Source organism: Tabrizicola caldifontis (assembly GCF_004762095.1).
Classification (GTDB): domain Bacteria; phylum Pseudomonadota; class Alphaproteobacteria; order Rhodobacterales; family Rhodobacteraceae; genus Tabrizicola; species Tabrizicola caldifontis.
Genome location: NZ_SIJH01000007.1, coordinates 1 through 54,780 on the forward strand (window position 1 = coordinate 1; position 54,780 = coordinate 54,780).

The 54,780-nt window shown below is 65.8% G+C and carries 59 protein-coding genes, 2 tRNA genes and 1 pseudogene (1 of these 62 only partly in view); 29 read left to right on the forward strand and 33 right to left on the reverse strand.

From position 1 onward, the window contains the following. Nucleotides 1–119: 119 nt before the first annotated feature. The 5 genes from EYB42_RS06990 to EYB42_RS07010 form a co-directional block, all read right to left on the reverse strand. Entirely contained in the window at nt 120–665 is a 546-nt protein-coding gene (locus EYB42_RS06990) for a DUF6538 domain-containing protein (protein ID WP_135449159.1), read from the reverse strand. Between the two features lie 86 nt (nt 666–751). After that, a tRNA-Gly gene (locus EYB42_RS06995) sits at nt 752–825 on the reverse strand. 185 nt (nt 826–1,010) lie between these two features. Further along, entirely contained in the window at nt 1,011–1,970 is a 960-nt protein-coding gene (locus tag EYB42_RS07000) for an alpha/beta fold hydrolase (protein WP_135449160.1), read from the reverse strand. A 3-nt stretch (nt 1,971–1,973) separates the two neighbouring features. Beyond that, on the reverse strand, nt 1,974–3,065 hold the full coding sequence (locus tag EYB42_RS07005) for an Acg family FMN-binding oxidoreductase (RefSeq protein ID WP_135449161.1): 1,092 nt from the start codon (nt 3,063–3,065) through the stop codon (nt 1,974–1,976). Nucleotides 3,066–3,217: 152 nt separating this feature from the next. Continuing rightward, complete coding sequence (locus EYB42_RS07010) at nt 3,218–3,874, reverse strand: SOS response-associated peptidase (protein WP_135449162.1); 657 nt, start codon at nt 3,872–3,874, stop codon at nt 3,218–3,220. Nucleotides 3,875–4,352: 478 nt separating this feature from the next. Here EYB42_RS07010 and EYB42_RS07015 point away from each other — a divergent pair, with 478 nt between their 5' ends. Continuing rightward, the gene (locus EYB42_RS07015; protein WP_135449163.1) at nt 4,353–4,691 is read left to right on the forward strand and encodes a DUF952 domain-containing protein; all 339 of its coding nucleotides are present in this window, start codon (nt 4,353–4,355) and stop codon (nt 4,689–4,691) included. Further along, nucleotides 4,688–5,749, forward strand: coding sequence for a quinone-dependent dihydroorotate dehydrogenase (locus EYB42_RS07020; protein ID WP_135449164.1), 1,062 nt, complete (start codon nt 4,688–4,690; stop codon nt 5,747–5,749). Before EYB42_RS07015 ends, EYB42_RS07020 begins: the two co-directional genes overlap by 4 nt. A gap of 25 nt (nt 5,750–5,774) precedes the next feature. On the opposite strand, the gene EYB42_RS07025 is transcribed toward EYB42_RS07020, so the two are convergent. Further along, a complete protein-coding gene (locus EYB42_RS07025; RefSeq protein WP_135449165.1) occupies nt 5,775–7,730 on the reverse strand; it encodes a methylmalonyl-CoA mutase family protein in 1,956 nt (651 codons plus the stop codon). Between the two features lie 188 nt (nt 7,731–7,918). On the opposite strand from EYB42_RS07025, the gene EYB42_RS07030 reads away from it, so the two are divergent. The 10 genes from EYB42_RS07030 (at nt 7,919) to EYB42_RS07070 (ending at nt 16,895) form a co-directional block, all read left to right on the forward strand. Then, on the forward strand, nt 7,919–9,253 hold the full coding sequence (locus tag EYB42_RS07030) for a 1-acyl-sn-glycerol-3-phosphate acyltransferase (protein WP_135449166.1): 1,335 nt from the start codon (nt 7,919–7,921) through the stop codon (nt 9,251–9,253). Nucleotides 9,254–9,382: 129 nt separating this feature from the next. Then, nucleotides 9,383–10,675 (forward strand): crotonyl-CoA carboxylase/reductase, encoded by a 1,293-nt coding sequence (gene ccrA / locus EYB42_RS07035; RefSeq protein WP_135449167.1) that lies wholly within the window; start codon nt 9,383–9,385, stop codon nt 10,673–10,675. Between the two features lie 141 nt (nt 10,676–10,816). Beyond that, a complete protein-coding gene (locus tag EYB42_RS17315) occupies nt 10,817–10,993 on the forward strand; it encodes a hypothetical protein (protein WP_167850951.1) in 177 nt (58 codons plus the stop codon). A gap of 47 nt (nt 10,994–11,040) precedes the next feature. After that, nucleotides 11,041–12,603 carry an ATP-dependent DNA helicase gene (locus EYB42_RS07040; RefSeq protein ID WP_135449168.1) on the forward strand — a complete coding sequence of 521 codons (1,563 nt, stop codon included), beginning with the start codon at nt 11,041–11,043 and terminating at the stop codon, nt 12,601–12,603. A 21-nt stretch (nt 12,604–12,624) separates the two neighbouring features. Continuing rightward, on the forward strand, nt 12,625–12,861 hold the full coding sequence (locus tag EYB42_RS07045) for an Lrp/AsnC ligand binding domain-containing protein (RefSeq protein ID WP_135449169.1): 237 nt from the start codon (nt 12,625–12,627) through the stop codon (nt 12,859–12,861). A gap of 26 nt (nt 12,862–12,887) precedes the next feature. Then, nucleotides 12,888–13,292: a hypothetical protein gene (locus EYB42_RS07050; RefSeq protein ID WP_135449170.1), complete on the forward strand. Its 405-nt coding sequence runs from the start codon at nt 12,888–12,890 to the stop codon at nt 13,290–13,292. 82 nt (nt 13,293–13,374) lie between these two features. Beyond that, a complete protein-coding gene (locus EYB42_RS07055; RefSeq protein WP_135449171.1) occupies nt 13,375–13,734 on the forward strand; it encodes a DUF6455 family protein in 360 nt (119 codons plus the stop codon). A gap of 160 nt (nt 13,735–13,894) precedes the next feature. Then, nucleotides 13,895–14,599, forward strand: coding sequence for a purine-nucleoside phosphorylase (deoD, locus tag EYB42_RS07060; RefSeq protein ID WP_135449410.1), 705 nt, complete (start codon nt 13,895–13,897; stop codon nt 14,597–14,599). Further along, the gene (locus EYB42_RS07065) at nt 14,596–15,915 is read left to right on the forward strand and encodes a serine hydroxymethyltransferase (protein WP_135449172.1); all 1,320 of its coding nucleotides are present in this window, start codon (nt 14,596–14,598) and stop codon (nt 15,913–15,915) included. Before deoD ends, EYB42_RS07065 begins: the two co-directional genes overlap by 4 nt. Beyond that, nucleotides 15,912–16,895, forward strand: a complete 984-nt coding sequence (locus EYB42_RS07070) for an aldo/keto reductase (protein WP_135449173.1) — start codon at nt 15,912–15,914, stop codon at nt 16,893–16,895. The genes EYB42_RS07065 and EYB42_RS07070 overlap by 4 nt, the downstream gene beginning before the upstream one ends. Nucleotides 16,896–16,919: 24 nt before the next feature. Here EYB42_RS07070 and EYB42_RS07075 read toward each other — a convergent pair whose 3' ends face one another. The 16 genes from EYB42_RS07075 to EYB42_RS07150 form a co-directional block, all read right to left on the reverse strand. Next, nucleotides 16,920–17,795: an urea carboxylase-associated family protein gene (locus EYB42_RS07075; protein ID WP_135449174.1), complete on the reverse strand. Its 876-nt coding sequence runs from the start codon at nt 17,793–17,795 to the stop codon at nt 16,920–16,922. A gap of 111 nt (nt 17,796–17,906) precedes the next feature. Next, nucleotides 17,907–18,101, reverse strand: a complete 195-nt coding sequence (locus tag EYB42_RS07080; protein WP_135449175.1) for a hypothetical protein — start codon at nt 18,099–18,101, stop codon at nt 17,907–17,909. Between the two features lie 7 nt (nt 18,102–18,108). After that, nucleotides 18,109–18,885 carry a succinate dehydrogenase iron-sulfur subunit gene (locus EYB42_RS07085; RefSeq protein ID WP_135449176.1) on the reverse strand — a complete coding sequence of 259 codons (777 nt, stop codon included), beginning with the start codon at nt 18,883–18,885 and terminating at the stop codon, nt 18,109–18,111. A gap of 11 nt (nt 18,886–18,896) precedes the next feature. Continuing rightward, nucleotides 18,897–20,048: a glycosyltransferase 61 family protein gene (locus tag EYB42_RS07090; RefSeq protein ID WP_135449177.1), complete on the reverse strand. Its 1,152-nt coding sequence runs from the start codon at nt 20,046–20,048 to the stop codon at nt 18,897–18,899. Nucleotides 20,049–20,050: 2 nt separating this feature from the next. After that, nucleotides 20,051–20,344 carry a hypothetical protein gene (locus EYB42_RS07095; RefSeq protein ID WP_135449178.1) on the reverse strand — a complete coding sequence of 98 codons (294 nt, stop codon included), beginning with the start codon at nt 20,342–20,344 and terminating at the stop codon, nt 20,051–20,053. Nucleotides 20,345–20,348: 4 nt separating this feature from the next. Then, nucleotides 20,349–20,666, reverse strand: a complete 318-nt coding sequence (locus tag EYB42_RS07100; RefSeq protein ID WP_135449179.1) for a hypothetical protein — start codon at nt 20,664–20,666, stop codon at nt 20,349–20,351. Continuing rightward, nucleotides 20,666–21,025: a hypothetical protein gene (locus EYB42_RS07105; RefSeq protein ID WP_135449180.1), complete on the reverse strand. Its 360-nt coding sequence runs from the start codon at nt 21,023–21,025 to the stop codon at nt 20,666–20,668. The genes EYB42_RS07100 and EYB42_RS07105 overlap by 1 nt, the downstream gene beginning before the upstream one ends. Then, the gene (gene sdhA, locus EYB42_RS07110) at nt 21,025–22,827 is read right to left on the reverse strand and encodes a succinate dehydrogenase flavoprotein subunit (RefSeq protein ID WP_135449181.1); all 1,803 of its coding nucleotides are present in this window, start codon (nt 22,825–22,827) and stop codon (nt 21,025–21,027) included. The genes EYB42_RS07105 and sdhA overlap by 1 nt, the downstream gene beginning before the upstream one ends. Nucleotides 22,828–22,837: 10 nt before the next feature. Continuing rightward, on the reverse strand, nt 22,838–23,209 hold the full coding sequence (gene sdhD / locus EYB42_RS07115; protein ID WP_135449182.1) for a succinate dehydrogenase, hydrophobic membrane anchor protein: 372 nt from the start codon (nt 23,207–23,209) through the stop codon (nt 22,838–22,840). Nucleotides 23,210–23,217: 8 nt separating this feature from the next. Next, the gene (gene sdhC, locus EYB42_RS07120; RefSeq protein WP_135449183.1) at nt 23,218–23,604 is read right to left on the reverse strand and encodes a succinate dehydrogenase, cytochrome b556 subunit; all 387 of its coding nucleotides are present in this window, start codon (nt 23,602–23,604) and stop codon (nt 23,218–23,220) included. A 204-nt stretch (nt 23,605–23,808) separates the two neighbouring features. Continuing rightward, complete coding sequence (locus tag EYB42_RS07125) at nt 23,809–24,444, reverse strand: TorF family putative porin (protein WP_135449184.1); 636 nt, start codon at nt 24,442–24,444, stop codon at nt 23,809–23,811. Between the two features lie 105 nt (nt 24,445–24,549). After that, nucleotides 24,550–25,572 (reverse strand): MaoC family dehydratase, encoded by a 1,023-nt coding sequence (locus EYB42_RS07130; RefSeq protein WP_135449185.1) that lies wholly within the window; start codon nt 25,570–25,572, stop codon nt 24,550–24,552. Further along, nucleotides 25,569–25,772: a DUF1737 domain-containing protein gene (locus EYB42_RS07135; RefSeq protein WP_135449186.1), complete on the reverse strand. Its 204-nt coding sequence runs from the start codon at nt 25,770–25,772 to the stop codon at nt 25,569–25,571. The genes EYB42_RS07130 and EYB42_RS07135 overlap by 4 nt, the downstream gene beginning before the upstream one ends. Before the next feature lie 95 nt (nt 25,773–25,867). Then, on the reverse strand, nt 25,868–26,413 hold the full coding sequence (locus tag EYB42_RS07140; RefSeq protein ID WP_135449187.1) for an NnrU family protein: 546 nt from the start codon (nt 26,411–26,413) through the stop codon (nt 25,868–25,870). Nucleotides 26,414–26,449: 36 nt separating this feature from the next. After that, a complete protein-coding gene (locus EYB42_RS07145; RefSeq protein ID WP_135449188.1) occupies nt 26,450–27,292 on the reverse strand; it encodes an HpcH/HpaI aldolase/citrate lyase family protein in 843 nt (280 codons plus the stop codon). Nucleotides 27,293–27,627: 335 nt separating this feature from the next. Beyond that, on the reverse strand, nt 27,628–28,377 hold the full coding sequence (locus tag EYB42_RS07150) for a sulfite exporter TauE/SafE family protein (protein WP_135449189.1): 750 nt from the start codon (nt 28,375–28,377) through the stop codon (nt 27,628–27,630). Nucleotides 28,378–28,533: 156 nt separating this feature from the next. On the opposite strand from EYB42_RS07150, the gene mdh reads away from it, so the two are divergent. The 12 genes and pseudogenes from mdh (at nt 28,534) to lpdA (ending at nt 41,864) form a co-directional block, all read left to right on the forward strand. Then, on the forward strand, nt 28,534–29,496 hold the full coding sequence (gene mdh / locus EYB42_RS07155) for a malate dehydrogenase (protein ID WP_135449190.1): 963 nt from the start codon (nt 28,534–28,536) through the stop codon (nt 29,494–29,496). 453 nt (nt 29,497–29,949) lie between these two features. Next, complete coding sequence (locus tag EYB42_RS17320; protein WP_167850952.1) at nt 29,950–30,120, forward strand: hypothetical protein; 171 nt, start codon at nt 29,950–29,952, stop codon at nt 30,118–30,120. A gap of 107 nt (nt 30,121–30,227) precedes the next feature. Then, the gene (locus tag EYB42_RS07160) at nt 30,228–30,782 is read left to right on the forward strand and encodes a class I SAM-dependent methyltransferase (protein WP_240784018.1); all 555 of its coding nucleotides are present in this window, start codon (nt 30,228–30,230) and stop codon (nt 30,780–30,782) included. Nucleotides 30,783–31,073: 291 nt separating this feature from the next. Beyond that, nucleotides 31,074–32,255 carry a hypothetical protein gene (locus tag EYB42_RS07165; protein ID WP_135449192.1) on the forward strand — a complete coding sequence of 394 codons (1,182 nt, stop codon included), beginning with the start codon at nt 31,074–31,076 and terminating at the stop codon, nt 32,253–32,255. 259 nt (nt 32,256–32,514) lie between these two features. Continuing rightward, on the forward strand, nt 32,515–33,708 hold the full coding sequence (gene sucC / locus EYB42_RS07170; RefSeq protein ID WP_135449193.1) for an ADP-forming succinate--CoA ligase subunit beta: 1,194 nt from the start codon (nt 32,515–32,517) through the stop codon (nt 33,706–33,708). Between the two features lie 5 nt (nt 33,709–33,713). Continuing rightward, a complete protein-coding gene (gene sucD / locus EYB42_RS07175; RefSeq protein WP_135449194.1) occupies nt 33,714–34,598 on the forward strand; it encodes a succinate--CoA ligase subunit alpha in 885 nt (294 codons plus the stop codon). A 69-nt stretch (nt 34,599–34,667) separates the two neighbouring features. After that, entirely contained in the window at nt 34,668–37,637 is a 2,970-nt protein-coding gene (locus EYB42_RS07180; RefSeq protein ID WP_135449195.1) for a 2-oxoglutarate dehydrogenase E1 component, read from the forward strand. A 13-nt stretch (nt 37,638–37,650) separates the two neighbouring features. Further along, a pseudogene (gene odhB / locus EYB42_RS07185) lies at nt 37,651–38,883 on the forward strand (2-oxoglutarate dehydrogenase complex dihydrolipoyllysine-residue succinyltransferase); the annotation flags it as partial. Nucleotides 38,884–39,154: 271 nt separating this feature from the next. After that, complete coding sequence (locus EYB42_RS07190; protein WP_167850953.1) at nt 39,155–39,772, forward strand: hypothetical protein; 618 nt, start codon at nt 39,155–39,157, stop codon at nt 39,770–39,772. Next, on the forward strand, nt 39,769–39,999 hold the full coding sequence (locus tag EYB42_RS07195; RefSeq protein ID WP_135449197.1) for a hypothetical protein: 231 nt from the start codon (nt 39,769–39,771) through the stop codon (nt 39,997–39,999). The genes EYB42_RS07190 and EYB42_RS07195 overlap by 4 nt, the downstream gene beginning before the upstream one ends. Continuing rightward, nucleotides 39,996–40,391: an MAPEG family protein gene (locus tag EYB42_RS07200; RefSeq protein ID WP_135449198.1), complete on the forward strand. Its 396-nt coding sequence runs from the start codon at nt 39,996–39,998 to the stop codon at nt 40,389–40,391. The genes EYB42_RS07195 and EYB42_RS07200 overlap by 4 nt, the downstream gene beginning before the upstream one ends. A gap of 84 nt (nt 40,392–40,475) precedes the next feature. Beyond that, nucleotides 40,476–41,864 carry a dihydrolipoyl dehydrogenase gene (gene lpdA, locus EYB42_RS07205; protein WP_135449199.1) on the forward strand — a complete coding sequence of 463 codons (1,389 nt, stop codon included), beginning with the start codon at nt 40,476–40,478 and terminating at the stop codon, nt 41,862–41,864. 9 nt (nt 41,865–41,873) lie between these two features. Here lpdA and EYB42_RS07210 read toward each other — a convergent pair whose 3' ends face one another. From EYB42_RS07210 to EYB42_RS07225, 4 genes are all read right to left on the reverse strand, one after another. Then, nucleotides 41,874–42,617 carry a class I SAM-dependent methyltransferase gene (locus EYB42_RS07210; RefSeq protein ID WP_135449200.1) on the reverse strand — a complete coding sequence of 248 codons (744 nt, stop codon included), beginning with the start codon at nt 42,615–42,617 and terminating at the stop codon, nt 41,874–41,876. 129 nt (nt 42,618–42,746) lie between these two features. Further along, nucleotides 42,747–43,658, reverse strand: coding sequence for a pirin family protein (locus EYB42_RS07215; protein WP_135449201.1), 912 nt, complete (start codon nt 43,656–43,658; stop codon nt 42,747–42,749). A 146-nt stretch (nt 43,659–43,804) separates the two neighbouring features. Further along, on the reverse strand, nt 43,805–44,449 hold the full coding sequence (locus EYB42_RS07220) for a GntR family transcriptional regulator (protein ID WP_135449202.1): 645 nt from the start codon (nt 44,447–44,449) through the stop codon (nt 43,805–43,807). A gap of 32 nt (nt 44,450–44,481) precedes the next feature. After that, entirely contained in the window at nt 44,482–45,174 is a 693-nt protein-coding gene (locus EYB42_RS07225; protein ID WP_135449203.1) for a M48 family metallopeptidase, read from the reverse strand. A 122-nt stretch (nt 45,175–45,296) separates the two neighbouring features. Between EYB42_RS07225 and EYB42_RS07230 the strand changes: the two genes are divergently transcribed. From EYB42_RS07230 to EYB42_RS07245, 4 genes are all read left to right on the forward strand, one after another. Next, nucleotides 45,297–45,632: a TIGR02300 family protein gene (locus EYB42_RS07230; protein ID WP_135449204.1), complete on the forward strand. Its 336-nt coding sequence runs from the start codon at nt 45,297–45,299 to the stop codon at nt 45,630–45,632. A 106-nt stretch (nt 45,633–45,738) separates the two neighbouring features. After that, a tRNA-Ala gene (locus tag EYB42_RS07235) sits at nt 45,739–45,814 on the forward strand. A 261-nt stretch (nt 45,815–46,075) separates the two neighbouring features. Next, nucleotides 46,076–47,413 carry a DEAD/DEAH box helicase gene (locus EYB42_RS07240; RefSeq protein ID WP_135449205.1) on the forward strand — a complete coding sequence of 446 codons (1,338 nt, stop codon included), beginning with the start codon at nt 46,076–46,078 and terminating at the stop codon, nt 47,411–47,413. Between the two features lie 265 nt (nt 47,414–47,678). Further along, nucleotides 47,679–48,257 carry a thymidine kinase gene (locus EYB42_RS07245; RefSeq protein ID WP_135449206.1) on the forward strand — a complete coding sequence of 193 codons (579 nt, stop codon included), beginning with the start codon at nt 47,679–47,681 and terminating at the stop codon, nt 48,255–48,257. Here EYB42_RS07245 and EYB42_RS07250 read toward each other — a convergent pair. Beyond that, on the reverse strand, nt 48,230–49,165 hold the full coding sequence (locus EYB42_RS07250; RefSeq protein WP_135449207.1) for a DMT family transporter: 936 nt from the start codon (nt 49,163–49,165) through the stop codon (nt 48,230–48,232). The genes EYB42_RS07245 and EYB42_RS07250 overlap by 28 nt on opposite strands. Nucleotides 49,166–49,346: 181 nt before the next feature. Here EYB42_RS07250 and EYB42_RS07255 point away from each other — a divergent pair, with 181 nt between their 5' ends. Continuing rightward, entirely contained in the window at nt 49,347–50,369 is a 1,023-nt protein-coding gene (locus EYB42_RS07255; RefSeq protein WP_135449208.1) for a hypothetical protein, read from the forward strand. Here EYB42_RS07255 and EYB42_RS17325 read toward each other — a convergent pair whose 3' ends face one another. The 6 genes from EYB42_RS17325 to EYB42_RS07280 all read right to left on the reverse strand — a co-directional run. Beyond that, nucleotides 50,370–50,534, reverse strand: a complete 165-nt coding sequence (locus tag EYB42_RS17325) for a hypothetical protein (RefSeq protein ID WP_167850954.1) — start codon at nt 50,532–50,534, stop codon at nt 50,370–50,372. 71 nt (nt 50,535–50,605) lie between these two features. After that, nucleotides 50,606–50,917 carry a hypothetical protein gene (locus EYB42_RS07260; RefSeq protein ID WP_135449209.1) on the reverse strand — a complete coding sequence of 104 codons (312 nt, stop codon included), beginning with the start codon at nt 50,915–50,917 and terminating at the stop codon, nt 50,606–50,608. A 1-nt stretch (nt 50,918) separates the two neighbouring features. Beyond that, nucleotides 50,919–51,551 (reverse strand): uracil phosphoribosyltransferase, encoded by a 633-nt coding sequence (gene upp / locus EYB42_RS07265; protein WP_135449210.1) that lies wholly within the window; start codon nt 51,549–51,551, stop codon nt 50,919–50,921. Next, nucleotides 51,552–52,529, reverse strand: coding sequence for an adenosine deaminase (locus EYB42_RS07270; protein WP_240784020.1), 978 nt, complete (start codon nt 52,527–52,529; stop codon nt 51,552–51,554). It abuts the gene before it with no gap. Between the two features lie 72 nt (nt 52,530–52,601). Further along, nucleotides 52,602–53,798, reverse strand: a complete 1,197-nt coding sequence (locus tag EYB42_RS07275) for a phosphopentomutase (RefSeq protein ID WP_135449212.1) — start codon at nt 53,796–53,798, stop codon at nt 52,602–52,604. Continuing rightward, nucleotides 53,798–54,780, reverse strand: partial view of a thymidine phosphorylase gene (locus EYB42_RS07280; RefSeq protein ID WP_135449213.1) — the 3' portion only. 328 nt of this gene lie beyond the right edge of the window; 983 of the gene's 1,311 nt are visible here — the last part of the coding sequence; its start codon lies off the right edge, out of view; its stop codon occupies nt 53,798–53,800. The genes EYB42_RS07275 and EYB42_RS07280 overlap by 1 nt, the downstream gene beginning before the upstream one ends.

The following is a 54,780-nucleotide window of genomic DNA, read 5'->3' on the forward strand; positions in this document are numbered from 1 at the left end:
TCAAAAGTCCCATGTGGATCACTCCGTTGCCCCCGCCGCTCACCGCTCTGGGGGAAGGTTCACATGGCTCAATTCTCAGTGGAAATTATACGCCTACCCGGCTCAGTTCTGGGTGGAAATCAACACCGGCTGGCCAGCCCCACCACCCGGCTATCCGTCTCTGGGTCATCGGCCCTCAGGTGCTCCTTCACATACAGCTTGCGGGCATCCCCGAGGGTAGGCTCTGGGGGCGAGTAGCGGTCAGGACCAAGGCGCATGAGGTTGATGGTGTAGCGGTCCACTGAGGGGACCCCTAGAGGCCCATCTTCATCTTGGTGGTATTGGTCGGACAGATGCTCCGCTGCCGTCTCCAAATCTTCCTCAGAGGCCCCAGCGGCCACCAGATCAGCCCGCCTCCTCAGCGCCTCCGCATAGGCTTCTCGACCGGAGAGAACGACACCACCGGGGACCGCCGCACGACCCTTTCCCCGCTTGGCCTCGGCAATCTCCCGCTCCACCTCGGCGTGATACCGGGGGTAGGCCGCTAAGGCTTCCCTTTCCGACTCGCCCAGCTTCCGCTTGAACTCCCGCTTGGTGATGACCTCGGAAATATCCTTGGGGACCCTTCGGCGATACTGCCAACTACCCGATTTGGTGCGTTCAACGTGCTTCAAGACCAGTCCCATGTGTGCCCCTTGTGTGCCTGAGTATGCACCGGAAGGAACGCAAGTATCAGAAGTTATTGAGAAATATGACCGCACATAGTGTGTGCTGGAGCGGGCGGCGGGAATCGAACCCGCGTCTCTAGCTTGGAAGGCTAGGGTCTTACCATTACACAACGCCCGCGCTGCACCCGCTAGGTATGCGGACTGATCTGCTTAGTCAAGGCGGCACACCTACTGACCGTACAAGTGCATGCGTTCAAGACACGCGCCCAGCCTGCGAAACAGGCAACCTGCGGCGATCCAGGCAAACCGGCACCCCGGGGGAAACACGGACCGGATGCGGCACAGCGATGCCGTGGCCTTCGGCTACGGACCCTGGACACGGAGGAAGCGTGCAATCCGGTCAGCAACGGCATCGTCACGGCCCAGCCAGATGTGTCCCCCGGTTGGAAAGACCTCCAGCTCGGAATGCGGAATGCGTTCCGCCAGAAGGCGCGCGGTGGCGGCAGTTCCGAACCGGTCATCCTCGCAGGACAGGATCAGAGTCGGTGCGACAATAGCCTCGTGCTCGGCAGTCGTCGGGGCACCGGCCCAGAAGGCATCGTTCTTCAATCCGGCAACCTTGCGGCTTACAGGAAAGATCTGGTCGAGGATCGCCTGCGCCCGCTGCCGCTCTGCGTCAGACACCTGATCCAGCAGCGCCGGGTCGGTGGCCAGCAGGGTGGCCATCATCTGCCCCGGCGCCAGCCGCGAAACCGCCCAGAAGCGGAAGTCCGACCCCAGAACAAGATCCACTGCCACCTGTTGCAGCGCGCTGAACTCCACGGGATCGCGGTTGGTCAAGTTCGCCGCCGGCACCAACAGCCCCAGATGCGAGCAGCGCTGGGGGTGACGCAGGGCGAATTCCGCCGCCGTCAAAGCCCCGGCCGACCCACCCAGGATCGGAAGGCGGTCGATGCCCAGATGGTCAAGCAGCCCGGCCAGCACATCTGCCTGGCTGGCGGGCGAGGCGTCCTCGGGAAAGGCACTTCCCAGATAGCCGAAGCGTGACGGCGCGACGATGCGAAAGCCGCGGCGCCGCAGGCCTGCCGCGAACAGAAGCCCCTGATCGAAGCCGCCACCGGTACCGTGAATCATCAGAACCGGCTGGCCATCGCCTGCCACTGCGAACTCCAGCGGCCCTGCCGGGCTGTCGATCACCTGCCCCTGCGCAAAGAGCCGGTTTCCTGCCTGTGCCCTGGCCTCGCGGAAGGCCCCTGCCGCAAACGCCACGCCTGCCAGCGCCCCGCCGGCCAACCCCAGAAGCACTGTGCGTCGGACCGCCATCCCCTAGGCCAGCACCGCGCTGACCGGGCGGCGCAGCGACATCGGCAGCGCAGGCGCGCGGCCGAACCGGACCACCAGATCGGGCCGGACCTCCGGATTGCCCAGCCAGCGCGCGAACTCTGCCCGGACCTGGGACACCTCCACCGGCTGGTTGACGTGCGCCGTGCGGATGCCCAAGGCGGTCGCTTCCAGGGCAAAGCGCTGAAAGCTGCGCCCGACCCTGATCCAGTGCTGCGGGTCGGCCGCTGCGCCGATGAAGACCGCCACCCCGGCCGAGGACCGGATCTGCGCCCGATACTTGTCGTTTTCGCTGTCCTTCCTGAAGACAAGGGGAAACATGCGCCTGCCGATCCACTCTGGCATGACCGGGTTGCCGGAACAGGCGGCGAAAAGCCCGTCGCCGGTCTCGACCGCACGCGCAGAGCTGAATCGGATCCAGTCCGCCAGTTCCTGCACGAAGGCCGGGTCATCCATCTGCGCGCTGTTGCCGGCAACCACGAAATCCAGAATCGCGTCGCGGTCGGCAGCATCGGTGAAGATCAGAACCGTCACGCCCTCTTCCCGCGCCGCCGCTTCAAGACGTGCAAGATCCGCGGCCGAGACCGGCTGCCCGTCATAGATCGATCGCGTGGACTGGCGCAGCGGGATCGCCTGGAAAAGATCCTGCCGCCCCGGCTGCGCCGATGACAGCGCAATGTCGATCTTCGGATCGGCCCCGGGTCCGATGACAACTTCACCGTGCCGGCCCAGTGCCGCCGCCGCGATGACCAGATTTTCAGTCGCACAGCCCAGACTTGCGAACAGGTGGTGGTCGTCCGGATCCACCACCGCCGTCCGCCGCGACGGATCGGGCAGGATGCTGACGTTCTGGCCGTCAAGCCGGAACCGCCACGGCTGCGTGTTGTGACCATTGGCAGCCAGCGTGGCCATGCGGACCAGTTCTTGCACCGTCGCATCGCCGGCCGGAAGCCGCCGCTGCTGCTCGACCGTAGCCTGATAATCGCCCATGCGCGGCCAAAGACTGTAGCCGGCAGCGCCCGCTGCGGCGAGGACAAGTCCACTTCCCACCACGGTTCTGCGCGACAGCATGGTCATCACCTTGTCCTTCCGCTTGTCAGGCGGAAAGTCTCGGCCGCGTCACGGCCGAACGCCATGACATGGGTCAAGCGACCCGAAATCGCGCAAGTCGCCGGGACCTATCCCGTTCCGCCAGCATCGCCGGGGCAGACGACAGGCTCCCGCCTGCCTCAGGCCGCGATCGGCTCGATCAGGCCGGGACCCGAGGCCCGGTTCGAGTTTACCGCCGTCCCCACCCGGTAGGGGCGGGTCAACACCCCTTGGGCCGAGGCGCGCATCAGCACCGCCGCCCCGTGGCCGGCCTCGCCAAGCCAGAGGGGCCAGTCTTCCCGTTCCAGCACCACGGGCTCGCGGTGGTGGATTTCGGCCATCCCAGGACCGGCCTCGGTCGAGATGATGGCAACCGTATCCATGTCCCCCCAACGCTGCCAGACCCCGGCCAGCGCCATCGGCAGGCCATCTGCGCGGGTGAAATACCAGGGCAGCCGCACGCCGCCCTCGCCCTCGCTCCATTCGTAGAAGCCGCTCGCGGGCACGATGCAACGCCTCTTGCGGATCGCCTCGCGGAAGGCCGGCTTCGTCGCCACCGTATCCGACCTTGCGTTGATGATCAGCGGCCCGTCGTTCGGCGCCTTGTACCACTTGGGTATGAACCCCCAGCGCATCGCCCGAAGCCGCCTTCTGCCGCCTTCGGAGGTGACCACCGCCACCGCATTCGTCGGGCAGACGTTGTAGTTCGGCACAGGCGGCAGGTCATTGCCGGGCACGGCATCGAACAGCGCGGCCAGCGCCTCGGTGGGATGGGTGATGGTGAACCGGCCACACATGTGCCCGAGGCTAGCGCGGTCCGGGCCATCGCGAAACCCCTGCCACGGGAAGGCGCTTCCCTGCCCGCGGTTTTGGGAAAGGCGGGATTGCCAGGCGTTCGAATTCCGCCAGCTGCGCATGCAGGCAAAGGAAAGGCACGGGCCACCTTCGCCAGGAGCCCGGCCGTCACGTCTGCCATGTCCGGCCCGAAATCATGGGGATTGGCCGCGCCGATGAAGCTGCGGCGGTCGCGATGGCAGTGAAGGGCTCGATCCAGGCATGGTGAACGCGGATGCGGATGGCATGCAGTGTGCAACTGGCCCATGCCAGACGGACAGAAAGGCGCCAATGGCCCGAAACGAAAAAGCCTGTGGATCGTTGTTCGCCGTTCCTGTCGGCCGGATCATCGGAAGACGGTTGATACTGGTCGCTTTGCCCAACACGGCGCCATCTGCCCGGTGGGTTGACCCAATGGCCGCGACGGGGCAAAAGCGGCGCATGCTGATCCTGAAGATCTTCCGCCGCCCAGAATGGGACGCCTTCCGCGCCGCAGGCGAGACACGGGGGGCGCCGGTGGATCTGGCCGACGGCTACATCCATTTCTCAACCCCCTCACAGGTGGCCGAGACAGCGGCGAAATGGTTTGCGACCGAAAGCGATCTGGTGCTGGTGGCCTTTGACGCCGACCGCCTGGGTCCGGCCCTGAAATGGGAACCCTCGCGCGGTGGGCAGCTGTTCCCCCACCTCTACCGGCCGCTGCGGATCGAAGAGGTCGTCTGGGACAAGTCCCTTCCGCTTGGCGCGACAGGCCACATCTTCCCCGAGGGCCTGCTGTGAGCCTTCTGGAACGCGCGGGCCTTGCGCTGCTGCATCGGCTGGACCCCGAACGCGCCCACGCCCTGTCACTGGTGGCGCTGAAAGCCGGCCTTGTGCCGCTTCCCGGCCCGGTGACCACACCCCGGCTGGCCACGATGCTGGCCGGGCTGGAGCTTCCGAACCCCGTGGGGCTTGCCGCGGGTTATGACAAGAATGCCACCGCCATCCGCCCGCTTTCGCGTGCGGGGTTCGGCTTCATCGAGGTCGGCGCCGCCACCCCGCTGCCCCAGCCGGGCAACCCCAGGCCTCGCCTGTTCCGGCTGACCGAGGACCGGGCCGCGATCAACCGCTTCGGCTTCAACAACGATGGTGCCAAGGCGATCGCCCGGCGTCTTGCCGCGCGTGTGCGGACGCAGGTGCCGGTGGGGCTGAACCTCGGTGCGAACAAGACCAGCGACAACCGCGCCGCAGACTTCGCACGCGTGCTGGCCACGTGCGGCCCGCATGTCGATTTTGCAACCGTCAACGTCAGCTCTCCAAACACCGAGAAACTGCGCGACCTGCAAGGTTCCGCTGCCTTGGCGGCCCTCCTCGCGGGCGTAATGGAAGCCCGCGCCGACCTGCCCCGGCCTGTTCCGGTTTTCCTGAAGATCGCCCCCGACCTGACCCAGGACGAACTGGCCCAGCTTGCCGAGGTCGCCCTTGGCTCTGGCATTTCGGGCATCATCGCCACCAATACCACGCTGTCGCGCGAAGGTTTGAAATCTGCAAGCCGGGACCAGCAGGGAGGCCTGTCCGGGGCGCCGTTGTTCGAAAGGTCCACCAGGATTCTGGCGCAACTGTCCCGGCTGACCGAGGGGCGGTTGCCGCTGATCGGGGTCGGGGGAATTGCTTCGGCCCAGGACGCCTATGCCAAGATCCGCGCGGGCGCTTCCGCCGTGCAGCTTTATACGGCCATGGTTTACCAGGGCCTGTCGCTGGTGCCGCGCATCGTGCGCGGCCTCGACGCGCTGCTGGCCCGCGACGGCTTTGCCAGCGTTGCCGATGCGGTTGGCACCGGGCGCGACGAATGGATATAGTCCGGCGCCCCTTCGGCGGCAAAGGCTATTCGGCAGCGACAGCGGCGGGATCGGCAAGCGCCACAAGATCCAGCATGATCCGGTTCAGCTGGAAATCCTTGGGGGTATAGACCCGGGCAACACCCATGGCCTGCAATGCACGGGCGTCTTCGTCGGGGATGATGCCTCCGACCACAAGCGGTGTCCGCGACAAGCCAGCCTGGCGCAGCAGGTCCAGTGTCTCGCGGATCAGCGGCAGATGGCTGCCCGACAGGATCGACAGACCGATGACATCCGGCCGCTTGTCGGTGGCAGCGGCGACGATTTCGGCGGGTGTCAGACGGATGCCGTCGTAGGTGATCTCGAAACCGCAGTCGCGGGCGCGGGCGGCGATCTGCTCGGCGCCGTTGGAATGGCCATCCAAACCGGGCTTGCCCAGCAGCAACCGCAGCGGGCGCCCCAGTTTCGCTGAAACAGCGGCGACGGCCTCGCGCACCGGCTCCAGCCCCTCGGTGCGGTTCGAGGGGTGGGATGAGACGCCGGTGGGCGCCCGGTATTCACCGAAAAGCGCCCGCATCGCCCCGCCCCATTCACCTGTGGTCACACCCGCCTTCGCGCAGGCGATCGAAGCTGGCATGATGTTGTCGCCCGATTGCGCCGCCTGCCGCAGCGCGGCAAGGGCTTCGGCGACCTTGGCCGGGTCTCGGCTGGCACGCCATTCGGCCAGCCGGGCGCACTGGTCGGCTTCGGCCTGCGGGTCGGCCTGCATGATCGCGCCTTCCCCCGTGGCCAGTGGCGAAGGTTCGGTGGTGGTGAACCGGTTCACACCGACGACGGTCGTCTCGCCGGACTCGATCTTCGCCAGACGCTCGGCATTGGCCTCGACCAGGCGGGATTTCATGTAGCCAATGGCCGCGACCGCCCCGCCCATGGCGTCGATGTGAGCGAGTTCTTCCAGCGCGCCGGCCTTGAGTTCGTTGACCTTGCGCTCGATGGCAGGGTTGCCGTCGAAGAGGTCATCGAATTCCAGAAGATCAGTCTCGTAGGCCAGGATCTGCTGCATCCGCAGCGACCATTGCTGGTCGAAGGGACGCGGCAGGCCCAGCGCCTCGTTCCAGGCCGGAAGTTGCACGGCGCGGGCGCGGGCGTTCTTCGAGAGCGTCACGGCCAGCATCTCGATCAGGATGCGATAGACGTTGTTCTCTGGCTGCTGCTCGGTCAGGCCAAGCGAGTTGACCTGCACGCCATAGCGGAAGCGGCGGAAGCGGGCGTCGGTGATGCCGTAGCGGGACTCCAGGATCTCGTCCCACAGCGCCACGAAGGCGCGCATCTTGCACATCTCGGTAACGAAACGGATGCCGGCATTGACAAAAAACGACAGTCTGCCCGCCATTGCGGGGAAATCTTCGGCCGGGACTTTCACTTTCAGATCATCGAGCACCGCGCAGGCGGTGGCGAGCGCGAAGGCCAGCTCCTGTTCCGGCGTCGCCCCAGCCTCTTGCAGGTGGTAGGAACAGACGTTCATCGGGTTCCACTTCGGCAGGTGTTTCCCGGTGTAGGCCGCGACATCGGTGATCAGGCGCAGCGAGGGTTCGGGCGGCAGGATGTAGGTGCCGCGCGAGAGGTATTCCTTGATGATGTCGTTCTGGACCGTCCCTTGCAGTTTCGAGATGTCGGCGCCCTGTTCCTCGGCCACGGCGATGTAGAGCGCCAGCAGCCAGGGCGCGGTGGCGTTGATCGTCATCGAGGTGTTCATCTGTTCCAGCGGGATGTCCCGGAACAGGGTGCGCATGTCGCCGAGGTGCGCGATGGGCACGCCGACCTTGCCGACCTCGCCGCGCGAGCGTGGGTCGTCGCTGTCATATCCGGTCTGGGTGGGCAGGTCGAAGGCGACGGAAAGCCCGGTCTGCCCCTTGTCCAGGTTGGTGCGATACAGCGCATTCGAGGCTGCAGCCGTGGAATGGCCGGCATAGGTGCGGAACAGCCAAGGTTTCTCGGACATGGGGCCTCGCGAGTCGGTCGGGTAATTTTGTTGCGCTCATCACGGAATACGCGACAGATCATGCCAATGTCAATCGCTGCACTGCGGCGACACGTCCTTTGCCGTCCTGCCTTGCAGCCGCGGGGTATGCGCGCCCGGATGCGGAAGAAGCCATCGACGCGGTTTCCGGTTTCGGGCAGTGTGGGTGAATGTTCGGCACGGTCGCAGTTCCGGTCTGGCTGCTGATCCTGATCCTCGGTTTTGCGGTGATCAGCTTTGCCACGCATTTCCTGTTCCCCTCGGTCCGCTGGTTCTTCCGCCGCAGGGCAGAACGCGCACTGATGCAGCTGAACGCGCGGCTCGACCGCAAGATCGATCTGTTCAAGCTGGCGCGGCGCTCCCACATGGTGGCGCGGCTTGCCTATGACCGGCAGGTGGTCGAAGCGGCCATGGCCCATGCCGCGGCAACCGGTGCGCCTGGCGAGGTCGCCCTTGAGGAGGCACGGCGCTATGCGCGCGAGATCGTGCCCGCCTTTTCGGCGACGCTCTACTTCGGCTTTGCCACACGGGCTGCAAAATGGCTGAGCCGGTTGCTTTATCGTGTACGGGTCGGCAAGGTGGACGAGCGGCTGGGCCAGCTGGATCCGAAGGCGACGATCATCTTCGTGATGAACCACCGGTCGAACCTGGACTATGTGCTGGTCACCTGGCTGGTCGCGGAGCGTGCGGCGATTTCCTATGCTGTGGGAGAGTGGGCGCGTGTCTGGCCGCTTAGCGCGATGATCCGGGCGATGGGGGCCTATTTCATCCGGCGCGGCAGCCGCAATGCGCTCTACCGCAAGGTTCTGGCGCGCTATGTGCAGATGGCGACCGCCGAGGGCACGACGCAGGCTCTGTTCCCGGAAGGCGGGCTGAGCCTTGATGGCCGTGTCGGGCCGGCCAGACTGGGGCTGCTTCACTATATCGTCGAGGGTTTCGACCCGGCAGGACGTGACGTGGCCTTCGTGCCGGTAGGCCTTGCCTACGACCGGGTGCTGGAGGACCGTGTCCTGGTCGAGGCGGCCGCAGCCGGCGGAAGGCAGTTCCGAAACCGACCGCTCTGGGTGGCCTGGCATGCCGCCCGGTTCCTTTGGGCGCGGTTCAGGGGGCTGACACAGGGCTTTGGCACGGCGGCGGCCGGGTTCGGGGCGCCGGTCAGCCTGCGGGCCCATCTTGCCGAGGGCGGAACGGTCGAGACGCTGGGCGCGCGGCTGATGAGGGCGATCGCTGCGGTGGTGCCCGTGCTGCCGGTGCCGCTGGTGGCAAAGGCGATTGGCGATGGGGCGGCAAGCCGTGACGAGCTGCAGGATCGTGTCGCAACCCTGGTCGCGCGCTTGCAGGCGGCCGGGGCGGTCCTGAAGCTTCCGCCCCAGGGGCTGGCTGCCATCCTGAACGAGGGACTGACGCCGCTGATCCGCCGCGGGCTGGTGACCGAGGGCCTGCAGCCGGTGGCAACGGAACGTGCGCTTCTGGCATTCTATGCTGCTTCGGTACCGGAAGTTTAGGTCGCCGCAACGCGGCAGACATAAAATTACAAAATGTCTAATCAGACTATTGCAATATTGCGCGCAAGAATATTATCTGCCGCCATAGGCGCGGCGATTCTGCGGCGCGGCAACCATCTGGAGGCTGAGGTGGCTTTGGATACGCAAAATGCTCCGGTGATCTACGACGCGCCGAAGAAGGACCTTTACGAACTGGGCGAGATGCCGCCGCTCGGGCATGTACCGGCCAGGATGTATGCTTGGGCAATCCGCCGCGAACGGCACGGGGCGCCGGATCAGTCTTTCCAGGTCGAGGTTGTGGATACCTGGAAGATCGACAGCCACGAAGTCCTGGTCATGGTGATGGCGGCGGGCGTCAATTACAATGGCGTCTGGGCAGGACTGGGCCAGCCGATCAGCCCCTTCGACGGCCACAAGCACCCCTACCACATCGCCGGGTCGGACGCGGCTGGTATCGTCTGGGCGGTCGGCGACAAGGTCAAGCGCTGGAAGGTCGGCGACGAGGTGGTGATCCACTGCAACCAGGACGATGGCGACGACGAGGAATGCAACGGCGGCGACCCGATGTTCAGCCCCACCCAGCGCATCTGGGGCTATGAGACGCCGGACGGCAGCTTTGCCCAGTTCACACGGGTCCAGGCCCAGCAACTGATGCCACGTCCGAAACACCTGACCTGGGAGGAATCGGCCTGCTACACGCTGACGCTGGCCACTGCCTACCGGATGCTCTTCGGGCATGAACCCCACGACCTGAAGCCGGGCCAGAACGTGCTGGTCTGGGGGGCCTCGGGGGGCCTCGGGTCCTATGCGATCCAGCTGATCAACACGGCCGGGGCCAATGCGATCGGGGTCATCAGCGACGAATCCAAGCGCGATTTCGTTCTGGGCCTGGGCGCCAAGGGCGTCATCAACCGCAACGAATTCAAATGCTGGGGGCAACTGCCCAAGGTGAACTCGCCCGAATACAACGAATGGCTGAAGGAGGCGCGACGCTTCGGCAAGGCGATCTGGGACATCACCGGCAAGGGCGTGAACGTGGACATCGTCTTCGAACATCCGGGCGAGGCGACCTTCCCGGTGTCATCCCTGGTCTGCAAGAAGGGCGGCATGGTGGTGATCTGCGCCGGAACCACCGGGTTCAACTGCACCTTCGATGTGCGCTACATGTGGATGCACCAGAAACGCCTGCAGGGTAGCCATTTCGCACATCTGAAGCAGGCCAGCGCCGCCAACAAGCTGATGATCGAACGCCGGCTCGACCCGTGCATGTCCGAAGTCTTCCCATGGGCCGAAATCCCGAAGGCGCACACACTTATGTGGAAGAACCAGCACAAGCCCGGAAACATGGCCGTGCTGGTGCAGGCGCCGCGCACGGGGCTGCGCACCTTCGAGGACACGCTCGAAGCCAGCCTCGGCCGATAAGGCGCGCCCATTAATCTGCGGTTTACCGCCGCGGGACTATCTGTGTTCGGGTGGGCCAGCAGCCGCCGGCCCATCCCGCATCGAACCTTCGACGGGGTGGGCCCTGCGGCGGCCCGCAAATCCAAGCGTCCCGAGGGGGTCATGCGCCACGACTGGATCTTCGACGTGCTCTCGGACCTGCAGGACTATGCCTGGCAAAACGATCTGCCGGATCTGGCGCTGAAGGTTGAAGAGGCGCTGGCAGTCGCCCTGCGCGAGGTCGATGTTGCGCCCGAACCGCCCGCCCTGACACTTTCCCTGCCCCGCCGCGCGCATTAGGCCCGGCGGGCCTACCGCTTGACGCATCCCGCGGCTATGGTGGCGCGATGCATCCCCCGGCGCTTCAGTTTTCCGACGATCAGGCCGAAGCCTACGATTGCCTTGCCACCGCCTTCCGCGGGGCAGGCATCGATCTGGTCGAGGGCGAACTGTCCCCGATCAGCGAGGGTCGGGCCACCGTCATGGCGGTGATCGGCAAGGCGGGCTCTGGCAAGACCATGCTTCTGGCCGAACTTTACAGGGGGCTGCGGTCGGCCGGGGTCGAGGTAATCTCGGGCGACTACGAAGGGCGCAAGCGCAAGGACCGCCGGACCCTGGCGATCCTTGCCCCCACCAACAAGGCCGCCAGCGTCCTGCGGCTGCGCGGGGTGCCGGCGACCACGATACACCGCATCCTCTACACCCCGGTCTACGACCCGGAATACGAGAAGATCGCCGAATGGCTGGCCGGAACGGGCACGCGGCCGGTGATCGACAGCCTTGCCATTGCGGGGCTGACGGATCTGGCGCTTGACCGGGCACAGGCCTTCTACCAGCAGGTGGCCAGCATCCCCGGCGCGCTGGCGGCGGCGGGGCTCAAGGGGTCGGACTTCATCAAGGGCTGGAAGCGACGCGAGGAACCCCTGGACGTGGGCTTCGTCGATGAAAGCAGCATGCTGGACGAACGCCAGTTCGACGACCTGCGCGAGATCTTTCCGACGCTGGTCCTGTTCGGTGACCCGGCGCAGCTGGCCCCGGTAGGGCAGTCAGGGCAGATGGTGTTCGACCGCCTGTCCGAAGGACAAAAGCTGATCCTGCATCGCATCCACCGCCAGACGCTGGACAACCCGATCCTCGACCTGGCCCATGCGCTGGGCGATGAACGGCTGGATTTCGAGGATTTCGAGGCCCTCGTGCAGGAAACGGCGCGTCGGGATGGCCGGGTGGTCTGGGCAGAACGTGTCGAGGCGCAGCTGATGGCACGTTCGCCGGTTCTCGTCTGGCGGAACGCGACCCGCGTGCGACTGATCCAGGCCTTCCGCAATGCCTACGGCGCGCCTGAGGACCGGCTTCTTCCGGGCGAGCCACTGATCTGCGACGGGATCGAACTGCCGCTCAAGCACCGCAAGAAGCGCATCGACCTTGAAGCGCGCGGCCTGATCAAGGGCGCGCAGGTGATCTATCTGGGCGAGGGTAACCGCGAGGGTTTTGCCCGCCTGCATGTGGTGGGGGCAGAAGAGCCGCAGGTTTCGGCGGCCTCGATCATCAAGATCGAGAAACCGGATGAGGAGGAACCCTTCATCCCCCATGCGGCGCGGATGGGCGCTGCGTTTCTGCACGGTGCGGCGGTGACGATCCACAAGGCGCAGGGCAGCCAGTGGGACGAGGTGCAGGTCTTTGCCCCCGACCTTTACGCCGCCGCCCAGTCAGGCCGCAGCGAGGCGGGGGTGCCCTTGTGGAAACGGCTGGCCTATGTCGCGATCACCAGGGCGCAGACCCGGCTGTTCTGGGTCGTGCGCAACCGGCTGGCTCGGCCCACCGCGCCCCTGACCGTGGATGATCTCAGGCGCGAACCAGCCCCTCTGAGCCTGACCGAGGCTTCCCCTTCCGGTGCAGGGGCCTTAGGATGACCATGCAAGAAGGAGGGTCCGATGGCCTTGGTATTCGTCCAGTTCCGCTGCACTCCGGGCATGACCTATCAGGTCGCCGATGCGATCTGGGATCGTGAGGTGGTCAGCGAACTGTATTCCACCAGCGGCGACTACGACCTGATCGCCAAGGTCTACATCCCCGACGATCAGGACGTCGGCCATTATCTGTCGTCGCGGCTTTTCGACATTCCCGGCATCCAGCGCACGCTGACCACGATGACCTTCAAGGCATTCTGACCCCCAGTTCGACCCGAGGGCCCGCCATGCATCGCCTGCTTGCAGTGTTTCTTGCCGCCAGTCCCGCCCTTGCCCAGGATCCGTCCTGGCCGGCCGAGTTCAACAGGGTAGTCAGCGAATCCGCCGGTTTCTGCGAAGGTGAATTCAGCCTTGCCGAAGGCACGGTGACCCGGATCGATCTGAGCGGCGACGGGATGCCGGACTGGCTGCTTGATACGGCGGGCTTCACCTGTTCGACCACGCCCTCGCTTTACTGCGGAATCCTGGGGTGCACCGTCTATACCGAGATCGATGGCGCGATCGGCATGCTGACCCTGAAATCGTGGGAGGTGGTTACAGAACAGGGCGAAACCTTCCTGACTGCGCCGGACCAGCAGGGCCAGCCCATCCGCTACCGCTGGACAGGGACCGACTGGGAACAGCCGGACTGATCCTGTCTGCTTGACCCACATCAATCCGGCCAGGCCCCGACCCTGCTAGGACGCCTGCGTCATCTGCAGCAGGGCCACGCCAATGTTCGACCGCATCCGCTCTCTCCTCCACCGGCTGCATCAGGTCAGCGAGGCCGAGGCCCTGACCGATCGTGACCTTGAGGATCTGGGCATGACCCGCGCTCAGGTTCTGGACTTTCTGCGCATGCCGCAGGACATCACCGAACGCGTCACCGCCATGGGCGCAATCTTCGGCGTGCCCGAGACCGAACTTAAACGCAACCATGCCCAATGGGTTGAACTGCTGACAGTCTGCGGCCACTGCGCGGAACGGGGCGCCTGCGGTCGGGTGCTCGACATGGGCGACATGGCAGACCCCGCGGCCATCGACTTCTGCAGCAATCGCGCGTCCTTCCTTGCTCTTGCGCCGCACGGCGCCTGACAGCGAAGCCCCCTTGCGCTGCCCGCCGACCGCCGCCTTAATGGGGCGCGGGTCGGTCTTGCGCCTTCAGACGGGGCAGACAGAAGGACGATCCGATCAAGACACGAAGATCTTCAGGGCTTTCATGGACTTGGCCATGGCGCCCGAATCCGGGGGAATCATGACCGTCCACATCGGCGCCAAGCCGGGCGATATTGCCGAAACCGTTCTGCTGCCAGGCGACCCCTACCGCGCGCGCTGGGCGGCGCAGACCTTCCTGCAGGACGCGGTGCTGGTGAACGAGGTGCGGGGGATGCTGGGCTATACCGGCACCTGGCGCGGGCACAGGGTCACCATTCACGGTTCGGGCATGGGCATGCCTTCGATGTCGATCTACGCCAACGAACTGATCCGCGACTATGGCGCCAGGACGCTGATCCGCGTGGGGTCGGCCGGTGCACTGCCCAAACATGTCAAGGTCCGCGACGTGATCCTGGCGCAGGCCGCCTCGACCGTAGGCTCCCCCTCGCGCACGATCCTGCGCGAGCTGAACTTCGCCCCCTGCGCCGATTTCGGCCTGCTGTCAAAAGCCTATGCCGCAGCCACTGCGATGGGCACGCCTGTCCCCGTCGGCGGCATCTATTCGTCGGACACCTTCTACGACGAACGCCCAGACCTGACCGAGCAGCTTGTTCGTCACGGCTGCCTTGGGGTAGAGATGGAGACTGCCGAACTTTACCTGCTTGCCGCGCGGCATGGTGCCCGCGCGCTGGCCGTCCTTACCGTTTCGGACCACATCGCCACCGGCGAGGCGCTGCCATCGGACCAGCGCGAGACCACCTTCGGCGACATGATCAGGATCGCCCTGGAGGCCGCATTCGCATGACCCGCCTCGTCCCCCGCCCCTGGGTGCCGCAGGCCTGCGAAACCCACATCCAGCGCCTTGCCGCGGCAGCAGCCAGCCCCTCGGCGCAGGTTGCGGCCCGGATCGGGCAACTTATCGACCGAAATCAGGAAATCCACGACCGCGACTGTTTCAACCTGAATCCTGCGACCAACGTGATGAACCCCCGGGCCGAAGCGGCGCTGGCCCGGGGCCTCGGGTCGCGCCCATCGCTGGGTTATCCCGGCGACAAGTATGAAATGGGGCTTGAGGCGATCGAGGAGATCGAGGTCATCGCCGCCGAACTTGCCGCCGAAATCTTTGATGCGGGCCATGCCGAAATCCGCGTCGGCTCTGGCGCGCTGGCCAATCTGTACGGGTTCATGGCTCTGGCGAAACCTGGCGACAGCATCATCGCCCCGCCCGCCAGAATCGGTGGACATGTTACGCACCATGCGGCCGGCTGTGCGGGGCTCTATGGGCTTACGACCCATCCGGCCCCCATAGATGCCGATGGCTATACCATTGATCTTTCTGGCCTTCGCGACCTTGCCCATGCGGTTCGGCCAAAGGTCATAACCCTGGGCGGCAGCCTGAATCTCTTTCCGCATCCGGTGGCCGAAGTTCGCAAGATCGCCGATCAGGTCGGCGCTAAGGTCTTGTTCGACGCTGCCCACCAATGCGGCATCATCGCCGGGCGTGTCTGGGCGAACCCGCTGACCGAAGGCGCACATCTGATGACGATGAGCACCTACAAATCCCTGGGCGGCCCCGCGGGGGGACTGATCGTGACGAACGATACCACCATCGCCGAACGTCTTGACGCTATCGCCTTCCCCGGCCTCACCGCAAATTTCGACGCCGCAAAATCGGCGGCACTGGCGCTGACGCTTCTTGACTGGCGCGACCATGGGGCTGCCTATGCCCGGGCCATGGTGGATCTTGCGCGCGCTCTGGCGCAGGAACTGGTCAACCTTGGTCTGCCAGTCTTTGCCAGCGACAGGGGGGCCACCACCTCGCACCAGTTCGCGGTCGAGGCTGCGGCCTTCGGTGGTGGTCAGGCGGCCTCCAGAAGCCTGCGCAAGGCCGGGTTCCTTGCCTGCGGCATCGGCCTGCCCCTGCCCGAGGTGCCGGGCGACATGAACGGTTTGCGCATCGGCACGCCCGAACTTGTCCGCCGGGGTGTCACCCCAGCGGATGCGCCCGAACTTGCCGCGCTGATCGCCGAGGCCCTGCGGTCCATCGCCCCCGAAACCATCGCCCCCCGGACCCGCGCGCTGCGGGCCCGGTTCCAGGGCCTGCATTACGTGAACGCATGAAGACCCGTCGTCTTGGCCTGAACGGCCCCGAGGTTTCCGCACTTGGCCTCGGCTGCCTGTCCTTCGGTGGCATCTTCGGCCCGACGACCGAGGACGAAAGCCTGCGAACCCTTGATGCCGCCTGGGACCATGGGATCAATTTTCTTGATACGGCAAACGGTTACGGAAAGGGTCTCAGCGAATCGATCATTGGCAAGTGGCTGAGGACGCGTGGCCACCGCCCCCACATCGCCACCAAGGCCGCATTCACCGACGACCCCGCCCGCCGCGTCGACAACCGGCCAGAGCATATGCGCACCGAACTGGAAGGCTCGTTGCGGCGGCTTGGGGTGGATCATGTGACGCTTTTCTACGCCCACCGTCACGACCCGCAGATCCCAGCCGAAGACCTGGCAGGAACCATGCAGCGCTTGCACGAGGAGGGGAAGATTCTGGGCTACGGCCTGTCGGAAATCGGCCCCTATACGCTGGAACGCGCCCATGCGGTTCACCCGGTCATGGCAGTGCAAAGCGAATATTCGCTGTGGACACGCCAGCCCGAACTGGGTCTGATCCAGCGGTGCGCCCAGCTTGGCGTTGCCTTCGTGCCGTTTTCTCCGCTGGCCCGCGGGGTCTTCGGCACACCGATGGCCGATCCGGCAACCTTCCCGCCGGGGGAATTCCGCACCCGCATTCCCCGGTTCTACCCTGAAAACTGGCCGCACAACCTTTCGAAGCTGCAAGCCTTCCACCATATGGCCAGAAGCCGCGGCTTTGACCCCGCGGCGCTGGCCTTGGCATGGATTCTGGATCGCGGCCCGCATCTGATCCCGATCCCGGGCACCCGTACGGCCGAACACCTTAAGGCATGGATCCTTGCGCCCGAAATCGACCTGTCCGATGACGACCGGGCCGAGATCGACCGCATCCTGCCAGTCGGCTGGGCCTGGGGCGACCGCTACGATGACCCGCAGGCGGCGACGGTCGAGCGGTATTCCTGACACCGCGACCACCGAGGAAGGCCGTCAGCGACGACGAGCGGCGCCGTGGCTGCGGTCATAGGGGTTGGCCCCCGGCGGGGCCCATCCGACTGGCGGCGCCTTCGGCCGGAAAACCTGCACCAGCAGCGGATGGCAGGCTGCGGCGTCCGATGAATGTTCGGTCGAACAATCCCCGCCCGGGCAGGCGGAAAGAGCCCCCAGAAGGTCGATTTCTGCCATGAATTCAAGATAGTCGCCCGGACGCACCGGGCTTGCCTTCATGAAATACTGACCCGTGTCGCGGGTGAAGCCGGTGCACATGAAGACATTCAGCACGTCATGCACATGCAGTTCCGCCGCATGCAGCGGCAGACCGGCATGCGCCGCCACGGCGCGGGTCAGATTGGAATGGCAGCAGTGGTGATACTGCTGCCCGCCGGACAGAAGCGCATGGGTATAGGGATCGCATCGGGTGCCAATCACATCATGCACGCTGCCGCCGAAGGCGTCGAAACCATACCAGTCCAGCGTATCCTTGGTGATCGTCGCCATCGGCCGAAGGTAAGGCAGGCAGGACCACATCCTGTCGCCGGTGGACAGATGCGTGCCATGCAGCGCCCGCGTCTTTCCGGAAAAGAACCGCTCGGCCAGGTTGCCCGCCGCGAAAAGGTTCAGATCGCCCACCTGCGGGCCTTCCACGCTGACAATGCGGAAGAAGTGGCCGGCCGACACCTCGAAGCAACGCGCCTCGCGCGGGGGAACCAGCACTTCGTCGATCAGGCTCCAGCCCTCGCGCGCGGCGCGGTAGGCAAAGAGGTCGGGGCGCGGCAGGCCCCCGACCGGATAGCAGATCACGGGGGCAACGGCCTTGCGGGCTTCGGCATCGGCGGGGGCGGGGTGTTCGGGGCGGTCGGGCTTCATGACCGCAGACTTGCCGGGAACCGGCCCCGCCGCAAGCGCCGATTTCTTCGAAGAAATCGGCGCAGAGCCTCCAAGGGCTCCGGTGCGGAGTTTTCGAAAACTTCGCCCCCCTTACCCCCTTGCCCGCAGGCAATCCTTGGGTTCGCGCCCCCGCGCCTCGGCCCCGCAGACCACGCAACGCCAGTAATCAGGCGCCACGCGGCGGTCCTGCCGCCAGCGGCAGTCGCGCGTCAGGGTCGTGGTTCGCCACCGGTGCCAGAGATAGAGATAAACTCCGACCGCCAGGATCAACAGGATCAGCGGCACGTGAGAATCACACCACCCGCTCGACCATCATCTTCTTGATCTCGGCGATCGCCTTGGCCGGGTTCAGCCCCTTCGGGCAGGTCTTGGCGCAATTCATGATCGTGTGGCAGCGATAGAGCTTGAACGGGTCTTCCAGCTGGTCCAGCCGTTCCCCCGTGGCTTCATCGCGGCTGTCGATGATCCAGCGATAGGCATGCAGCAGCGCGGCGGGGCCAAGATAGCGGTCCGAGTTCCACCAGTAGCTCGGGCAGGATGTGCTGCACGAGGCACACATGACGCATTCATAAAGCCCGTCCAGCTTCTTGCGATCCTCGATCGACTGCCGCCATTCCTTGGCCGGGCGGTTGGTCTTCGTCTCCAGCCAGGGCATGATGCTGGCGTGCTGGGCGTAGAAATGCGTGAGGTCCGGGATCAGATCCTTGATGACCGGCATGTGCGGCAGCGGGTAGATCTTCACGTCGCCCTTGATCTCGTCCAGGCCATAGATGCAGGCCAGCGTGTTGATGCCGTCGATGTTCATCGCACAGGAGCCGCAGATCCCTTCGCGGCAGGACCGGCGGAAGGTCAGCGTCGGGTCGATCTCGGTCTTGATCTTGATCAGCGCATCCAGAACCATCGGCCCGCAGCTGTCCATGTCGACGAAATAGGTATCGACTCGCGGGTTTTCGCCGTCATCGGGGTTCCAGCGGTAGATCTGGAACTTGCGCACGTTCTTGCCTTCAGGCTTAGGCCAGGTCTTGCCGGTGCGGATCTTGGAATTCTTGGGCAGGGTGAACTGAACCATGGATCAGCCTTTCAATGGATCGACGGGGCAGCGGCAGCGTCGGCAGCCAGCCCCGGCGGCGGGTCAAGGTCAAGGTCGGCCAGCATGTCCAAGTTCTCGACATGCTGTTTCCGGGAGGTCGGGTTGGCCGTCATCCAGCCGGCCAGATCATTGCTTACGGCTTGGCGATAGGCGGCATCGTCCCAGTGCGGGCGCAGGTCGATGCCCAGCCCGGCAAAGACGTGGAAAAGGATCTCGACGTCGTAAAGCGCAACTTCCAGGTCGGGCCGACTGCCACGCGTTTCGGTCGCACAGCCCAGCCGTCCTGCTAGCACCTGATGGTATGCAAGACGCGTGCAGCGCGGTGCAAGCTGGCAGCGTGCCGTATTACGCAGCGACCGGCGCCGCAGGACATGGATTTCCTGCCGCACCCGACCGATAAGGGTCCGGCCATGCAACGCCGAGCCTTCCGAGAAAACCAGGATGTCGGCGCCTGCGTAGAGCGCAAGTTGGGAACGGATTGGCAAGTTGCCGGGGTCCACGACCGGCACACCCAACCGCGAGAGCAGCCCCGCAAGATAAGCCTCGCCGGCATGTCCGCCACGACCAGACGCCACCATCCCGGCCCGGGTCACGAAAACCAGCCGGTTGGGCACGGGCCGAAGGCCGTTGAGCCGGGCCCTCTCTTCCAGAAGGTCCAGATATTGCGGCGACGTTGGCACCCCGCCCAGCATCTCGCCCTGGGCCGCGACATGAAGTTCCCGTACCAGAACGGGCGAGGTTACCAGATGGACGCGATCTCGCGGCACACCGTGCCAGTCCAGCACATCCCAGACGTGAAGCGGTATGCGGCCAACATCTGAACCAGGTTCGATGGTAAAGAGGAACCGATCCCGGGGCCGATCGCGCACCGATTGCGGCAAGCGGGTCAGATGCTCGGCCACGAGGTGGCCGAACTGGTGGATCAGATACCCACCCCAGACGGCTGGCTCGTCGATCATGGCGGCTTGCACAGGCATGGGCGCCGGGCGGTCCGATGGCCGACCGTCACGACAGTGCCTCGCGCTGACCTGGGCATCGAAGGAATGCCAGATCGGGCCGCCGATCGGCACCGATCGTCGCACCTTGCCGACCGGAACCACAGCCACATCGCGGAACAGCTGCATGGGCGCGAGGCCGGTCATCCCTACCCCTTCCAGCCCGGCATCTGGCCAAGCGGCCGCGACGGCGGTTGGCCGGTCTTCTGCTGGACACAAAGTTCGAATACCGCCGCAGGGTCCCGTCGCAGCAGGAAATCAGACGAGACCTCAAGCTCGATTGCGCCAGCGGTCTTGCCATTCGATCCAACCCCGACGCTTACCTCGCCGCGCGGCTGCTGGGCCAGCCGGGCACGCTCAAGGCACTGCCGCTCCGCCTCGGCCATCGACATCGATCCGCAGGCGGCCAGAAAGGAAAGAACCAGAAAGGCAAGGCGTTTCATGTGGCTACCTGATCGGAGGCACGCCATTGGCGGCGAAGCAGGATTGCGCAGCAGGCCGCAGCGCCAGATTGCGGATGTTCTCCTTGGTCTGTGTTCCGGCCTCGACGCCGATATCGCGGGCCAGTGCGCGGATCTCGGGCATGGTCGCGGCATCAAGGATGCACTCTGTCGCCGCCTGCGCCGGACCAGCCGGCATGTCACGGTTCACCACCGCAAAGACCACGTCGCCCGCGGCACGGCGCATCGTCCGGTCGGCCATCTCGGCCGGGTCGCAGGCGGCCAGCGCCAGAACGACAAGGGCAAGGGCAGGTCTGAGGGTCATCAAAAGCCTCCGATCACAAGGCCCTGCGCCGCCCGAAGCTGGCCGCCTGACAGGGCCCGGACAAGACATTGCGCCGCCTCGGGCCGTTGTGCCACAGTCCTGACCGTGGGCCAGGCGCGGTTGGCGACTTCCTGCGCGGACCCCGCCCCGGCCGCCTGTGCCAGCGCCAGCAACTCGGACGTCGATGCATTATCTATCACACAGTCGGAATAGGGCTTGACCGGCACACCGGGCAGATAGCGCTCCGCCGCCGTGTCGACCGCGGACCTCGCCAGGCTGCGCGTCGTCTCCTGCATCACGGCTTCGCCCGCCACGCAGGCGGGCAGGGCCATGAACAGAAGAAGCGAAGTGGCGCGCATCAGAATTTCCGCTCTGCCGGGGCGATCTTCTTCAGCGGGATGCCACCCTCGGCCTCTGAGGTCAGCGGTTCGGTGTGCACCGGGCGGTAGTCGAGGCTGACCTTCGCGCCATCGACCCAGGCCAGCGAGTGCTTGCGCCAGTTCACGTCGTCGCGATGCGGGTAATCCTCGTGCGCATGCGCGCCGCGGCTTTCGGTGCGGGCGTGCGCGGCATAGATCGTGGCCAGCGCGTTCGGCATCAGGTTCGTCAGCTCCAGCGTCTCCATCAGGTCGCTGTTCCAGATCAGCGACCGGTCGGTGACGTGCAGATCATCAAGCTTGGCCGCGATGGCGGTCATTTTCCTTTCGCCCTCGGCCAGGGTCGCCTCGGCGCGGAAGACAGCGGCATCGGCCTGCATGGTCTTCTGCATCTCCAACCGCAACTGGGCGGTGGGCACGTTACCCTTGGCATGGCGCAGGGCATCGAACCGGGCCAGCGCCTTGTCCACCGCGGCCTTGTTGGTGGCGGGCACCGCGGCGGCCCGATCCACCACCTGCCCGGCGCGGATCGCCGCGGCCCGGCCGAAGACCACCAGGTCGATCAGGCTGTTCGACCCCAGCCGGTTCGCACCGTGCACAGAGGCACAGCCAGCCTCGCCCACCGCCATCAGGCCGGGAAAGACGGCATCTGGGTCGTCCTTCGTCGGGTTCAGCACCTCGCCCCAGTAGTTCGTGGGGATACCACCCATGTTGTAGTGCACCGTGGGCAGCACCGGGATCGGATCCTTGTGCAGATCGACGCCAGCGAAGATGCGGGCGCTTTCGGTGATGCCGGGCAATCGTGCCTCCAGCGTCTCGCGGGGAAGATGGTTGAGATGCAGGTGGATATGGTCGCCGTTCGGTCCGCAGCCGCGGCCTTCGCGGATTTCCAGCGTCATGCAGCGGCTGACATAATCGCGCGGCGCCAGATCCTTGTAGTGTGGCGCATAGCGTTCCATGAAACGCTCGCCGTTGGCGTTGGTCAGATACCCCCCCTCGCCCCGCGCGCCTTCGGTGATGAGACAGCCCGAGCCGTAGATGCCGGTCGGATGGAACTGCACGAACTCCATGTCCTGCAGGGGCAGACCAGCGCGGGCCACCATGCCGCCGCCGTCGCCTGTGCAGGTATGGGCCGAGGTCGCGCTGAAATAAGCCCGGCCATAGCCGCCCGTCGCAAGCACCACCATCTTGGCGTTGAAGACATGGATCGTGCCGTCATCCAGTTTCCAGGCGACCACACCGGTGCAGGCGCCATCGGTGATGATCAGGTCCAGCGCGAAATATTCGATGTAGAATTCGGCGTTGTTCTTCAGGCTTTGACCGTAAAGCGTATGCAGGATCGCGTGCCCCGTGCGGTCCGCCGCCGCACAGGTGCGCTGCACCGGGGGGCCTTCGCCGAATTCGGTCGTGTGGCCGCCGAAGGGGCGCTGGTAGATCTTGCCCTCTTCGGTGCGGCTGAAGGGCACACCGTAATGCTCAAGCTCGTAAACGGCCTTGGGCGCCTCGCGCGCCAGGTATTCCATCGCGTCGGTATCGCCCAGCCAGTCCGACCCCTTGACGGTGTCGTACATGTGCCATTGCCAGTTGTCGGGCCCCATGTTGCCAAGGCTGGCGGCGATGCCGCCCTGTGCGGCCACCGTGTGGCTGCGGGTCGGGAAGACCTTGGTCACGCAGGCCGTGCGCAGGCCCTGTTCGGCCATGCCAAGCGTCGCGCGCAGGCCCGCGCCGCCGGCACCCACGACCACCACGTCGTAATCATGCGTCTCGTAAGGGTAGGCAGTCATATCGATTCCTTCACAGCGCGATGCGGGCCAGGGCGAACAGGCCGGTGGCCGCGATGACCCAGGCCAGCGAGACGACGAAGATGATCAGCATCCTGCGTGCCGTGCCCCGGGCGTAATCCTCGATCATCGTGGTCGCTCCCATCGCGAAATGGCGCATCCCCACGATCAGAACCAGCGCGGTCACGATCGCCGGGAAGGGGCGAGCGAAGGTCTCCAGCACCTCGGCCCGTGTGCCGCCCAGCGCGCTGCCGAAGATGTAAAGCCAGACCGGCACAAGAAAAGCCAGGCCCACGGCCGAAACGGTCATCGACCAGTGATGTTCCGTGCCGGCATGGGCGGCACCCTTGCCCTCGGCGCGCTTGCGGGGGGTCAGATAGCGCATGGCGTCCCTCACCGAACCAGAAAAATTGTGATCACAGTCAGCACGGCCGAACCGATGATACAGGCCCAGCCCAGCTTTTCCGCCGTCGGGATGTCCAGCCCCTTGCCCGCGTCATAGTAAAGGTGCCGCAGGCCGGCCAGATAGTGATACCACACCGCCCACAGCGACCCGGTGAAGATCAGATCCCCGAACCAGCTGGTCGCAACCGCATTCGCCAGCGCAAAATAATCGTCCGAGGTCGCCGCGGCCAGAAGCCACCAGACCCCCAGCACGATCCCGGCGATCAGGGCATGGCCCGTGATCCGCGTCAGGATCGAGGTCAGCATCGGCACCTGCCAGCGATAGATCTGCAAATGCGGCGAAAGGGGGCGTTCTGCACGCCGGGCGTCTGCCATGGGTCTGGTCCTCACCTCTGGCGGCGCGGGCAGCGATCCGGCCCCGCGCTCGGCTAACGTTCGTTGCCTTGAATAGCGCGGATTTCGCCCGTGTCACGCGCGAGAATGCCGCAGACGCAGGATGTTTCCGCTATCCGGGCAGATTTCTTGGCTTCGTGATCACGGGCAGAAAATCCGTGATCACGAATTTCCGATGGAAATCGTTCAGCGTGACAGCAGGGTCGAATCCCAGGTCAGGGCCAGGCCGAAATGGCTGTCGGCATAGTCGGACCCATCGTAGTAGCGGAAGTCGACTGCCGTCGTCCGCCCAAGTGAATAGGTCATGCCCAGATCCCATTCGCGCTCGCTGCCTGCGTCCTCGACCTGAAAGATGCCGAACTGGCCCGATACTTCGAGGGCATCGGTTGCCGACCAGGCCGCCCCCAGATAGGCGCTGTTCAGATCCGATTGCGGATCATGCGCCAGGTCCAGCTTTCCGGTCACCGGACCAAGAGGCATGCCAAGGCCAAGCGTATATTCCCCGCAGCATTCGCCCCCGTCGTTCGGGTAGTAATAGCGGGTATAGCCGACATCGTAGGTCAGCCCGCCCGCTGTCTCGTTTCGGTAGCCGAGGTAAAGGTCGACTTCATCCAGCAGGTCGTCGCTGGCCACCTGCCCCCAGATGCCGACATAGAACCCGACGGCCTCGCCCTCGATATAGCCCGAGAAATAGGCGTTGGAACTTCCGCCCTCTTCCTTGTGCTTGTATTCCAGCTTGGCCCCGCCCAGAAGCTCGAACCCCTGCGCCCCGGCCATTCCTGCCGAAAAGGCCAACACTGCCACGCCTGCGATCATGCGCATGCCACTGCCTCCGTTGTTGTTATTCGTGTCATTGTGGCACAACCGGGCGCCGGGCTGAACCCCCGGATCGCCAGATATTGCGGTTCTTGGCCGGAAACCTGCCACCTATCGCGGCAGCAGCGCCCAGTAGTCAAGGTCCAGCAGTACCTCGGGCAGATATTTCCCGTCCGCCCCCCGCAGCCTTCCGGCTGCGCCGCGTGTTGCCACCAGCCGAAGCCGCAATGCCCCGATACCGGGCACACCGGTCTCGGCGCCGTCAAGCACTTCGGACCAGGCCCGCACCGTGTCGCCAGCGAAACAGGGGTTCACATGCGCACCCGCGTTCAGGGCCACGATGAACTGGGCATTCGCCAGGCCGTTGAACGACAGCGCACGCGCCAGGCTGATGACATGGCCGCCATAGATCAGGCGCCGGCCGTCCTCGCGCTGCGTCACGTCGAAATGGACCTTGGCGGTGTTCTGCCAAAGCCGCGTGGCCAGCATGTGTTCGGCCTCCTCGACCGTGACGGCATCGACATGGTCGATCACCTCGCCTACCGCATAGTCGCTCCACCGGTGCGGTTCGCCCGCCAGTTCGAAGTCGTAGCGGCTGAAATCCAGACCCTCGGGCACCACCAGAGACTGCGGCGCCACCACGGGCGCCAGCTCCGGCACATGCACCGGCACCTCGACCTCGCGTCGCCGCTTCCTGACCAGCACCCAGCGGACATATTCCAGCACCACCTCGTCGCGCTGGTTCAGCCCGCGCGTGCGGACCCAGACCACACCGGTCGCCCCGGACGAGGTTTCCTTAAGCCCGATCACTTCGCTTTCCGCCCGCAGCGTGTCGCCCGGCCAGACCGGCTGCAGCCAGCGCCCCTCGGCGTAGCCCAGGTTCGCCACCGCGTTAAGGCTGATGTCGGGCACCGTCTTGCCGAAGACCGTATGGAAGGCGATCAGATCGTCCAGCGGGCTGGCCCGCAAGCCCACCGACCGCGCGAACTCATCCGACGAATACACCGCGCCCCGCGCCGGATAAAGCGCGTGGTAAAGCGCCCTTTCCCCGCCACCCAGGGTGCGCGGAACGGCATGCCGGATCACCTCGCCCAAGGCGTAGTCCTCGAAAAAACGGCCAGGATCCGTCTTCATAGCTCGCCCAGCTTCAGATCGGGGTGATAGTCGCCCGCCACCTCCTTCACCACCGCCTGCCCGCAACGCATCACGCCGTTGGCCGCATCAAAGGCATAGCTGGGCGAGCCGTGCAGCGCCCAGCCCTTGTTCAGCGCCGCCGTCACCTTGTGACAGAACTCCGACGTGTCGTCCGCACTCAGGAACCGATAGAGCTTCATCGCCTCACCAATTTGCAGCAATCCGAACGGAATTGCCTTCCTTTCTGCCCAAACATCCCACGGGGGTGCGAGGGTGTGAAACCCCCGCCTCGCCCTCAGCCGAAGGGCCAGACGCCCAGCCAGTTGTGGACCCAGCCGATTGCCCCCAGCACCACCACCGCCCCGACGACCGCGCCGATTTCCCTGCCCACCGGAGCGGGCGCCGGGGGCGCCGGCCGCGGCTCGGCCCGATTGATCACGATCACCTCGACCACCGCCCAGGCCAGGATGCCCCCGAACAGGATCACGCTGGCAAGATCCCCGTTCACCAGCAGGTGCGCCACAGCCCAGACCTTGACCGCCGTCAGCTGCGGATGCCGGATCACGCGCGTGATCCGCGTCTTCATGCCGGATGCGGCATAGAGATAGACCGCGAACAGCATCAGCAGATTGTTCACATGCGTCAGGAACACGGGCGGATACCAAAGGTCGATCTGTTCCACGCCGCGATAGCCGATGACCATCAGCACCAGACCTGCCAGCACGCCCAGCGCAACCACACCCCGGCCCGCGTCGCCCATCGCCGCCCGCTGCGCCGGGGCCAGGCGCCTGAACAGATGCGCGGCCCACCACAGCGCCAGTCCCAGAACGATCAAGGTCATCACGGTCCTCCGAACGGTTTCGGTGCCACCTTGGCCCTAAACCGCCAGCGCCGCAATCGCCTCGGCCTTCTCGGTCAGCGCCTTCGCGGTGGCCACATGCAGGTTCTCGACGATCCGGCCATCAACCACGGCCACGCCCTCGCCCTTCGCACGCGCCTCGGCATAGGCCTCGATCTGGCGGCGTGCCAGCGCCACCTCCTCCTCCGAGGGCGCAAAGACCGCGTTCGCGATTTCCAGCTGGGCCGGGTGAATCAGCGTCTTGCCGTCGAAGCCCATGTCGCGGCCCTGCTCGCATTCCGCGCGCAGGCCCGCCTCGTCCCGGAAGGCGTTGAACACACCATCGACGATCAGCTTGCTCTCTGCCCGCGCGGCCAGAACGCATGTCCCCAGCGCCGCCATCAGCGGCAAGCGGTCCGCGCGATGCCGCGCACCCAGCTCTCTGGCCAGATCGTTCGTGCCCATCACCATCCCCTCAAGCCGGGGATGGGCGGCGATGGCGGCAGCGTTCAGGCAGCCACGCGCCGTCTCAAGCATCGCCCATAGCGGCTTTGCCACCCGTGTCCCGACGGCGTCCAGGTCTTCCGGCCCGTTCACCTTGGGCACCAGCACCGCATCCGCGCCGGGATGGCCGGCAAAGGCCAGCATGTCCGCTGCGCCCCACGGCGTCTCCAGCCCGTTCACGCGCACGATCCGCAGCCGCCCGCCGAAATCGGCCCGGTGCAGCTCGTCAGACAGCAGCGCCCGCGCACGCACCTTTTCTTCGGGGGCGACGGCATCTTCCAGATCGAAGATGATCGCATCGGCCGGCAGCTCACGCGCCTTTTCCAGCGCTCGTTCCTTCGAGGCCGGGATGTAGAGGACAGACCGACAGGGACGCATGACGACTCACCTCCGCGCAAGATTCTTGCGCTTGAAAGCACGGATCGGACAGAAACGGCAAGCGCATTTTTGCCGCAGCGCAGCAAGAGCACCGCATCAACTGGGTCGAGGCCCTTGCTGGCAGCCTTTTCCCACGTCCGGCCCGCCACAGGCCAGTTCCATGAGGCAGCTCGCGTTTGCCCTGTCGCTTGGCTTCGCCGGGATCATCCTCGCCACCCGGCTTGCCTTTTCCAACCCGAACTGGGGCGGCCCTGACGGGTGATCGCGTGTCTGGTCGGACGCCACGGCCAAGCCCGCCACGCGATCGTTGCGCCCCCGCTTGCGCGAGGCCCGGGTCAGGCCAGCTTGCTCACGCCGTCCCAGATCAGCTTGACCGAGATCATGAGAAGCGCCCAGGTCACCAGCCGGAAGAACAGACGTTCCGGCATCAGCCGCACCAGCCTTACCCCGGCAAATACGGCGACGACCGAAGGCAGGGCCAACACTGCCGCAATCTTCAGGTTGCCGATGTTCAGCTGTCCCAGCGCGTAATACGGCAGCAGCTTCACCGCATTGATCACCGCGAAGGCAATCGTCGTCGTCCCGGCAAAGACCGCCTTCGAAAGGCCGAGCGGCAGGGTATAGACCTGCCAGGGCGGCGCGCCCGCGTGGCTGACGAAACTGGTGAATCCCGCCAGCGCGCCCCAGAACAAGCCCGGCACCACCTCTGCCCGGCGCGGCTCTGCCACCGCTGGGCGGCGGGCAAGGATGTTCAGCGCGAAGGCAAAGCCGATCAGCCCGACCAGGAATGTGACCGCTGCCTCGGGAACCAGACTGGCCGTGGCCCAGCCAATGCCGATTCCCGCCACGGCACCCGGAAGGACGATGGCCAGCACCCGCCGGTCGTAATGCCGCCGGTAGGCCCACAACCCGAAGACATCCGACACGACATAGACCGGCAGCAGCAGCCCCGCCGCCGCCACCGGGTTGATGACCAGCGCCAGGACAGGCACCCCCAGCATCCCGACCACCGGGACGCCGCCTTTGCTCATCCCGACCAGCGCCGCAGCGATCAGCGCTGCCGCCCAGAACCAAAGATCGTGCATCGCGCCCTCCGCCATGGGTTACCGCTAACGCCCTTTCGGGACAGCCGAAAGCGGCATTTTCTCGCATACAATTGTATACCGATTGCCCTGCAAGGCTGGACAGAACCCCGATAAGCGGCTACCCACAGCCCCGATTCACCCCATCAGGAGGCTCTCATGGCCAGACCCAAGATCGCCCTCATCGGCGCCGGTCAGATCGGCGGCACGCTTGCGCATCTCATCGCGCTCAAGGAACTGGGCGATGTCGTCCTGTTCGACATCGCCGAGGGCACGCCGCAAGGCAAGGCGCTGGACATAGCCCAATCGGGCCCGGTGGAAGGGTTCGATGCGGCGCTGAAGGGCACCAACGACTATGCTGACATCGCGGGCGCCGATGTCTGCATCGTCACCGCCGGCGTGCCCCGCAAGCCGGGGATGAGCCGCGACGATCTTCTGGGCATCAACCTCAAGGTGATGAAATCGGTGGGCGAGGGCATCAAGGCTCATGCGCCTAACGCCTTCGTGATCTGCATCACCAACCCGCTCGACGCCATGGTCTGGGCGCTGCGCGAATTCTCGGGCCTGCCACACAACAAGGTGGTCGGCATGGCAGGCGTGCTTGACTCGGCGCGCTTCCGGCATTTCCTGGCGGTGGAGTTCAACGTCTCGATGAAGGACGTCACCGCCTTCGTCCTTGGCGGACACGGCGACACGATGGTGCCTTCGGTGCGCTATTCCACCGTAGGCGGCATCCCGCTGCCCGACCTGGTGGCCATGGGCTGGACCACGCAGGAGAAGCTTGAAGCCATCGTCCAGCGCACCCGCGACGGCGGGGCCGAGATCGTGGGCCTGCTGAAGACAGGTTCGGCCTTCTACGCCCCGGCCGCGTCCGCCGTGGAAATGGCCGAAGCCTATCTGAAGGACCAGAAGCGCCTTCTGCCCTGTGCTGCCCATGTCAATGGCGCCTATGGCCTTGATGGCCTCTATGTCGGCGTTCCCGTGATCATCGGCGCGGGCGGGGTGGAGCGTGTGGTCGAAGTGAAGCTCGACGCCACGGAGAAGGCCATGTTCGAAAAGTCGGTCGATGCGGTGAAGGGCCTCGTGGCTGCCTGCAAGGGGATCGACGCGACTCTGGGCTGAGCGGCCCCTGATCTGAAGCGCTTCCCCGAACACCCCCGGACCCGTTTCCGGGGGTGTTTGCCTGTGATGCCACCGCCCGGCTTGCCGAACCGGCGCCGCCTGAGGACCGCGACCCGACCGGCCGTCCCTCGGCTGGCCTGCCCGCACCGCCCGGCAGCCCGGCCCTGCCCCATGTCGCCACCAGTCCGGCCGCGGCACCGTCCTTTACTCTTGTACCTTTCCCCAAATACTCCCGCCGCAGGCAGCGCGGCTTTTCCAGCGGGCATGCACTGCTCGAAATGCACCGGGCACCGCCCGGTCAGGGTGTCGGGGATATTCTGCCGCGAACGGCCAAACGTTTGAAATCATGAACGAGCACGGAATGATCTACCACGGACGGGACCGCACCCCCTTGCCCTGCCGGGCGGAATCCGGCATCCCCAAGGCCAGACCCATAGCCCTGGAGGGCCCACCATGGACTATTCGAAATCCGGCAACCCCAAGGGTGCCCGCCGGGCACCGCGTGGGCCGGACCACGCCCAGAAGGGCGCGCCGAAATCGACCACGCCGCCGCGAGAAACCAAGGAACAGCTCCTCGCCCGGATGAAGGCTGCCGCGACCGCGAAGAAGGACCAGAAAGGCTGAGACCTGCCTCCCCCTACCTCGCCCCCGGCTTCTATGAGGACGCCATCGCGAAGGGCCGCCACCGCGAGATCGTCGGCGGTCGCTGGGACGAAACCGCCCGCATCCAGATGCAGGTCCTTCTGAACGAGGGCATGACGCCGGAGGATCACCTGCTGGATATCGGCTGCGGCGCGCTGCGGCTTGGCCACAAGGCCGTGCCGTTCCTGAAGCCCGGTCACTACTGGGGCACCGATGCCTCGTTGGCCTTGATGCGGCACGGCCGGACAACCGAACTGCCGGACCCCGAGGCGCTGCCGCTTGACCATCTGATCGAGGACGCCGACTTCGTCTATCCCGGGGTGCCCGACGGGATCACGCTTGCCATCGCCTTCGGGGTCTTCACCCATCTGCCTGCCCCGGCGCTGACCACGGCGCTGCGCAACCTGCGCCGCTTTGGACGTCTCAAAGCCTTTCTGTTCACCGTCTTCATCGCCCCGGATGGTGCTGGTCCGTTCCGGCAGGCCGATGGCGTCGTGACCCATTCGGACCGCCCGCCCTATCACATCACCGCAGCTGCGGCCGAGGCGATGATCGGTTCAGCCGGCTTCACTCCGGCGCGCCGACCGGCACTTCTGCCCCGGGGTCAGGTGCTCTGGGCCGCCATCCCGCCCTGCACGCCCTAGACCGCCCGGATGCTGCCAAGGAAGGCCGGGGTCGCCAAGCCCCGGTTCGCCCCTTGGCTTCGGGCCGGCAGCAAGGGCTGCACCGACCCATGGGGGATGGGTTGCCGGGGCAGCAGGCCTGAAAAGACCGCTCGTGCAAAGACATCGCGGGATCGCCCGTTAGCCGATCATCCGCCGCGTGCGGCACCGAATGCGGGCCGCAGGGGCGCCGCAGATCACGCAGCTGGATATCCTGACTTGCCACCGCATGGGCACGGCCGCACTCTCTGCCTATCAACAGTGGAGGCCCGGATGCGCGCCCTTACCCTTGCCCTTCTGCTTGCCGCCGCGCCCGTCGCTTCCGAAACCCTGTCGGAAGAGATCGCCCGCACCGGAATTTCCGCAACCAAGACAAGGCTGGCTGCCATGGCCGATCCTGCCAGCGAACAGCTGTTCGCGCTGGCCGGCCTGCGCTTCCTTGGGGGGGTAGAGGCCGCCCTGCAGCTGCGCTGGCAGACCGGTATGCGGGCCGACTGGTCCGAGCTGCCCATCCTGCGCCTGCCGATCCCGGAAAACCCCGCAGCCCGCCCCTTCGCAGCGGCTGATTTCACCACTCTGATCACCAATCTCGACGCCGAAATGGAGGCTGCCCGTGCAGCCCTGGCACAGCTTGGCGACCAGCCCTTCGCGCTGGACATCCGGCTAGCGGATCTGTGGTTCGACATCAACATGAACGGCACCCGCGACGATGGCGAGGAAATCGGCGCGGTGGCCGGCATTCTTGCCGGCGGACGCCGGGTCGGCATCCCGGTCGTCGATCCGGTGATCCGCTTCGACACTGCCGATGCCGCCTGGCTGTCGGCCTATACCCACTTCCTTTCTGGCTTTGCCTCGGTCGCGCTGGCCTATGACCCGGAGCCTGCGATCCAGCGGGTGATCGAATCCAGCAAGGCGATCTATGCGCTCTGGGGCGACACGCCGCCGCCGAACGCGATGGACATGATGTTCGGCCGCCAGGTGGACCGACTGGCCATGGTGCTGCTGGCGCTGTCGAACACGCCCGACAAGGGCCTTGCCGCAAAGGCGCACGGCCATTTCATGTCGATGATCGCCGAGAACCGCCGCTTCTGGACGCTGGTCGAACTGGAAGAGGACAACCAGGGCGAATGGGTGCCGAACGACAGGCAGGTTTCGGCCATCGGCCTTGTCATGCCCCCCGGGACCGGGACGCGGTGGCAGGCGGTGCTGGCCGATGCCGAGGCGCTGCTGACCGGCGAGAAGCTGATCCCGCACTGGCGCTATGGGGCCGAGGCCGGGATCAACCTGAAGAAGATGTTCGACAACCCCCCGCCGGTGGACCTGGTCACCTGGATCCAGGGCGAGGGCTTCCTTCCCTTCGCGGAAAAGGGCGAGCGGATCGGCATGGATTCCTGGCGCGACTTTGAACGTCTGGTCTCGGGCGATGCGATGCTGTTTGCCGTCTTCCTGAACTGATCGGGCCGGGATCCGGTGAAGGATCGTGCAGGTTTCCTTGCAGAATCCGGCCCGTGCCTTGCGGGTCGAATCACGGAGCCATTGGCGCGGAACGCTCGCGATCACAAATTTTCCAGTTGTGATCACGAAATTTCAGGGCGTGATCACATGATGCATTTTTCTGCGCCCTTCAGCGCTAACGGACGGAAATCCGCGTAGGATTACGCCTGCATTCATGCGATGAGGCCGGCAAGTTCATCAAGGGACAGGGTGCTGCGCCATGAACATCCACGAATACCAGGCCAAGGCGCTTCTGCGCAGCTACGGCATCCCGGTCAGCGATGGCCGCGTCGTGCTGAAGGCCGAAGAGGCCAAGACCGCCGCGGGCGAGCTGGACGGGCCGCTTTGGGTCGTCAAGGCGCAAATCCATGCAGGCGGCCGCGGCAAGGGCCATTTCAAGGAACCCGAGGCCGGCGAGAAGGGAGGCGTCCGCCTGGCACGCAGCGTGGGCGAGGCGGCCGAATTCGCCCGCCAGATGTTGGGCCGCACGCTTGTCACCGTGCAGACCGGCCCGGCGGGCAAGCAGGTGAACCGCATCTACATCGAGGACGGCTCGGACATCGAGAAGGAATTCTACCTTGCCCTGCTGATCGACCGGAAATCCAGCCGCATCTCGATCGTCGCCTCGACCGAGGGCGGCATGTCGATCGAGGACGTGGCGCATGCGACGCCCGAAAAGATCCTGACCTTCACCATCGACCCGGCGACCGGCCTGCAGGATTTCCACGGCCGCCGCGTGGCCTTTGCCCTGGGCCTCCAGGGCCAGCAGGTCAAGCAATGCGTGCAGATCGTGAAGAAGCTTTACCAGCTGTTCATCGACAAGGACATGGACATGCTGGAGATCAACCCCTTCTGCGTGCTCAAGGACGGCTCGCTGCGGCTTCTTGACGCCAAGATGGGCTTCGACGGCAACGCGATCTACCGCCACCCCGACATCGCCGCCCTGCGCGACGAGACGGAGGAGGATCCCAAGGAACTCGCAGCCTCTAAGTTCGACCTGAACTACATCGCGCTTGATGGCGAGATCGGCTGCATGGTCAACGGCGCGGGCCTCGCGATGGCCACCATGGACATCATCAAGCTTTACGGGGCGGAGCCCGCCAACTTCCTCGACGTCGGCGGCGGCGCGACGAAGGAGAAGGTGACGGAGGCCTTCAAGATCATCACCAGTGACCCGAACGTGAAGGGCATCCTCGTCAACATCTTCGGCGGCATCATGCGCTGCGACATCATCGCCGAGGGCATCGTCGCCGCCGTGAAGGAGGTCGGGCTGAAGGTGCCGCTGGTGGTGCGGCTGGAAGGCACCAATGTCGAGCTCGGCAAGAAGATCATCAACGAATCCGGCCTGAACGTGATCGCCGCCGACGACCTGTCGGACGCGGCAAGGAAGATCGTCAAGGCGGTGAAAGGCTGAAGCCCATGTCCATCCTCGTGAACAAAGCGACCAAAGTCATCTGCCAGGGCTTCACCGGCAGCCAGGGCACCTTCCATTCCGAACAGGCCATCGCCTATGGCACGCAGATGGTCGGCGGCGTGACCCCCGGCAAGGGCGGGACCGAACACCTCGGCCTGCCCGTCTTCGACAGCGTGCACGAGGCCGTGGCCAGAACCGGCGCCGATGCGACCGCGATCTACGTTCCCCCGCCCTTCGCCGCCGACTCGATCCTCGAGGCCATCGACGCCGAGGTGCCGCTGATCGTCTGCATCACCGAAGGCATTCCGGTCCTCGACATGATGAAGGTCAAGCGCGCCCTCATCAACTCGAAGTCGCGCCTGATCGGCCCGAACTGCCCCGGCGTCCTGACCCCCGGCGAATGCAAGATCGGCATCATGCCGGGCTCGATCTTCTCCAAAGGGTCGGTTGGGGTCGTGTCACGCTCGGGCACGCTTACCTATGAGGCCGTGAAGCAGACCACCGACGTGGGCCTTGGCCAGACCACTGCCGTCGGCATCGGCGGCGACCCGATCAAGGGCACCGAACACATCGATGTGCTGGAGATGTTCCTCGCCGACCCTGACACCCATTCGATCATCATGATCGGCGAGATCGGGGGCAGCGCGGAAGAGGAAGCCGCCCAGTTCCTCGCAGATGAAAGGAAGCGCGGCCGCTGGAAGCCCACCGCCGGCTTCATCGCCGGCCGCACCGCCCCGCCCGGCCGCCGCATGGGCCACGCGGGCGCGATCGTTGCCGGCGGCAAGGGCGATGCCGGGTCCAAGATCGAGGCGATGAAATCCGCCGGAATCGTGGTGGCCGACAGCCCTGCGGGCCTGGGCGAAGCCGTACTGAAAGCGATCAAGGGCTGAACTGGACCAGGGCGGGGGACGCCCCGCCTTTTCCCTCGGCGGTAGCTCCGCCCCAACAGGAAACGCGCGATGACCGACCAATCCCCGAACGCCGCCTTCGCCGCCTCGTCCTTCCTCGACGGGGCCAATGCCGATTATGTCGATCAGCTGGCCGCGCGCCACGCCGCCGACCCGAACAGTGTCGATCCTCAATGGGCCGAGTTCTTCAAGGCCCTCGGCGACAGCGAGATCGACGCCAAGCGCGCCGCGCAAGGCCCGTCCTGGGCGCGGGCCGACTGGCCGCCTACCCCGGCAGATGACCTGACCGCCGCGCTGACCGGCGAGTGGGCTGCGCCCCCGTCGGCGAAGGAAGCCCGCGCCGCCGGCGCCAAGATCGCCGCCAAGGCCGCCGAGGCAGGCGTCGCACTGTCCGAAGACCAGATCCAGCGCGCTGTGCTCGATTCCATCCGCGCGCTGATGGTCATCCGCGCCTACCGGATCCGCGGCCACCTGGCCGCCGACCTCGACCCGCTGGGGCTGGCCGAGAAGAAGTCCCACCCCGAGCTCGACCCGGCCTCCTACGGCTTCACCGAAGCCGACATGGACCGGCCGATCTTCATCGACAACGTGCTGGGCCTGACGCACGCCTCGATGCGCGAGATCATCGACATCCTGAAGCGCACCTATTGCGGCACCTTCGCGCTGCAATACATGCATATTTCCGACCCCGAACAATCGGCCTGGCTCAAGGAACGGATCGAGGGCTACGGCAAGGAAATCCAGTTCACGCGGGAAGGCCGGAAGGCCATCCTGAACAAGCTGGTCGAGGCCGAGGGCTTCGAGAAGTTCCTGCACGTCAAGTACATGGGGACCAAGCGTTTCGGCTTGGACGGGGGCGAGGCGCTGATCCCGGCGATGGAGCAGATCATCAAGCGCGGTGGCGCGCTGGGGGTGAAGGAAATCATCATCGGCATGCCGCACCGCGGCCGGCTGAACATCCTCGCCAACGTGATGCAGAAGCCCTACCGCGCGATCTTCCACGAATTCCAGGGCGGCTCCTACAAGCCCGAGGATGTGGATGGCTCGGGCGACGTGAAATACCACCTCGGCGCCTCGAGTGACCGCGAGTTCGACGGCAACAAGGTGCACCTCAGCCTGACCGCCAACCCCAGCCACCTCGAAGCCGTCAACCCGGTAGTGCTGGGCAAGGCGCGGGCCAAGCAGGATCAGCTCAACGACACCGCCGAACGGATCGCGGTGCTGCCGGTGCTGCTGCACGGCGACGCGGCCTTCGCCGGTCAGGGTGTGGTGGCGGAATGCCTGCAACTGTCGGGCATCAAGGGCCACCGGACGGGGGGTTGCATCCACATCATCGTCAACAACCAGATCGGCTTCACCACCGCACCCGCCTTCAGCCGGACATCGCCCTACCCCACCGACATCGCGCTGATGGTCGAGGCGCCGATCTTCCACGTGAACGGCGACGACCCCGAGGCCGTGGTCCATGCTGCCAAGGTGGCCACCGAGTTCCGCCAGAAGTTCCACAAGGACGTGGTCATCGACATCTTCTGCTACCGCCGCTTCGGTCACAACGAAGGCGACGAGCCGATGTTCACCAACCCGGCGATGTACAACCGCATCCGCAAGCAGAAGACGACGCTCCAGCTCTACACCGAACGGCTGGTGGCCGACGGGCTGATCTCGGCCGGCGAGATCGAGGACATGAAGGCCGCCTTCCAGGCCCGCCTCAACGAGGAGTTCGAGGCCGGCAAGGCCTTTCTGCCGAACAAGGCCGACTGGCTGGACGGGCGCTGGAAGAACCTGCAGACCAAGGATCTGAACACCTACCAGCGCGGTGAAACCTGGATCAAGGCCGAGACCTTGGCCGAGGTAGGCGCCGCGCTGACCCGCGTGCCCCCGGGCTTCGATCTGCACAAGACCGTCGCCCGCCAGCTTGAGGCCAAGGCCCGTATGTTCGAGACCGGACAGGGCTTCGACTGGGCCACTGCCGAGGCGCTGGCCTTCGGCTCGCTTCAGCTCGAAGGCTTCCCCGTGCGTCTGGCGGGCCAGGACTGCACCCGCGGCACCTTCAGCCAGCGCCATTCCGGCTGGATCGACCAGACCACCGAGGAACGCCACTACCCCTTGAACCACATCCGCCCGGGACAGGCGCGGTATGAGGTCATCGACTCGATGCTTTCGGAATATGCCGTGCTCGGCTTCGAATACGGCTATTCGCTGGCCGAACCGAATGCGCTGACGATCTGGGAAGCCCAGTTCGGCGATTTCGCCAACGGTGCACAGATCATGTTCGACCAGTTCATCAACTCGGGCGAGTCGAAATGGCTGCGCATGTCTGGCCTCGTCGTCCTCCTGCCCCACGGCTTCGAGGGCCAGGGCCCGGAACATTCCTCCGCGCGACTGGAACGGTTCCTGCAACTGTCTGCGGAAGACAACTGGATTGTTGCCAACTGCACGACGCCGGCGAACTATTTCCACATCCTGCGCCGTCAGCTGCACCGGACCTATCGCAAGCCGCTGATCCTGATGACGCCCAAATCGCTCTTGCGCCATCCGATGTGCGTCAGCCGGGCCGAGGATTTCACCGACGGCTCGACCTTCCACCGCGTGCTGTGGGACGATGCGCAGAAGGGCAACTCGACCCTGAAGCTCAAGGCCGACGAGAAGATCCGGCGCGTCATCCTCTGCTCGGGCAAGGTCTATTACGACCTTCTGGCCGAACGCGACGCGCAGAAGCTGGACGATGTCTATCTGCTGCGGGTCGAACAGCTTTACCCCGTGCCGACGATCTCGCTCGGCCAGGAACTCGCGCGCTTCCCGAAGGCCGAGTTCATCTGGTGCCAGGAAGAGCCGAAGAACCAGGGCGCCTGGTCCTTCATCGAGCCCGAGATGGAGGCGATCCTGACACGTGTGCGCGGCAAGCCTACGCGCATGTCCTATGCCGGCCGCAAGGCCAGCGCCTCGCCCGCAACGGGCCTCGCCTCCCGCCACAAGCAGGAACAGGAAACCCTTGTCGCCCAGGCCCTTGGCCTGAACTGACCTCGGACAGACCGGAGAAATTGAGATGACTGACGTTATGGTGCCCGCCCTCGGCGAATCCGTGTCCGAGGCCACCGTGTCCACCTGGTTCAAGAAGCCGGGCGATGCGGTGAAGCAGGACGAGATGCTCTGCGAGCTCGAGACCGACAAGGTCTCGGTCGAGGTGCCCTCGCCGGTCTCGGGCGTCCTGGCCGAGATCCTCGCGCCCGAGGGCACGACGGTAGCCGCCAACGCGCGGCTGGCGATCGTGACCGAAGGCGCCGCCGCAGCGCCGAAGGCCGAGGCCGCCCCTGCCCCCGCGCCTGCCGCCATGACCACTGCGCCCGCCGCCGCGAAATCGGTCGAGGACGCACCCAGCGCGAAGAAGGCCATGGCCGAGGCCGGCCTGACCCCTGACCAGGTTCAGGGCACCGGCCGTGACGGCCGAATCATGAAGGAGGACGTGGCCCGCACCGTGGCCGGAGCCGCAGGAACCGCCGCGGCCGCCGCAGCTCCGGCCCCCGCGCCCGCCGCCCTGCCCCGCGCCCCCGTTCCGGCCGAGGACGCCGCGCGCGAGGAACGGGTCAGGATGACCCGCCTGCGCGCCACCATCGCGCGGCGGCTCAAGGACGCGCAGAATACTGCGGCGATGCTGACCACCTACAATGAGGTGGACATGTCCGCGATCATGGAACTGCGCAACACCTACAAGGACGCCTTCGAGAAGAAGCACGGCGTGAAGATGGGCTTCATGTCCTTCTTCGTGAAGGCGTGCTGCCATGCCCTGAAGGAGATCCCCGAGGTCAACGCCGAAATCGACGGCCAGGACATCGTCTACAAGAACTACGTCCACATGGGCGTTGCGGTCGGCACGCCCTCGGGCCTTGTCGTCCCGGTGGTGCGCGATGCCGACCGGATGTCCTTTGCCGAAATCGAGAAGAAGATCGCCGAACTCGGCGCCCGCGCCCGCGACGGGAAGCTCAGCATGGCGGAGATGCAGGGCGGCTCCTTCACCATCTCGAACGGCGGGGTCTATGGCAGCCTGATGTCCTCCCCCATCCTCAACCCCCCGCAGTCCGGCATCCTTGGCATGCACAAGATCCAGGACCGCCCCGTGGTGGTGAACGGCCAGATCGTCATCCGCCCGATGATGTATCTCGCCCTCAGCTACGACCACCGGATCGTGGACGGCAAGGGTGCGGTGACGTTCCTGGTGCGGGTGAAAGAGGCGCTGGAGGACCCGCGTCGGCTGCTGATGGATTTGTGATCGCAATCGCGGAAGCACATAACGCCGGGGCGCCAACATCCCGACAGATCTGCGGAAAGGCAATCCAATGGCCTTAAATCAAAAGCACGATGTCTGTCTCGTGTCTCCGGTACCGTTGCTTGACGACTTCGCCGCAGACCTAGCGACCGTTCTGACAGAGCCCATTGGAACCGAGGTTGAATTGCATGTCGGGCTGCATCGCCCGGGCAAGCTGGCATCGTTCGCTCCTCGAACGCGTCGAGGGCTTTACGTCCGAATGCAGACCGAGCACATGCTGGACGTCACGGGGCGGCCGATGTGGAAAAGGCATCTTCTTGAGACGATCCAGCAGCAGGCAGCATCTTTTGACCTAGTGCTGGACCTGTCCGAAGGGAACCGTCCGATCTACGAAGATTTGCCTGCTGAAGTCCGGTCGCGCATTCATTTCGGCCCGCACATTTTCCCCGCATCGGCGCCACCCATCGCGATTGCGGCGGACGGTCCGACGCTGTTTTTCGGTGGAACCAACCGTCGCCGGATGCGCAATCTGCAACGCTTGCGCCAGGACGGTGTCAAGGTGCACGAGGTGCCCACCAATACCTTCGGCGCGGCACTTAGGGCGGAAATGACGAAAGCCTCCAGCGTCCTAAACCTACATTTTGCCGAAGGAATCTACACAGAAGCCCCACGCATTTTGAAGGCGATGCTGGCTGGGCTTCCAGTTCTGTCCGAGGAACTGGCCGCTCCTTTCGTGGCTGATCTTCATTACCTGTCAGTGCCGCAGGCCAACAAAGCTACTAAAGAACGACTTGCAGAAATTTACGCCAATATGTGTTGCTTACTGAGCACCGAATTCTCGCTGCTTGGCTTTCTGCGCCGCGTGGCAATGGACCAGGTGGTGTCAAAATGATCCCACTGTGCTCCTGTCTGTCCGCCCTGCTCCTCGCCTCCATCGCCACCACCCAGGTCATCCCCACCGGCACACCCGCCGCCGCGCCGGAAACCCTCGCCCTGCCGCCCGACACCCCCTATTCCGAGGTGGCCCGCTACTGCCAGGCCCAGACCCACTGGTTCATGCGCATGAACCGCCGCAACTTCACCGAGCTTGCCGTCGCCCTGCCCGAGGCCTTCGAATGACCCCCGAGCTCACCGCACTCGCCCTGGCCGGCCTCCTGCAAACGGTCCAGTTCCTCCTCTTCGCCATCCCCGCAAACCTGGAACTTGGCACCGGCTACACCTCGGGTCCCCGCGACACCCCGCCGCCCCGACCGCTCTCAACCCTCACCGGCCGACTGCAACGCGCAATGATGAACCATTTCGAGGGGCTGATCCTCTTCACCCTCGCGGTCGTCGTGGTCACCCTGGGCAACCAGTCCACCCCGGTCACACAATACGCCGCATGGACCTATCTCGCGGCCCGGGTGCTCTACATCCCGGCCTATGCTGGAGGCCTGCGCCCTTGGCGTTCGGTCATCTGGGCGATAGGCTTTCTGGCAACCCTGACGATGATCGCTGCAGCCCTCATCTGACTTCTTCTTCCGTTCGCAAATATCCCACGGAGGTCCGGGGGTGTGAAACCCCCGGTTCCCCAACCAGACCAGAGGATCCGACCCATGGCAGATTTCGACACCATCTTCATCGGCGCCGGCCCCGGCGGTTATGTCGGCGCGATACGCGCCGCACAGCTTGGCCAGAAGGTCGCCTGCGTCGAGGGGCGCGAGACGCTGGGCGGGACCTGCCTGAACGTGGGCTGCATCCCCTCGAAGGCACTGCTGCATGCCACGCACCTGCTGCACGAGACGCACGAGAACTTTGAAAAGATGGGCCTCATGGGCGCCGCCCCCAAGGTCGACTGGGTGAAGATGCAGGCCTACAAGGCCGATGTCGTTGCCGGCAACACGAAGGGCATCGAATTCCTGTTCAAGAAGAACAAGGTCACCTGGCTGAAGGGCTGGGCCACGATCCCCGCCCCCGGTCAGGTCAAGGTCGGGGACGAGATCCACACTGCGCGAAACATCGTCATCGCCACCGGTTCGGAACCCTCCACCCTGCCTGGCGTCGAGATCGACGAGCAGACCGTTGTCACCTCGACGGGCGCGCTGACCCTTGCCCAGCCCCCGAAATCGATGGTGGTGATCGGCGCGGGCGTGATCGGGCTGGAGATGGGCTCGGTCTATGCCCGGCTTGGAACGGAAGTGACGGTGGTCGAATATCTCGATGCCATCACCCCCGGCATGGATGCCGAGGTCGCCAAGACCTTCCAGCGCATCCTTGCGAAGCAGGGCCTGAAATTCATCCTGGGCGCGGCGGTGCAATCGGTAACCAAGAGCAAGAAGGGTGCCACTGTCAGCTACAAGCTGAAGAAGAATGACAGCGAGGCCACGCTGGAGGCCGAGATCGTCCTCGTCGCCACCGGCCGCAAACCCTATACGGCAGGTCTTGGCCTGGAGGCGCTGGGCGTCGAGATGGGCCCGCGCGGCACCATCAAGACCGACGCGCATTTCCAGACCAGCATTCCCGGTCTCTACGCCATTGGCGACACCATCGCCGGTCCGATGCTGGCCCACAAGGCGGAAGACGAGGGCATGGCCGTCGCCGAGATCCTGGCCGGGAAGCATGGCCACGTGAACTACGGCGTCATTCCGGGCGTGATCTACACCACGCCCGAGGTGGCGAATGTAGGCAAGACCGAGGAACAGCTGAAAGAGGATGGCCGGGCCTACAAGGTGGGCAAGTTCCCCTTCATGGGCAACGCCCGCGCAAAGGCGGTGTTCCAGGCGGAGGGTTTCGTGAAAATCCTTGCCGACGCCACGACCGACCGCATCCTGGGCGCCCACATCATCGGCCCGGCCGCGGGCGACCTGATCCACGAGATCTGCGTCGCGATGGAATTCGGCGCCTCGGCGCAGGATCTGGCGCTGACCTGCCACGCGCATCCGACCTGGTCCGAAGCCGTGCGCGAGGCCGCGCTCGCCTGCGGCGACGGCGCGATCCACGCCTGACCCCGGCCTTCAGGTGCCGAGCGGTCTCGGCACCTCTTCATCCGACGGGTCGATGGCGATCGGCCGGAACATTGGAAACCCCTCGGCGACTTCCCGTACCGAGGGGGCAAAGTCGAACAGCCCGAAGAAGCGCGCGACACCAAAGCTTTCGATGGTCTGGTCCAGGTATTCGGCGACGATCCTGTCGTAATTGTCACGCAGCACCGTGTTGCCCGGCGACAGGTTCGTGACGCAAAGCATACCCGTCGGGCGCAGGTCCAGCATCGTCATCTTCAGGTCTGGGCGCCATTTCCGGAGGATAGGCACCAGCTTCCAGACATCCCCCGTCCATGCGCCGCGGACCGCAGCCAGATCGCGTGTTGTCCTCTCGCTGTCGATCGGCACGCAGTCGTGCATCAGGATGACGCCTTCCGGATCGCTGGCCGTTTCGGTGCCGATGAAGTCGCGCAGCAGATATTCGAACAGGTGCATCCCGTCCAGAAAACTCACGCCCGGCCGGATGCGGTTGGCTTGCAGGAAACCCGAGGCGAAGAAGTCGTCGCTGGTCGTCTGGAACATATGCAGCGCCGGCTTCTGGCGGATCACGTCGATCCGCACCCGGAAACGGGGGTCCACGGCAATCGCCTTGCCGCGCACGGGGGCGAGGGACGCTCCGGTGCGACAGCCGATTTCCAGATACCAGTCGAACAGGATGCAGCGATGCAGTTCCGACAGGAAGTCGAGATAGTGATAGCCCCTGGGCCTGCGAAACATGGCGATCCCCCTGCCTGCGTCTGGCCACGGCGTCCGCGGCTGCCGACCGCGACCGGGCCGTCCGCCCCACCGCGGTGGTAGAAGCGGCAGGCGCCTGCCGCAAGCCTTGGCCGAGGGATCGGCCCCGCCTCAGTGCGCCGGTCGGATGAAGGTGCCGTTGCGCAGTTCCGCAAAGGCCTGGCGCAGTTCGGCCTCGGTATTCATCACGATCGGCCCGGCCCATGCCACCGGCTCTTCGATCGGCGCGCCCGAGATCAGCAGGAAGCGAACGCCCTCTGGCCCGGCCGTTACCGTCACCTCGTCGCCCGCACCGAAGCGGACCAGCGTCCGGTTGCCGGACAGGTCGCGGATGTTGACCTCCTGCCCGGCAACTTCCTTCTCCAGAAGTACGCCCTCGGGCCGCGCGGCATCGCGGAAGCTGGCCGATCCCTCGAACACATAGGCAAAGGCCCGGCGGCGGGTATCGACCCTGAACACCTTCCGCCTGCCCGCAGGTACGACGATGTCCAGATATTGCGGTTCGGCCGCGATGCCATCGACCGGGCTTTTCACGCCGCGGTAGTCGCCGATGACCACGCGAATGCTGGTGCCATCATCCTCATGCCGTTCCGGCAGTTCCACCCCCGGAATGTCCTGATAGCGCGGGTCGGTCATCTTCAGATGCCGTGGCAGGTTGCCCCACAGCTGAAACCCGTGCATCCGGCCCTGCGCATCGCCTTTCGGCATCTCCTGATGCAGGATGCCGCGCCCGGCGGTCATCAGCTGGAGGCTACCCGGCCCCAGGATGCCCCGGTTGCCGAGCGAATCGCCGTGCTCCACCGTGCCGGCAAGGACATAGGTGATCGTCTCGATTCCCCGGTGCGGATGCCAGGGGAAGCCGGCCATGTAGTCGCGCGGATGATCGCCGCGAAAGTCGTCGAACAGCAGGAACGGGTCGGCCTCTGTCGGATCCTGGAACCCGAAGGCACGGTGCAGATGAACGCCCGCCCCCTCGATATGAGGCAGGGCGCGGCGGGTCTCGATGACGGGACGGATGGACATGGGATGCCTCGTGGAATTGCGGTTGTCCTGAAGATGGGGCCTGCGAGTCCGCGCGCCAAGGCGAAAATGCGGGGGGGGTCATTGTGCGAAAAAGCACAAATCGACTGGCGCATGTTGCGACGCAGCCCGAATTGCAGGCGCGGCAGTCACCCTGTCAGATGCCGCAGGCCCTGCGTCACGTCGGTCCGCACGGCCAGCCGCAGGCCGGGTTCGTCCCCCGCCTTCAGCGCGGCCAGGATCATCCGGTGATGCTGCGGCGGTTCGCGGCGCTTCACCTTTTCATACACCGCCCGCATCGTCGGACCCAGTTGCAGCCAGACCGTTTCGCACATCGCCAACATCGCCGGGGTCTGGGCGCGCAGGTAGAGCGTTCGGTGAAACTCCAGGTTGGTGCGCACATAGGCAACGGCTTCGCCCTTCACCGCGGCTTCGGCATTGGCCATGTTGATCGCAGCCAGCCGCTCGATCAGCGCGAAATGCGCGCGCGGCAGGGCGCGGGCGGCCATCTCGGGTTCCAGCAGCGCACGAATCGCCGCCAGCTCCTCGATCCTTTCGGGGGTCAGCTCCGGCGTCGAAATCCGGCCCGAGGAGGAAAGCGTCAGCGCCCCTTCCGCCACCAGCCGCCGCACCGCCTCGCGCGCAGGGGTCATCGACACGCCGAACTGCTTGCCAAGGCCCCGCAGCGTCAGCGACTGGCCGGGATCCAGTTCGCCATGCATCACCTGCTGGCGCAGCGTTCGATACAGCTTTTCATGCGCGGCGGCATTGGGATCGGGGGGGCGGGTGCTCATGGCCGGCAGGGAACACCCCGCGCGGTCGGGGGTCAATCCTGAAAGCGCAGCCGGTGCAGCGCCTGGCCCTGCGCATGCAGCCAGGCGCGCTGCGCCTTCCAGCCGGGACAGATGCGCTCGACCACCGCCCAGTAGGCCGGCGAGTGATTCAGTTCGACCAGATGCGCGACCTCATGGGCTGCGACATAATCCAGCACCGGGGGCGGGGCCATGATCAACCTCCAGGAATACATCAGCCGCCCGTCCGGTGAGCACGAGCCCCACCGCGACCGGGTATCGCGCAGCACCAGCGTCGAGTAGCGCCGCCCCACCAGCCCGGCATAACGGGTAGAGGCCGTTGCCAGCCGGTCGCGCGCCAGCACCTTCAGCCAGGCCGCCACCCTTGGTGCCGCGTTGGCCGGATCCCCAGGCACCAGCAGGCTGTCGCCTTCCACCCGGATCGACCGGCCTGCGCCCTGCTCCACGAGCAGCTGCCGCCCCTCGACCGGAACCACAGACCCCAGGCCCACCGGCCGCACGGCCGATTCGGGCATCGACTCGAGGGTCTGGCGCAGCCAGCCCTCGTGCCCCTTCAGGAAAGCCAGCGCCTCGCCCTCGCGCGCGCGCAGCGGCATCGACAGCGTCACCTTCCCGTCAAGCCGCGACACCCGAAGCGAGAATCGCCGTGCCCGCGCGGATCGCTTCAGATGCACCTCGACGGGCGGAGAGCCGGGCAGGATCGCCATGAAAACCCCTTGAAACCTGCGTCCAGGATAGCCATTTGCCGCGCCTCACGAAAGCCTTTGACAGTCGCCTGCACCTGTGGCAAGCGGCGTCATTCTGCTACCCACCGCTCGAAGGGATGACCATGCCCAAGGAAGAATGGGGCACGAAACGCATCTGCCCGACCACCGGCAAGCGTTTCTACGACCTGAACCGCAACCCGATCGTCAGCCCCTACACCGGCGAGATCGTGGATATCGAATCGGTCCGCCGCAAGATGGCCGCCAGCGTCATCTCGCGCATCGCGCCCGACAAGGACGAGGATGTCCTGGTCGAGGATCTGGAGACCGATGACGACCTGCTGGAAGCCGCCGCAAGCGACGACACCGAGCTGGACGATGACCTGCTGGAAGACGACACCGACGACAATGTGTCGCTCGACGATCTGGCCGACGTGGCCGGCGACGAGGAAGAGGTCTGAGACGGAAGCCGTGACAAGGGGGGCGTGAATTTTCCCCCTTGCACCCCCCGGCGACCTGTCCTAGACACCCGGCATCACGCCGCAGGGCGTGATGCTTCTCTCCGGTGGGGTCATAGCTCAGATGGGAGAGCGCTTGAATGGCATTCAAGAGGTCGGGGGTTCGATTCCCCCTGGCTCCACCAAAGAGAACGTGAAAGCGGGGCGGTTTTGACCGCCCCTTTTTCATTGCCAGTCCGGCAATGTCCGGCCGCATCGGCATGACTTGGCTTGACATCGGCAGGCCAAGGGCCCATGTCCCCCAAGTCCGAAGTCCGTGCCGCGTGAGCACCGAAAGGCCCGGACGAAAGGTTCCCACCATCACGCAGGGGCGCCGCCGCGCGGCACGGTCACGGACATTCGTCCGGGGCGAGGGTCGCGGGCCCTTTGACGTATGGAAGACCCCCATGACCTCGTTCGCCGACCTCGGCCTGTCGCCGAAACTTCTGAAGGCGCTGGAAAAGACCAGTCTGAAACAGCCCACGCCAATCCAGGTGCAGGCCATTCCCCACATCATGAAAGGCGCCGACCTGATGGGCCTGGCCCAGACCGGCACCGGCAAGACCGCCGCCTTCGGCCTGCCGCTCTTGCACCGTCTGCTTGACATTGGCCATCCTCCGGGCCCGAAACATGTGCGCGCGCTGATCCTTGCGCCGACGCGGGAACTGACTACCCAGATCAGGGACAATCTGGAAACCTTCACCAAGGGCACCGCTGTCAAGGTGACGATGGTCGTCGGCGGGGCCTCGTTGTTCAAGCAGGCTCAGGCCCTGTCGCGGGGAACGGATGTCCTGGTGGCCACGCCCGGCCGGCTGATCGACCTGCTGGAACGCGGCGACGTCAGCCTGGAAAAATGCGGCTACCTCGTCCTCGACGAGGCCGACCACATGCTCGACATGGGCTTCATCCATTCCCTGCGGAAGATCGCAAGGCATATCCCGCTGAAGCGTCAGACGCTGCTTTTCAGCGCGACCATGCCCAGGGACATCGAGGAAATCGCCGACACCTACCTGCGCAGCCCGGTGCGCGTGCAGGTGGCCCCCCCGGGCAAGCCGGTGGAGCGGATCGTGCAGGGCGTCCACTTCATCCCGAACGGCGACAAGGCCAGGCTCCTGGAGGACTACCTCAAGAAGCACCCGGGCGAACAGGCCCTGGTCTTCGGCCGCACCAAGCACGGGTCGGAAAAGCTTGCCAAGCTACTGGCGTCCTGGGGCTTCAGGGTAGGCTCGATCCACGGCAACAAGAGCCAGAACCAACGCGACCGCACCCTGACAGAATTCCGGACCGGCGAGCTTGATGTTCTGGTTGCAACCGACGTGGCCGCACGGGGCATCGACATCCCCACCGTTCGGCATGTCTACAACTACGACCTGCCGAACGTGCCGGAAAACTACGTCCACCGCATCGGCCGCACCGCGCGTGCGGGGGCCCAGGGGACGGCGGTCGCCTTCTGCGCCCCGGCTGAGATGGTGGAACTGCAAGCCATCGAGAAGCTGCTGAAGAAGCCGATCCCGGTTATCGGCGGCGCGCCTTGGGCAGCCGAAATCGTCGCTGCGGCACCAAGGCCAGGCCAGAACCGGGGGCAGCGCCCGCAGCGGTCCGGCGGGCCGAAGCCTGCGGCCAAGCCGCAGGGCCAGCGCCCCGGCGGCAAGCCTGTGGCGGGGGCCCGGCCGCAGGGCGGCCAGGCCAGCCCGCGGCGCGGTTCTGGCGGCAAGCCCGGCCAGCCGCATCGCAGGCAGGGCTGAACGCGGGCATGGACCGCCACTCGAAGAACTGCCTCTCGATCAGATCGCCGCGCATTGCCCTTGTCGCCATGCCGTCGATCACATGGCAAGGGCCGTCGTCGCCCAAGTGTCCCATCGGGCAAGCAGGGTCGGGTCAAGGATCGGGCGATGCCCCGGCGGTATCAGGGACCGAAGCCCCTGCCGCCTGACAGTCATGGCGGTGCCGGGTTTCCTGCCCCGGCCATGGCGCTTGCGGGCTGTCCACAGCTCGGCTAAGCGGCGGCGCATGGCCAAGCTCTACTTCCACTATTCCACGATGAATGCGGGCAAATCGACCGCGCTGCTGCAAGCCTCGCACAACTACCGCGAGGGGGGCATGGCAACCTATCTGATCACCGCGCGCCTTGACAATCGCGCCGGGCAAGGCCGCATCGCCAGCCGCATTGGCATTGGCGAGGACGCTGACACCTTTGCCCCCGGCGAAGACATGTTCGCCAAGCTTCAGGCCCGTTTCGCTGCCGGAAAGGTTGCCTGCGTCTTCATCGACGAGGCACAGTTCCTGTCCAAGGAACAGGTCTGGCAACTGGCCCGCGCGGTGGATGACCTGGGCGTGCCGGTCATGTGCTATGGCCTGCGCGTCGATTTCCAGGGCAACCTCTTCCCCGGCTCGGCCGCGCTGCTGGCCTGGGCCGACGAGATGCGCGAGGTGCGCACCATCTGCCGGTGCGGCAAGAAAGCCACCATGGTCATCCGCCGCGGCCCCGACGGACGCGCGCTGAAACAGGGCGAACAGGTGGTGATCGGCGGGAACGAGACCTACGTCAGCCTTTGCCGCCGTCACTGGCGCGAGGCGGTCGGCGACTGAGGCCCGGACGGGCGGGCGATCAGCACACCCGCCAGCACGATCAGCGCCATGCCGGCGGCAGCCAGCCAGGTCAGCCTTTCCCCCCACAGCAGGTAGCCCCAAGCCGCCGACGCAGGCAGGATCACGTATTCGAACACTGCCACCCGCGACGCCTCGGCCATCTGGTAGGCCTTGACGAACATCCCCACGCCCAGCAGCGACCCCGCGGCCTGCACGAAGGTCCACCACAGAAAGGTGCCGCTTGGCCAGACCGCTCCCCTCTGGACAAAACCCGCCGCGCCTTCGGCAACCGGCACGGGGAACACCGCAAGCATCACCATGCCGATCAGCCCGAAGACCCCGAGAATGCCGAAGAACCCGGCAACCAGCACCTCGGCGCTTTCGCCCTCGCACCACTGCCGGGTGGCGATGTTGCCCATGGCATACAAGGCCCCGGAAATCACTGGCAGCAGCGCGGCCAGCGTCGCCCCCTGCACCGCCTCACGGCCCAGGACCAGCACCACACCGGCAAATCCGACGGCCACGGCCAGCACCTGAATGCGGCTGATGCGCAGCCCATAGACCAGACGCTGGATCAGCAGCACGAAGATCGGCGCGGTGAACAGCCCCGCCGCGACCTGCGCCACCGGCAGGAAGGCCAACGCCCCGAAATAGATCAGCATCGCCGAACCGTGGATCAGCGACCGCGCCACCACCGCGCGCGGGTTCTTCGGACGCAGTCGAAGACCCAGGGGCATGGCCAGGATGGCAAGCAGTGCAAAGGCCATAGCCGTGCGCGTGGCGTGGAACTGCCACAGTCCTGCATCCTGCGCGATCACCCGGACGTAATTGTCGGTGTAGGCGATTATGGTGGCATAGATCAGGATTGCGCCGAAGGCGGCCAGGGTCCGGTTCGGGGTCTCGCTCATGATCTTGCCTGCCTCTTGTCTGCCCGTTCTGCCCGACATGGCACCGGCCAGACCGCCTGAACGCGACCTTGCAGCGCCGCTTGCAGGCCTTGCGACTGCGGAAATCGCCATGTCCAAGGCGATTGTGGATGCCCGGCGCTGGCGATAAGGTGCCGGGGAACAGGCAGAGACCCAGAGGCCGATGACGGCGCTGAAGAAGTATCAGAGGCTCGAATGTTCGGGCCTGTGGCGCGAGACACCGCACGACCAGCGCCGCGAGGTGCTGGTGCGCTTCGGCGAGGCGACGCTCATCCTGTCCGACCCGAAAAGCGGCGAGGCGATCAGCCATTGGTCCCTTCCCGCCGTGATCCGCATCAACAGGGGCGAGGAACCGCCGGTCTTTGCCCCGGGCACGGAATCGGCCGAAAGCCTGGAACTGACCGAACCCTACATGATCGCCGCGCTGGATGCGGTCCGCGCCGCTGTCACTGCCGCTGTGCCCCGCCCGGGGCGACTGCGCGGATTGATCCTTGGCGGACTGGCGCTGCTGGTAGTCGGGCTGGGCCTGTTCTGGCTGCCCGGCGCGCTGATCGGCCACACGGCCTCGGTTCTGCCGCCAGCACAGCGGGCCCAGATCGGGCAGCGTGTGCTTGACGATCTGTCGCGCGTGACGGGGGCGCCCTGCGACAACCAGCTGGGACTTGAGGCCCTTGCCCGGCTGGCCGGCCGCGTCTTCGGACCGGTCGATACGCCAATCCTCTACGTCATGCCCGAAGGGGTGGATCAGCCGCTCCACTTGCCCGGCGATGTCATCATCCTGCCGCGCCGGCTTCTGGAACAGGCCAACGGGCCGGAAGCTGCGGCCGGCGCGGCGCTGGTGGAAGGCCTGCGCGCCCGCGCGGCCGATCCGATGGTGCCGCTTCTGGAATATGCGGGCCTGCGCGCCACCTTCCAGCTTCTGACCACGGCGGACCTGCCCGATACCGCCATCAAGGGCTATGGCGAAGCCGCGCTGCGCGCCGCACCTGTCAGGCTGTCCGACGACGAGCTGATCCGCGCCTTCGAGGCTGCGCAGATCCCCGCCACCCCCTATGCACTGGCCGTCGATCCCGACGGCGCAATCACCGGCGGTCTCGCTGCGGGCGATCCCTACAAGGGCCTGGCCCCCGCGCCACTTATTCCCGACGAATCCTGGGTCGCGCTGCAAGGCATCTGCGGCGCCTGATCAGGGCCCCACAACCATCACATCCGAAAAGCCCAGGACCAGATACTTCTGACGGGCCCGCGCCGCCGGTTCCACCGTAGCGAATGGCCCGGCACAGACCGTGACCCGGCCCGCATTGCCCGTAGCCTGGCCCTGCGTTGCCGGGCGGTTCAGCGATCGCAGCATGGCAATCATCTTGATGCAGCGGAAGCCACATCGAAGCGGCCCACCGTGAACGGATGACGATTCGTGCCGCCCTAAGGTCCTGCCGATGCGGCCGGCGCTGAAGGGGCAACACCGTCTTCTGCCACGGGTACCCGCCGACCCGAAGGCGGATTGTCGCACATGGGTGCACCCTGCCGCGTGACCCTGGGCACCCAGACCGGATTTCCGGGCGTTCCCGCCCGCAGGAACAGGCAGCCCCGGCTGTCAACATACTGCTGGCCGGCATAGTCGGGCGGCGGCAGTTCGGCCGGGCGGATCAGTTCGGCCGGCGCCGGACCGGCCGGCACGATGGCAAGGGCAGCGCCCGCCAGCGCAGCCGACAGGCAGACCGCCCCACGCCGCATGCTACTTGGTCCCGAACATGCGGTCCCCGGCATCGCCGAGCCCGGGCACGATATAGCCGTGGTCGTTCAGATGGCTGTCCACCGCCGCCGTCACTATGGGCACATCCGGGTGCGCCTCTTTCATCCGGGCGATGCCCTCGGGTGCCGCAAGCAGGCACAGGAAGCGGATCTGCTTCGCTCCGGCCTTCTTCAACAGCGACACTGCCGCCGCGCTGGAATTACCCGTCGCCAGCATCGGGTCGACCACGATGGCGATCCGGTCCTCCATCTGTTCGGGCAGCTTGCAGTAATATTGCACGGGCTGCAGCGTCTCGGGGTCGCGGTAAAGGCCGATGAAGCCCACGCGCGCCGCCGGGATCAGCTCCAGGATCCCGTCCAGAAGCCCGTTGCCCGCCCGCAGGATGCTGACAAGGGCAAGCTTCTTGCCCTCGATCATCGGGGCGTCCATTTCTTCCAGCGGGGTCTCGATCCGCTTGGTCGTCATCGGCAGTTCGCGCGTGACCTCATAGGCCAGAAGCAGGCTGATCTCGCGCAGAAGCTTGCGGAAACTGGCGGTCGAGGTGTCCTTTTCCCGCATCAGGGTCAGCTTGTGCTGAACCAGCGGGTGCGACACGACGGTCAGGTGATCCAGCATTCAGGCCTCCAGCTTCTGCGCAACTCTGGTTCTGGTATCGGCGTCACAAAAGGCAGCGTCAAGCGACTGGCGCGCGATGCGACGGAATTGCCGTTCATCCCAGTCGAAGGCACGGTGCAATTCCTCGTATTCCCGCGCCATCGTCGTATGGAAGAACGGCGGATCGTCGGTCGATACCGTGACCTTCACCCCGCGCCGGTCCAGTTCGGCGATCGGGTGGGCCCGGAACGAGGGGTAAAGCCCCAGCGCCACGTTCGATCCCGGACAGACCTCCAGCACGATCCCCGTCTCGGCCAGTTCATCGACCAGCGCGGGGTCCTCGATCGCCCGCACCCCGTGCCCGATCCGTTCCACCGCAAGATCGCGTACCGCGTCACGCACGCTGTCCGGCCCGCCCCATTCCCCGGCATGCGCCGTCAACCGCAGGCCCGCCTCGCGCGCACAGTCGAAGGCCCAGCGGAAATCCTTCGGCGCGCCCATCCTCTCGTCGCCCGCGATGCCGAAGCCCACCAGCCAGTGGTCCGCCGTCTCGGCCGCGCAAAGCGCCGTTTCACGCGCCTTCTCTGGCCCGAAATGTCGGATGCAGGTGACGATGCCGCGCAGGATGATTCCCTGCTTCCGCTCTGCCTCCTCGGCTGCCTCGCGGATCGCGTGCAGATATTCCCGCCAGGCCGCCAGATCGCGCCCCCCGCAGAAATCGGGGGACAGGAAGGTTTCGGAATAGACCACGCCCGAGGCCGCGGATTCCTCCAGCACTGCAAGCGTCAGGCGCCGGTAATCCTCGGGCGTCTGCAGGGCCGAGGTCGCCGCTTCGTAGACCTTCAGGAAATCCCAGAAGTCCCTGTAGCGGTAGTTTCCCCGCGCATCGAAGATGCCGGATATGTCCAGATGCTTCTCGGCCGCCAGACCCCGGATGAAGGCTGGCGGCGCCGCGCCTTCCAGATGCAGATGCAATTCCACTTTCGGCAATCCGCTCACGGGGCACTCCATCCCTTCTTCCGTTCACAAATATCCCACGGGGGTCCGGGGGTGTGAAACCCCCGGGGCCGGTCACAGAAAACTCCGCCCAGGCCCTTCCGGGGCCACCCCCAGATGCGCCGCCACGCTCGCCCCGACATCCACGAACCCGCGCAGGCCCACCTCGCGCCGGCCCAGGCCCCAGCCCACCACGGGCACCCGCTCGCGCGTGTGCTCGGTTCCGGCCCAGGTCGGATCGTTGCCGTGATCGGCGGTGAAGATCGCCAGATCCCCCGCCCGCAGGTTGGACAGGAACCGCGGGATCTGGGCGTCGAACCACTCCAGCGCACGGGCATAGCCTGACACGTCGCGCGGATGGCCATACAGCGTGTCGAACTCGACGAAGTTCGCGAAGGTCAAGGAACCGGGCTCCGCCTCGGCACCCAGCCGCACCAGATGTTCGAAAAGGTCAGCGTCCGACTTGCCCTTGTGCAGCGTCCCGATGCCCCGCATCGAGAAGATGTCGCCGATCTTGCCAATGGCATGCGTCGCCCGCCCGGCCCCGACCACCCAGTCCAGAAGCGTCGGAGAGGGCGGCGCGATGGCGAAATCCTTGCGGTTCGCAGTGCGCCGGAAATCGCCGCAGGTGCCGGTGAAGGGCCGCGCGATCACCCGGCCGACCTTGCGGGCGTGCAGCATCGGCGCCAGGTCGGCACACAGCTTGAGCAGCCGCTCCAGCCCGAAGGCCTCTTCATGCGCGGCAATCTGGAACACGCTGTCGGCGCTGGTATAGCAGATCGGCCAGCCGGTCCGCAGATGCTCCTCGCAATGTTCGGCGATGATCGGCACGCCGGAAGCATGGCAGTTGCCGAGGATGCCCTCGGTCCCGGCCAGCCGGCAGACCTCGGCCACGATGTCATCGGGGAAGGCGGGCACGGTGTCGGGGAAATAGGTCCAGTCCCAGGGCACCGGCACGCCGGCCAGCTCCCAGTGCCCGGACGGCGTGTCCTTGCCCTTCGACACCTCCTCTGCCGCCCCCCACAGCCCCTCGGGCACGGCATCCAGCCCCGGCGTGGCCGCGCCCGAAGCCAGCCGGATCGCCGCCCCCAGACCCAGCCGGTCGAGGTTCGGCATCCGCAGCGGGCCAGACCGGCCGGTCTCGGCCCGGCCCTCGGCGCAGGCCGCCGCGATGTGGCCCAGCGTGTTCGCGCCCGCGTCGCCGAAGGCTGCCGCATCGGGCGCCCCGCCGCAGCCGACCGAATCCATCACCACAAGAAAGGCGCGGGCCATCAGGCGATCCTCTTCTGGATCAGGGCGGGCGCTTCTGGCGCCTCCGGCCCGATCCGGTAGGCCGCCTGCACCGCGGTCACCGCCGCCCGCGCCGCATCCTCGCTGGCGGCGTGCACCTTGGCCAGCGGCACGCCGGCCCCGGTTTCCTCGCCGATCCCGGCCAGGTCCGACAGCCCGACCGAGGGGTTCACCTTGTCCCCCTCCCGCAACCGACCGCCGCCCAGATGCACCACCGCATGGCCCAGCGCCTCCCCGTCGATCGCCACGACATAGCCAGCTACCGGTGCCGGCACATCCAACACCACGGGCGCCGAGGGCAGCCTTTCCGGCCAGCGTTCGATGAAATCCGCAGGCCCCCCCTGTGCCGCGACCATGCGCCCGAAGATCTCGGCAGCCCGGCCCGACTGCAAGGCCTCGGCGATCCGGCCCGCGCCATCGGTCGCATTTGTCGCCAACCCGGCAAGGGCCAGCGCCTGGCCGCCCAGACTGACCGTCAAAGCCCGAAGCGGGCTGTAGCCCGAAGTGCCGGTCAACGTCTTCATCACCTCGATCACCTCCAGCGCGTTGCCTGCCGCGGTGGCAAGGGGCTGCGACATGTCGGTGATCAGCGCACTGGTCATGCAGCCTGCACCGCGCGCCGTCGAAACCAGCGCACGCGCCAGCGCCTCGGCCCGTTCCGGCGTCTTCATGAAGGCACCGCTTCCGCATTTCACGTCCAGCACCAGGGCCTGCAGCCCCGCTGCCAGCTTCTTGGCCAGGATCGACGCAGTGATCAGATCGATCGACTCCACCGTGCCCGACACATCGCGGATCGCATAAAGCCGCCGGTCAGCCGGGGCCAGATCGGACGAAGCTGCCACGATCGCACATTTCACTGCGTCGATCTGCGCCCGCAACGCCTGTTCCGTCAGGGCGGTGCGGAAACCGGGTATCGCCTCCAGCTTGTCCAGCGTGCCCCCGGTATGGCCCAGGCCCCGGCCGG

Coding starts and splice junctions, on each gene's coding strand:
- EYB42_RS06990 (WP_135449159.1), bottom strand. CDS start 665: ATGGGACTGGTCTTGAAGCACGTTGAACGCACCAAATCGGGTAGTTGG.
- EYB42_RS07000 (WP_135449160.1), bottom strand. CDS start 1,970: ATGGCGGTCCGACGCACAGTGCTTCTGGGGTTGGCCGGCGGGGCGCTG.
- EYB42_RS07005 (WP_135449161.1), bottom strand. CDS start 3,065: ATGACCATGCTGTCGCGCAGAACCGTGGTGGGAAGTGGACTTGTCCTC.
- EYB42_RS07010 (WP_135449162.1), bottom strand. CDS start 3,874: ATGTGTGGCCGGTTCACCATCACCCATCCCACCGAGGCGCTGGCCGCG.
- EYB42_RS07015 (WP_135449163.1), top strand. CDS start 4,353: ATGCTGATCCTGAAGATCTTCCGCCGCCCAGAATGGGACGCCTTCCGC.
- EYB42_RS07025 (WP_135449165.1), bottom strand. CDS start 7,730: ATGTCCGAGAAACCTTGGCTGTTCCGCACCTATGCCGGCCATTCCACG.
- EYB42_RS07030 (WP_135449166.1), top strand. CDS start 7,919: ATGTTCGGCACGGTCGCAGTTCCGGTCTGGCTGCTGATCCTGATCCTC.
- EYB42_RS17315 (WP_167850951.1), top strand. CDS start 10,817: ATGCGCCACGACTGGATCTTCGACGTGCTCTCGGACCTGCAGGACTAT.
- EYB42_RS07040 (WP_135449168.1), top strand. CDS start 11,041: ATGCATCCCCCGGCGCTTCAGTTTTCCGACGATCAGGCCGAAGCCTAC.
- EYB42_RS07045 (WP_135449169.1), top strand. CDS start 12,625: ATGGCCTTGGTATTCGTCCAGTTCCGCTGCACTCCGGGCATGACCTAT.
- EYB42_RS07050 (WP_135449170.1), top strand. CDS start 12,888: ATGCATCGCCTGCTTGCAGTGTTTCTTGCCGCCAGTCCCGCCCTTGCC.
- EYB42_RS07055 (WP_135449171.1), top strand. CDS start 13,375: ATGTTCGACCGCATCCGCTCTCTCCTCCACCGGCTGCATCAGGTCAGC.
- deoD (WP_135449410.1), top strand. CDS start 13,895: ATGACCGTCCACATCGGCGCCAAGCCGGGCGATATTGCCGAAACCGTT.
- EYB42_RS07065 (WP_135449172.1), top strand. CDS start 14,596: ATGACCCGCCTCGTCCCCCGCCCCTGGGTGCCGCAGGCCTGCGAAACC.
- EYB42_RS07070 (WP_135449173.1), top strand. CDS start 15,912: ATGAAGACCCGTCGTCTTGGCCTGAACGGCCCCGAGGTTTCCGCACTT.
- EYB42_RS07075 (WP_135449174.1), bottom strand. CDS start 17,795: ATGAAGCCCGACCGCCCCGAACACCCCGCCCCCGCCGATGCCGAAGCC.
- EYB42_RS07085 (WP_135449176.1), bottom strand. CDS start 18,885: ATGGTTCAGTTCACCCTGCCCAAGAATTCCAAGATCCGCACCGGCAAG.
- EYB42_RS07090 (WP_135449177.1), bottom strand. CDS start 20,048: ATGACCGGCCTCGCGCCCATGCAGCTGTTCCGCGATGTGGCTGTGGTT.
- EYB42_RS07095 (WP_135449178.1), bottom strand. CDS start 20,344: ATGAAACGCCTTGCCTTTCTGGTTCTTTCCTTTCTGGCCGCCTGCGGA.
- EYB42_RS07100 (WP_135449179.1), bottom strand. CDS start 20,666: ATGACCCTCAGACCTGCCCTTGCCCTTGTCGTTCTGGCGCTGGCCGCC.
- EYB42_RS07105 (WP_135449180.1), bottom strand. CDS start 21,025: ATGCGCGCCACTTCGCTTCTTCTGTTCATGGCCCTGCCCGCCTGCGTG.
- sdhA (WP_135449181.1), bottom strand. CDS start 22,827: ATGACTGCCTACCCTTACGAGACGCATGATTACGACGTGGTGGTCGTG.
- sdhD (WP_135449182.1), bottom strand. CDS start 23,209: ATGCGCTATCTGACCCCCCGCAAGCGCGCCGAGGGCAAGGGTGCCGCC.
- sdhC (WP_135449183.1), bottom strand. CDS start 23,604: ATGGCAGACGCCCGGCGTGCAGAACGCCCCCTTTCGCCGCATTTGCAG.
- EYB42_RS07125 (WP_135449184.1), bottom strand. CDS start 24,444: ATGCGCATGATCGCAGGCGTGGCAGTGTTGGCCTTTTCGGCAGGAATG.
- EYB42_RS07130 (WP_135449185.1), bottom strand. CDS start 25,572: ATGAAGACGGATCCTGGCCGTTTTTTCGAGGACTACGCCTTGGGCGAG.
- EYB42_RS07135 (WP_135449186.1), bottom strand. CDS start 25,772: ATGAAGCTCTATCGGTTCCTGAGTGCGGACGACACGTCGGAGTTCTGT.
- EYB42_RS07140 (WP_135449187.1), bottom strand. CDS start 26,413: ATGACCTTGATCGTTCTGGGACTGGCGCTGTGGTGGGCCGCGCATCTG.
- EYB42_RS07145 (WP_135449188.1), bottom strand. CDS start 27,292: ATGCGTCCCTGTCGGTCTGTCCTCTACATCCCGGCCTCGAAGGAACGA.
- EYB42_RS07150 (WP_135449189.1), bottom strand. CDS start 28,377: ATGCACGATCTTTGGTTCTGGGCGGCAGCGCTGATCGCTGCGGCGCTG.
- mdh (WP_135449190.1), top strand. CDS start 28,534: ATGGCCAGACCCAAGATCGCCCTCATCGGCGCCGGTCAGATCGGCGGC.
- EYB42_RS17320 (WP_167850952.1), top strand. CDS start 29,950: ATGGACTATTCGAAATCCGGCAACCCCAAGGGTGCCCGCCGGGCACCG.
- EYB42_RS07160 (WP_240784018.1), top strand. CDS start 30,228: ATGCAGGTCCTTCTGAACGAGGGCATGACGCCGGAGGATCACCTGCTG.
- EYB42_RS07165 (WP_135449192.1), top strand. CDS start 31,074: ATGCGCGCCCTTACCCTTGCCCTTCTGCTTGCCGCCGCGCCCGTCGCT.
- sucC (WP_135449193.1), top strand. CDS start 32,515: ATGAACATCCACGAATACCAGGCCAAGGCGCTTCTGCGCAGCTACGGC.
- sucD (WP_135449194.1), top strand. CDS start 33,714: ATGTCCATCCTCGTGAACAAAGCGACCAAAGTCATCTGCCAGGGCTTC.
- EYB42_RS07180 (WP_135449195.1), top strand. CDS start 34,668: ATGACCGACCAATCCCCGAACGCCGCCTTCGCCGCCTCGTCCTTCCTC.
- EYB42_RS07190 (WP_167850953.1), top strand. CDS start 39,155: ATGCTGGACGTCACGGGGCGGCCGATGTGGAAAAGGCATCTTCTTGAG.
- EYB42_RS07195 (WP_135449197.1), top strand. CDS start 39,769: ATGATCCCACTGTGCTCCTGTCTGTCCGCCCTGCTCCTCGCCTCCATC.
- EYB42_RS07200 (WP_135449198.1), top strand. CDS start 39,996: ATGACCCCCGAGCTCACCGCACTCGCCCTGGCCGGCCTCCTGCAAACG.
- lpdA (WP_135449199.1), top strand. CDS start 40,476: ATGGCAGATTTCGACACCATCTTCATCGGCGCCGGCCCCGGCGGTTAT.
- EYB42_RS07210 (WP_135449200.1), bottom strand. CDS start 42,617: ATGTTTCGCAGGCCCAGGGGCTATCACTATCTCGACTTCCTGTCGGAA.
- EYB42_RS07215 (WP_135449201.1), bottom strand. CDS start 43,658: ATGTCCATCCGTCCCGTCATCGAGACCCGCCGCGCCCTGCCTCATATC.
- EYB42_RS07220 (WP_135449202.1), bottom strand. CDS start 44,449: ATGAGCACCCGCCCCCCCGATCCCAATGCCGCCGCGCATGAAAAGCTG.
- EYB42_RS07225 (WP_135449203.1), bottom strand. CDS start 45,174: ATGGCGATCCTGCCCGGCTCTCCGCCCGTCGAGGTGCATCTGAAGCGA.
- EYB42_RS07230 (WP_135449204.1), top strand. CDS start 45,297: ATGCCCAAGGAAGAATGGGGCACGAAACGCATCTGCCCGACCACCGGC.
- EYB42_RS07240 (WP_135449205.1), top strand. CDS start 46,076: ATGACCTCGTTCGCCGACCTCGGCCTGTCGCCGAAACTTCTGAAGGCG.
- EYB42_RS07245 (WP_135449206.1), top strand. CDS start 47,679: ATGGCCAAGCTCTACTTCCACTATTCCACGATGAATGCGGGCAAATCG.
- EYB42_RS07250 (WP_135449207.1), bottom strand. CDS start 49,165: ATGAGCGAGACCCCGAACCGGACCCTGGCCGCCTTCGGCGCAATCCTG.
- EYB42_RS07255 (WP_135449208.1), top strand. CDS start 49,347: ATGACGGCGCTGAAGAAGTATCAGAGGCTCGAATGTTCGGGCCTGTGG.
- EYB42_RS17325 (WP_167850954.1), bottom strand. CDS start 50,534: ATGCTGCGATCGCTGAACCGCCCGGCAACGCAGGGCCAGGCTACGGGC.
- EYB42_RS07260 (WP_135449209.1), bottom strand. CDS start 50,917: ATGCGGCGTGGGGCGGTCTGCCTGTCGGCTGCGCTGGCGGGCGCTGCC.
- upp (WP_135449210.1), bottom strand. CDS start 51,551: ATGCTGGATCACCTGACCGTCGTGTCGCACCCGCTGGTTCAGCACAAG.
- EYB42_RS07275 (WP_135449212.1), bottom strand. CDS start 53,798: ATGGCCCGCGCCTTTCTTGTGGTGATGGATTCGGTCGGCTGCGGCGGG.